Source organism: Vibrio sp. B183 (assembly GCF_000740665.1).
Classification (GTDB): domain Bacteria; phylum Pseudomonadota; class Gammaproteobacteria; order Enterobacterales; family Vibrionaceae; genus Vibrio; species Vibrio coralliilyticus.
Genome location: NZ_JPQB01000016.1, coordinates 115343 through 173013 on the forward strand (window position 1 = coordinate 115343; position 57671 = coordinate 173013).

The window sequence follows — 57671 nt, forward strand, 5'->3', positions numbered from 1 at the left end:
CTGAAACAAATATTTCACGACTTTCGAATTTAAGGTATCTTTACGGAAGATTTATTTCAGATTCCGAACCTAGGAGAGTGACATGAAAGCGGCCAATTCGCTCGGAGAGCTGCAGGATCAGATCCGCAATAATTACTCTGACCTGAGTAAGCGACTCCAGCAAGTAGCTAAGTATGTACTTGATAATTCTAACAGTGTTGCATTTGATACTGTTGCCGTGATTGCTCAGCAAGCCGAAGTACCTCCATCGACTCTAATTCGTTTTGCCAGTGCATTTGGCTTCAGCGGATTCAATGATATGAAACAACTGTTTCGTCGCAATCTGGTTGAGGAAACCACCAGCTATACCGATCGAGCCAGACTGTATAAACAGCTAGAGGGAGAACCTCACCCACCAGAAACACCAAAAGACATTCTGGAGGAATTTGCCCGCGCTAATTCTCAGGCAATGAATCACCTTGCCGCTCAAACTTCAGCTGAAAAATTAGAGCAGGCGGTTGATATCCTGCGTAATGCGGAGAATATTTATCTTATTGGGCTTAGACGTTCGTTTAGCGTCGCGTCATATCTGACTTACGCACTACGTCATCTGGATAAGCGCGCTTTCCTTATTGATGGCCTTGGTGGAATGTTCAAAGAACAACTGAGCATGATTGGCCCAAAAGATACCATCGTGTCCATCAGTTTCAGCCCTTACGCGCAAGAAACCGTGATGCTCAGCGAAGTCGCATCCAAAGCCGGTGCACATCAAATTGTGATTACCGATAGCCAAATCAGCCCGCTCGCAGCGTTCAGCGACGTGTGTTTTGTGGTCAAAGAAGCCAAAGTGGATGCATTTCGTTCTCAGTCAGCGTCTTTGTGCCTAGCGCAAACTCTCGCGGTGTCTATGGCCTTCGATCAGGCTGAAAAACTCTAGCCTTCTCAGCGGCAGTGGTCGATCACTGCCGCTTATTTCTTCTTTATACCTGCCAAGGTCAAATCATTGGGCCAAGTGAGGGTTTGATCACTTATTTTTTACAATTCAACGCCTCTAGCCCCTCACTTATTATGTCAATTTTGGAAAAAGACAATGATACTTCTTCCAATAATAGAAGAATACTACTAACTTAAGTGATTGATATTTGGTGATTCAGCTTCCAAAGCGTTCTTTATTGACCAAGAAAACACACAAGTGTGAATTTCTGCTTCTGGTTCGAATTGAGTTTCGAATTTAAAATATGCAAAACCAGAAAATAACAAGCACGTCACAAAGGAAGCAAAGGGACGCCATGAGTAATCAAGCGCTAATTCAGACATTCATCGACATTGTCGGCCAAGACCATGTGTTAACCGATAACAAAAAAACCGAATATTACCGCTCAGGCTTCCGCTCGGGTAAAGGCAAAGCACTGGCCGTTTTGTTTCCCGGTTCATTAGTTGAACAGTGGCGCCTGCTTCAGGCCGCAGTAGAAGCGAACTGCATTGTTATCATGCAGGCCGCCAAAACCGGTCTGACTGAAGGGTCTGCACCAAGTGGTGACGATTACGACCGAGAAGTTGTGGTGATCAACATCATGCGTATTAACTCGCTGCATTTGATTGAAAACGGCAAACAGATCATTAGTTTACCGGGTGTGAGCCTTCACCAACTTGAGAAGAAGCTTAAATCCGTTAACCGTGCGCCTCATTCCGTAATTGGTTCTTCTTCAATTGGCGCAACAGTTGTTGGTGGCATTGCCAACAACTCCGGTGGTGCTTTAGTCAAACGCGGCCCTGCGTACACGGAATTAGCGCTGTTTGGCCAGGTCACCAAAGAAGGCAAACTAGAACTTGTGAATCATTTAGGTATCGAAGGCCTTGGTGAAACGCCAGAAGAAATCCTGACCAATGTTGAACAAGGCAACTTTGACCCTTCTAAGATCATCCACAGTGATGCAATGGCATCAGACAAAGAGTACGAAGCTCGCGTTCGTGACGTCGATGCAGAAACCCCTTCCCGTTTTAATGCAGATTCCAGACGCCTGTTTGAAGCCAGCGGCTGTGCAGGTAAGCTCGCAGTGTTTGCAGTCCGTGTCGATACCAACCCTGTCGCTGAAAAAGAACAGCTTTTCTACATCGGCTGTAGCGATCCAGCGAAGATGACGATGCTGCGCCGTGACATGCTCAGTGGCTTTAAACATTTGCCAGAAATGGGCGAATACATGCATCGCGACATTTTCAATCTGGCAGAAACTTACGGTAAAGATGTCTTCCTGTCGATTCATCATCTAGGCACTGACAAATTGCCTAAGTTCTTTGCGCTAAAAGCAAAAGTTGAGTCGATCCTGAAACGCATTCCGTTTGTATCTAAAGATTTGCCAGATATTACGCTTTACTGGCTCACCAAACTGTTCCCACAGCACCTTCCTAAGCGCATGCTGGAATTCAGAGATAAGTACGAGCACCATCTGATCCTAAAAATGAGTGATGGTGGTATCGATGAAGCGAAAGAATACCTGGAGAACGTCTGGTCTAAGCAGGACGGGTGTGAGTACTTTGTTTGTGATGCTGATGAAGGCAAGAAAGCTCTGCTTCATCGCTTTGCGGCTGCGGGTGCTGCGATTCGCTATGAAACCATTCACTCCAATGAAGTGGAAGACATTCTTGCGCTAGATATTGCCCTGCGCCGAAACGACATTGACTGGGTGGAACAGTTACCAGATGAGATCACCAAAGACTTGGTTATGGGTCTCTACTACGGTCACTTTATGTGTCATGTCTTCCATCAGGATTACATCTTCAGAAAGGGCGCGGATACGAAGAAGATCAAACAGAAAATGCTTGAGCTTTTAACTCAGAAAGGCGCCAAATACCCAGCAGAGCATAACGTAGGCCACCTCTATGAAGCCGAAAAGCAGCTTCAGGAGTTCTACCACTCATTGGATCCAACCAATACCTTTAACCCGGGTATCGGTAAAATGAGTAAATACAAACGTAATTGCAGCTGCTGTAGCGGTTAACAGAAAGGAAAGCGGAGCTCATTGAGCTCCGTTTTACGATTAATTCTTCACAAACATGCCTGAACCGCTCAAGGCTTGATGCTTCTCCAATTCGCCTTCTTGATAAAAACCTATGTGATAAACCGCCATCTGAGATTGACCACTGGTACTTTTCACAAAGCCAATCAGAATGCCGTGTTCACCTCCAAATGGCTTGGTATCTGACTGTCTCAGGTAGGTTTTACACGCCTCAACGTTAGACGCTTCAAGCTTAGTTTCAAAACGCATAATCTGATTATCATTGTACATGGCGAAACCCTTCGGCTCAGTCTTACAGTACTCGACGCCATTGTCTTCAATGAAAGCGGTGACCATCAATGGGCCGTTGTTGACTTGGGTAAATTTGTAACGGTTATAGGCATTAGGTTGGTTGTAAGCATCAATGCTTTTCCATTCTGTATCTGGTAGAGAAGCCAAAACGTCAATCAGTTTCTCAGTTTCAACTTGTTGATACCAAACATTAAAATCTTCTCCTTGGATGCCAGAATCTTCTGAAGTCATCCGAAAGCCATAATCCAGTGTATTAAACTCATAATCATCCAAGTGAATTGACTGAATTTGCGCCTTTTGCACAGCAGAAAGATCTTTTCGCCACTCACCAAAAATCCAGCCTAAGTTCGACAATTTAGCGTTGCGTAATGAGCTACTAAGCACCTCACCACTTGGTTTCACTTGCTTAGAAGCATATTCCATTGCATCACTCACTGTTGACTGAGCGACTTCATACCCAGCCGACACTTCTACTTTGTGGTAATCGTTTGAAGCATCTACACTCACCGACTGGCTCCAAAACTGTTGCTCACCTGTATAGTGATAACCAATGCCTATCCCCATGTAACGCGGTGATGTATCACTGGCACGTAGAATATCGTCACTTCCATTTCCTAGTGTCGCAACATAGATCCCCATCGGATAAACAACACGGCTTTGACCACCATTAATATTATTTTTGCCAGTGCTTCCAGCATCGCCAGAACCACCACCGCCACAACCAACAAGTAACGTAGTTAGTACCGAAACCGAAATCGCCGCTCTTTTAAACATAAGTTTTCCCACTCATCACATACTCAACTGAGACGTATGCACACCAGAACATCATGGAATCTGACGTGTATAAATCGATGGAGGGAAGTATCCGCACGGATGTCGTTAAATCAAAAAACGTTTCAACACTAAACTTAACAGCACATTTTTTTACATCTAACACACTGAATAATAGGAAGAACAACGAGGCTTCTTACAGAGCGTATTTAGCAATTTTTACACCACAGAGAGGGAGAAGAACATCCACTCCACTGATTAGAATGGTGAGTTCAACCCAAGGTCACGTCTGCTTGGCTCCAGCCAAATTTGTCGCACAGCACTTTGAGTTGGTTCAGCTCATTTTGAGTCTGTTCGACCAACCAATTAAGGATTTCACTGATCATGGGAGAATGATTGCGTTGATAACAGTAGTACTGCCAGTCGCTATGTTGAAGTGAAAGCTGTTCAGGGCATTTGAGAAACTCACGCTTGAGTTCAGGTAATACCAACAGCAGATCCGTCACTGTCACTCCCTGGCCGGATAGGCAGGCACTTAGCGCTAAATCCAAGCTGAAGAACACAGTATCCCTGCCCTTTTTCGCCCCTTTCAGATCAGCGTTGCTTAACCAGTTTTTCCAATCCTGATGATCAAGGGTGGCATGCAGATGTGGCAACGTCAGAACGTCACTTAACTGAATATGTTGCTCAGAGAGGGATTCAGCGTAAACCGGCGCCATAAACTCATCACGAAGAAAGGTCACATCTGAGCGATTCTGGTATCGCTCACGCTTTCGCGTGTTCACGATCAGCAGATCACAGTCTTCAGAATCAAGCGGTGGATCTTCTTCAATCGATGGGATGATAACAATCTCGTGTTCAGGGTATCGCTCGTTGAGCATCGCAACCTTAGGCATCAGAATACGCGTGGCGTAACTGAGCGCACTTTTTATCACAATACGCTTCTTATTCGGTACCGCCCACTGAGCAATCAAGCTGTCTAGCGCAACGTAGTTTTTGCGCAGCACTTCATAGAGATCTTTCCCTTGCGTTGTTAACTCAATCGCTCGGTGTTTTCGGATCACTAGAGATGCTTTTAGCTCATCTTCAAGTTGCTTTATCTGACGGCTGACTGCACTTTGGGTAACGTTAAGCTCATCAGCCGCTTTGGTAAAGCTCATAAGTCGCGCCACAGATTCAAAGACTTTCAATCCGTTGTGTGAATAAGGGAGACGGTTATAAGGGGACATAATTCACTCGCATGATCTGAACTCATGTAAGAGTGGCATAAATGTCATTTGAAGGCTAGCCAGCAAACTCGTACCTTATTGTGATAACGATCACGAGGCACACAATGAAAAAAATTCTCTCTCTGGCATTTCCACTGATAATTTCGCAGCTCATCGCAATGGCACTGGTTCTGACTGATGTCTGGATGATGTCGCGACTCAGTGTGTCTGCGCTAGCAGCTGGAGGATTGGGTGCGTCCATCTACAGTTTCGTCTTTATTGTGGCGAGCAGCACCGTGGGTTGTGTGGCGAATTTAATTGCGATTGCTTATGGTCAACGTATTGCGAGGCCGGAATACGGCAATCAGCAAATCCGCTTAGCAGTAAAAGGGGCTGTACTACTGACAGTGATCCTGTCTGCGATCTTAACCTTGTGTTTTGCATATGCACCGCAACTACTGGCACTGGCGAAACAACCTCAAGAACTCGCTGGCCCAGCTATGGAATACCTAGACGCATTAAAATGGGCCATGTTGCCGTCTCTGATGCTACTGGTGTTGCGCGGCTTAACCAGTGCGCTCGGTAATGTACGTTCAATCATGGTGATGTCATTACTGACGGTTGCGCTCAACGTACCTATCAGCTATTTGCTTGCTTTCCAGCTAGAGCTTGGCTTGGCAGGACTTGGCGCGGGTACCACTTTAGCGGCATTCATTGTGATGCTGGGCTACGGCTACTGGGTGTTTAAGCGCCCTGAATACAAGCCGTTTGCGCCGTGGAAAAATACAGAAGAATACTCGCTGTCATTGCTTAAACCTTTACTGGCGATGGGCTTGCCTATTGCACTGGCTGCGCTGCTTGAGCATGGCTTGATCTACGGTGGCACTTTGATGGCAGGTACCATCAGTATCGCCGCGCTCGCATTGCACCAAATTCTGCTGCAATGCCTGAGCTTTACTTGGAACATCAACTTTGGCTTCTCGCAAGCCGCAGCAATTTTGGTCGGTCAGGACTACGGTGCGGAAGACTATGATGGCATTAAGCGCACCGCCCTGCGCAGCTTTGGCCTGACGACAGTACTCAGCGTAGTGCTAGCGGGCGTGTTTATGTTGTGGCCTGAGCTGATTGGTTCCATTTTCAATCTGGATGCTGAGCTTTCAACACTGCTCGTCGCCGTTCTATGGGTAGTCGCGCTCTCTTTCATTGTTGATGCGTGGCAGCTACTGGCGATTAACCTGCTTCGCGGCATGAAGATCGTTGTTGGCCCGACTGTAGTGACGGCTGTCGGCTACTGGCTGTTTGGTCTACCTGCTGCATGGCTGCTACTGCCAGACTTTGGTTTAGGCGGTATCTGGGGCGGTATCGGTATTGGTCTAGGCGTCACAGGTGTGTTGCTACTTGTTCAGCTTCTGCTGGCGATTAAAAAGCAACGCAATACAGATTCTCTTGCCGTAGCCATGGGTTAGTCGGTAGTATCGCTTCGACCATGAGTGAGAGAAGCGATGACAGACCTCGATATTGAATTTGAACATATTTTTCTGGAAGTAAAAGCCGAACGCTGGCACAGCATCGAGCGATTCTATTTCAGCTACTTTTGCTTCCGGGAAAATTACCTCACCAAGAAAGGTAAGCCCGATTGGGAGCTTGCTCGCCAGCGCTGCCCTCGTTCCCGCTCCCTCACTATCATTAAGCACGCTGAGCTTGAGCCGCTGGTTCCGCACGAAGTGATCACCGGAGAAATCAAACGTTACTGGCGTGATGGTTTACTCACACCAAGAGCATTACGCCGTATTCTCGACAGCCTTCTGGATTACGCGACCATTACCAAAGCAGAAAAGAACGTCTTAAAACAAGCAGGCTTTCTCAACGCAATGCCAGCCTTTTGGTATCAATCCAAAGACAAATCACCGATATCAAGGTTCGCAGCCGCAAATATCGAGATGCAAGACCAATCAAGAGATTAGCGCCTACGATGAATTCTGGCGGGCAACACCGTAATTCCTGTTTTCATCTCCGGCTGCTTTAGAATGGCTTGTCCGTAATCAAATAGTGTCTGAGCAATCAGATCGCAGTCCTGTTCAACCGAGTCAATTTTCACAGGTAAGCAATCCAGAATGTCGTAGTTATCGAAGGTCGCCAAGCGAATATCTTCATCCAGCATGTTCTTCTCGGTCAGAAAACGCAAAACCCCTTCCAACAATGAATACGAGGCGGTATACACGGCTTTAGGTAGACGCCCTAGATCTTCTACAGCCAGTGCCATGAGCTCGTAGCCTGACTCTGGTTGATAATCCTTGGTATACACGTAGCGATCATCAAAACGCACACCTGCATCCTTAAGCCCGAGCTGATAGCCCTTAAAACGATCTCGGCTCGTAGACAAGTTAAGCTGACCACCGATATACACGCACTCTTCACCACTTAAGGCTAATTGAGCCACCACTTCCTTCGTCGCTTGCTCAGCATTGGTTTTGATATTGATGAAATGGCTATCTTCTAATATACGGTCAAAGAAAATTACTGGAGTGCTTGGGCTGATAGGTTGATAGAAGGTATCATCCATCATGCAAGTTGCCACTAACAGGACATCCACCTGCCGTTCAATCAAGCTCTTTACTGCCTGTTGTTCCTGTTCATGATCATCGTCGGACGAGGCGATAAGTAGCTGATAACCATTATTCCGACACAGTATTTCCAACCGTTTAGCAATGTTCGCAAAACCCATGTTCGCTAAATCCGGAATGACTAAGCCTACGGTATAGGTCTGCTTAGACTTGAGCGCTCTGGCGTAGATACTCGGCTTGTAATGATACTGTTCAGCAATAGCCTGTACTTTCTCCACCGTGTCTTCATGAATACGGTGCTTTTTTGCGTGTCCATTGAGCACAAAACTCACTGTTGACTTGGAAACACCCGCCAATGCTGCGATGTCTGCCAATTTCAGTTTTTTACCTGCCATTATTCTCTTTTCCTACTCGGTGTCTTTATCAGCCTGCCTTGCTGCTAGCTCAATCAACGCCACTGCGCTCTCATGTTTAGACTCTGACAATGATCACAATTTGATCTTTATCGTGATAAATGATCTCTACAAACCTAGATCGCTAAACCGTTTTAGCCATACAATCAGCTTAATTTAGTTAAGTAAGAGATGCAATGATGAAGAACAGAGTTTGGGTAACAGGAGATGCGGTTGTAGACCTGATTCCAGATAGCGAGTCCAGCTACTTGAAGTGCCCAGGTGGCGCACCTGCTAATGTGGCAGTAGCCATCGCCAGATTGGACGGTGACGCCGCTTCTGTTGGTCGTGTCGGGCAAGATCCCCTCGGCCGTTTTATGCAACAGACACTCAAGCAAGAGCAAGTCGATACGCGGATGATGATACTCGACGAAGCACAGCGCACTTCGACCGTTATTGTTGACCTTGATGATTCTGGCGAGCGAAGCTTTACCTTTATGGTCAAGCCTAGTGCAGACCAATTCCTTGAAACCAGTGACCTACCGACCTTCACCCAGGGTCAGTGGCTGCACGTATGCTCAATTGCGCTAGCGAACGAGCCAAGTCGCAGCAGCACACTGGAAGCGATGCGTCAGATTAAAGCCGCAGGTGGATATGTAAGTTTTGACCCTAACTTAAGAGAAGAGGTATGGGCAAATCCAGAAGAGCTCAAACCTGTCGTACGTGAAGCAATTACGCTGGCCGATGTCGTCAAGTTTTCGGATGATGAGCTGTTATTTTTGACAGGCAGCGATACCCTTGAACAAGGTGTGGAAGCACTAAAACCGTTTAAAAATACACTAGCCTTAATCACTCAGGGGGCGAAAGGTGCGTTAGTCCTGTTTGAAAAAACACAACAGCTTATTGCCAGCAAAGCAGTATCACCCGTTGATACTACAGGGGCAGGCGATGCTTTTGTCGGAGGCTTGCTCGCTAAGTTGTCTCAATATAATGACTGGCAGCAGCTTGAGGTCATTCATTCTGCGGTAAAATGGGCTAATGGCTGTGGCGCACTTGCTACTACGCAGAAAGGCGCTATGACTGCCCTACCTTGCTATCAGGCTCTAGAGGAATATATTCAGAGGTAATTGGAAGGAAATTCTGGATAAAAAGGCAGAGAGTTCTGCCTTTTTATCCTAACTCACCTACACGGAAACTCAACAATTCAGGGAACACTTCAATACCCTCACAGCTCGCTCACCCATGCATTTGAATTGGTGATGCAAGTCATGACGGTTTCTTCAAGGAGCTCAATATCTTTCAGTAAAGACTCCAAAAGTTTCCAGTTAGAACTTTCTATCGCTTCTGCTATTGAGAGTAGAGAACCTAATACCCCCTTCCTATGTATGAGGGCCTCGGTGATCACATCAGATAATGACAAAGACGAAACAATGTCTTCCAATGCCATATCTAACAAACCTTCAACAAGTGAAAGCATTCCACAGAGATAGGCAGAATCCGCTAAATGAGGCTGTCTAATGTTAGCTGCTAACTCTTCCAATAGTTTTGCTCTTGTGAGTAAATTCCTGAGAATAATGTTAGGTTTACTAGGCGAAAGCGCCGACAACGTTGTGTAGGTGACATACTTTCTTATTCTGTCATTGCCTAGATATGCTAAAGCTTGCTGCGTACTTTCTATAGATCTATTGAGTCTGGAATCATTGTTAACAAAATTTAGAAGCTGGACCGATAAGATTGGGTTTCTTTCTATGACTTGATTGACCTTATGAACTTCAATGTCTCTTTTTGCAACAAGGGCTGAAAGCTTAAAAATATCAACGGCAGACGCAGACAGTTTTTTTGTTTTTATCAGCTCTGGTTTTTGATAAAAATACCCTTGAAAGTAGTCGAAACCACACTGACAAGCTTGTTGGAATTCAGTGTTATCCTCTATTTTTTCCGCAATAAACTGAATGTTGGAATGCTGAAAATCACGAATGATTCCAGCGCATTCTTTCATTGAAAGCGCTCTAAGATCTAATTTAATAAAATCAATGAGTTTATAAAATCGGTCCCATTCAGGAGAAGGTTCAAAATCATCCAGTGCCACAAGGTAATTTTTTTGTTTTAACTCACTCACAGCATTGAAAAGCTCGTCAGTTGGGCTGCATGATTCGAGGATTTCTACAACGATATCATTTGAAGAGAAATCAAAGGGTACGCCTTCTATCAGATCTTTATATTCAAAATTCACAAAGCCTTGTTTGTTGTCTAAGTTTTTCTTTTGAAAGGTAAGAAATTGCTCAGAAAGAAGACGCATGGTGACACTTTTTGCATTTTCTGACTGGAACGCATTTGTATCACTTTCTCTGTATAGCAACTCATAGGCGAATAATTCCTTGTTCTTGTCGATGATAGGCTGCCTAGCGACAATTGATAGTTTGCTACTCATAGTATTACCTGACGTTTTTTTTAATTAGAATTCTTATCGGTTTGCTAAAAAACTATAGTACAGAGCATTGCAATTGTGCGATTTGAAGGGAGTAAGTCAGAAAATGAGATACCGCTTAATCTCTTCATTGGTTATTTTCAGAACAACAAAAAACGGCACCCAAAGGCGCCGTTAGAAACAACAAAGCAATACATTTTATTCAAACACAGGTCGGAAGAAACTTCTCTCGTAGCTGACGATACAATCGGTCTCTTCGGCGAACTTAAATGCTGTCATACACGCTTCGTCTTGGAAAGACTTATAGCGATACTCATCATAGGCTGTCAGGCTTTCAAAGGTGAACAATGCCAGTGCGATATTGCTAGCACCTTCCGAAGGCAGAAAGTAGCCGTTGTGCTGACCGCCAAATTTCTCTACCAGAGGGATCCACATTTTGGCGTACTCCTCAAACTCTTTGACCTTCTTCGGGTTGATAACATATCGAATGTAACAGGTGACCATTTCTCTACTCCTTGATTTGAATCCATGCCTTAATGTCTGGCTAATTAACTTACGCCTTAAAGCGGTCAATCGCCAGTGTCAGATCCGTGGCCTGACTCGCCACTACAGTGGCAGACTGCGCGTTTTCGGACACAGCGCCTACGTTAGCGTAAGTTAGGTCACGAATAGTATTAACGTTACGAGCGATCTCTTCTGAGACCGTGCTTTGCTGTTCCACTGCCAGCGCAATTTGCGTGCTGCTGTCGAGGATGTGTTTCATCTCTTCCATAATCGCTTTGATATGACTTAGGGCCTGCTCTGACATGTCTACGCTGTCTGCCCCTTTGTTGCTGCATGACTGAATCGTAGAAACTACCGTTTGAGTCTGCTGTTGTACCGCGCTGATAATATCGGAGATTTCCGCGGTTGAACGCTGCGTCTTTCCTGCGAGTGTTCTAACTTCATCAGCAACTACAGCAAAGCCCCGTCCCTGCTCCCCTGCTCGTGCGGCTTCAATCGCAGCATTGAGAGCTAAGAGGTTCGTCTGCTCTGCAATTTCACCAATCACATTCAACACACTGCTGATCTGATCAGACAGTGCCAGCAAATGATTCACTTCACCACGGGCAGTGGCTAAGTCTTCTGAAAGCGATGAAATGGTATCACGTGTTTCCACAATATCATTAAAGCCAAGCTGAGCTGTGTCGTAACTTCTCTGAGTGTTGTCCGCAGCGCTTTCCGTTGTGCTGGCGACGTCTTTGATTGTCTCACCCATTTCAGTTACCGCCGCTGCAACACTATCAGTTTCAATCTGCTGCTGGCTTAACGCCTGTTCGGTATCCACGCTGCTTTGTTGTAACTGAGTAGAAGCGGCTCCCAGCTCATTGACGCTGCCTTGCACACGAGATATCAGCCCCTGAATACTAGCCAGAAGGCTATTAAGCTGCCCTGCCATTTCTGCGATTTCATCTTTTCGATCGGTATTGGCTTTAAGAGTCAGGTCATGTGTATTGGCAATAGTCGACATCATATCGCTTAGCTGCTGGATGTTGCTCTGAACACTGCGGATAAGGAAGTACGAGCCCAATAAAAGTAACCCGGCAACAAAGATGACAGAGCCAGCAATGAAACGCTCAATACTAGCCTGAGCGCGTTCAATTTCTGCATCTAGTGTCGATTCAATACCATGGAAGATAGTAAAGATGTCAGTGAACAGCCCTTTCATCTCATGCTTGAGGTGTTCAACTTGCGCAGCATCAGAATCATAACTCACCGCTAACATTTCCAGATCTTTGCGGTACAGAGTAATTTTCTTACTTAAGGTAGGAAGTTGACGAACAACGATGCCAAGTGCATCAAGATCATTGGAAAGCATGCTTGATAGGGTCTGGAAGTCCGCATACTCGGCCTTGAACTCTTCGAGTTTACTAGCATCTGGCGTGTCTAAAAACTCATATTCGATACGATTCATCTCTAATAGTGAGACTTCCATATCTTTTACTTCAATTAGGGTTTTCTCAAGCTTGAGCAGTTTGAGGTTACTCAGCTCAGTAATGGTTACAATGGCAATAAGCGCAAGAATAGAGAGGCCGGTAAGGCCAAATAGTTTTGTTTTTATGGTCATGGTCTTTCTCAATGAAGCAGGCTCGCAATAACTACTTATTTTTATAATGGTTTTTGCGCTTTGTAACATGTTGTTACAACCATGTCACCCTTACATTGGCGCAAATTTTCTTTTTCTTAATAGTTGTCTATTGTTTGATTCTTAATCTACGGCTTAAAGAGGCAAATATCGTCATTTAAGATGCAATCAGTAGCACAACAAAACGGGTATTCAACCTCCCAAACAACAAGACATTGGCTGCGTTCTGAGCTCAAAACGTATATTTATCAAACATCCCATCACTATATTGTTCAGAAAATAGGTACGACCACACAATGAAAGCACTATAGGAATTGATCGAGTTATATACGCACTCAAAGATTAAAGAGTGAGCAATTCAACGGCGCAGGCGGATGTATTAATGCTCACCTGAGCTGCGGCTCTTACGAGAAGGTCCAAAACTATGAGTATGACATTGTATGAAGCGAATCGTTTTCAGCCAGATATCTGCAAGTCTCTGACAACAGAGTGGCTTGGTGAAATGATGAAGGGCTCGCACTATGGAAAGCTCTGGTGTACTCACGCCAACGGAGCGACAGAAAATGGAGAGTTTTATCAACGGCATCACCTTGATCAGGCACAGTTGGAATGCACTCAACAAATTCAGTCGATGAAAAACATTCAGACCTTGTTATCCAAGACGCCATTTATTCAGAAACATCCTGCGGAAGCTATGAGCTTATTATCAGCGCGTGGCGCTGCAATTGAGTCTCTCTCAACTCAGAAAACACAAAAGGTGATGCTGTCGCGAGTGAGAAACATGAAAGTTGTCCGCTCAACAAACCAAATTGATATCAATGGGTTGAAGGCTGAATTTTCCAAACTGGATAGCAATAAGCGCTTTTATCTGATTTCAGTGCGCGCGAGCAGTGGCTCACACGCCATTGCGGTAGCGTCGAGTAAAGCCAAGGGCTTTTTCAGCCCATCGGGTTACCTCTATTACTACGATCCAAATCTGAAGAAAGTTGTGAGATGGCGCAGACGCACCGATTTAAAACGCTTTCTGGATAAGTCGTTACTGTCAGATTACCGCTCAATCAATGGCATCTGGCAGGTTGCGCCTGTGTAAACGATACGAATAAAAAAAGGCTACTCAATTGAGTAGCCTTTTAAAATCTTACGCGCTTGGCTCTTCGCCAAATATAGCTTCAATGTCTGAATACCGGTTACGCCAACCCACCGCCGCAGTCAGTTACCTAATCAAGCAAATGGCGGTCGTGCTGCTTTGAGTGTTTTTAATCTGGCGGTCTGACAGCCATGCAACAGTGAAATACCTGTCGCTGCCTGCTCAACGAAAACTCGTGATGTCATCACTGCCTGGCCATGGTTTACAAAAACTTCTATTGAGGAAGTATCGGCAAGAATGCGCAGTTGAATCTTATCAGTATCGATCTTGAGTTCTCTTTGAGTATCTACCGCTCGATTCAGTGTCTGGCTGCGGTCCAGTATAAGTGTTTGGCGATCTTCATCTGCGTACAAGACAACTTTGTGCTGGCTACTTTCAAACAAATTCAGGCTCTGCCCCCACTCCAGCTCAACTTCAAGATCGAACGAGTTACGATCCAAGCGATACGGCTCATCGGTTAACTCAATGTGGCGTTGGCTATGAACGAGTTCTTCGAGTTCCTTAACAGGCCATTGGTACAGCCGTCCGTTTTGGTAACTGAGCTCACGCATACAAGTGAGCTGATGCACCCAACCATTTTCGCTGCTTGGTTGGTCAACTTCATCTGGTAACCCCATCCAGCCACACATCACCCGCCGGCCATCCGGTGTTTCAAGTGTCTGAGGGGCGTAAAAATCGAAACCATAATCCAGATGTTCAAACTGCGACAAAGATAAACCATTTTCCAAACAAGCTTTAGCAATCCCGTTGTGATGAGGAATGGTGTTGTGCTTAGAGAAAGATTCAATCCCTTGTGGTCCGATGACGACAAGCATCTGCCCATCGAGTTCAAACATGTCAGGACACTCCCACATGTAGCCAAAATTCCCCAGTTCTTCACCATAAAGCGCATCAAACTTCCAGACCCTAAGATCTGTTGAGGTGTAAACAGCCAGGCGTCCTTTTAGGTCCGTAGTTTGTGCACCTAACAACATAAACCATTGGTTTTGATGTCGGACGATTTTAGGGTCACGAATGTGCGCGGTAACTCCATCGGGTAACTCACTGATAACCGGCCCATGTTTATCGAAATTCACACCATCTTTGGATGTGGCAAGACACTGAGTTGTGTGACGTTCGCGATTCTCGCCAATACGAACATTACCCGTATAGAACAGCATCAACTCAGAGCCATGACTGAGTGCGTGCCCAGAGAAGACACCATGGCTATCAAACCAATCAGATGGTGTGAGCGCAACTGGTTGCCACTGCCATTCAATCAAGTTTTTGCTGATTAAATGTGCCCAGTATTTGTCTTTGTGGGTACAGCCATGGGGATACCATTGATAAAACAAGTGATACTGCCCGTCATGGTAAACAAAACCATTAGGATCGTTGAGTAACCCCTGTGGTGGAGAAATGTGCCAATCGGGTCGAAACGGACAATTAACCGCGTCGAGCGCGTGTTCAAGCTCCAACCTTTGTTTTTCGCCGATACGCTGTCCTATAGACAGCAGATCCGCGGGACTTAATGAGTCTGGAATTGGGAACTCTACTTGATATTCATCTAGTACAATTTTGATTTGAGAACCTGACACAGTGCTCGCCACTCGCGAACAATCTCTGATTGCAAATATCAATCGACCTTGCGGCATCAGAACTCTTGTTATGTTTGTCTCACCACCACACTGGGTGATCAGGCTTTCAACCGACATCTTTAAAACCTAAAAGTTGGGAACGTTTGCAAAATACACTATTTGTTCTATTTGAACAAGATCAGTAGATACTCGCCATCACTATTCAGGTGGTGACAGAGTGTATAGAAACGAAAATAAATACGCCGAATCCGGTGAGATTCAGAAATTGAAAATGGCTTCCGGCACTAAGCTAACACCTGACCGGAAGCCTTTTTATCGAGCAATGATTCTTTGAAAACTCAGGGTTAGAACCAAGTTTCCATTTGTAGGGCAAACAAGGTTTCACCACCTTGTCCCATTGTGCTGGCACCTGAATCCAAGCTTACTGAGTAGTTGTCCAGATCTTCACTCCAGTCAACGTAACTTACAGCAAAGCGAATTTCAGGGCGGTCAAAGAATCCAGCTGACGTCGCCAGCTTCACAGTCGGAGCCACCGTTAACTTGTAGAAGCTACCGTCTGCTTTTTCCACGCTGTTATCTAGATCCATGTACTGGTAGGAGCCTTCATAAACCATCTCAAAGTTCGAATTTAGCTCTTGAGCCAATCGAACGTTAACAGATGCCCATAGGAATTCATCGTTATCTTTAACACGGTCTTTGCTCATCTCAGCCATAAATGCGGGTGCGATGCGCCAGTTATCGGAGAATTTAGTGACACCATAACTAAAGATTCGAACTGCCTGAGCATCATCATTCAGATCACCATCAGAACCAATACCTTTGAGTGATGCACCAAGGCCCTGGCCAATCAATACACCAGACTTCGAGAAGCCCTCGCTGACACCGAAAAAGTCATTGCCATGGTAGGCTAACATTGCATGCAGGCCGTCTTCTGCTCGCTCTGTGGGTGATGATGAGCTGGTTGAGCGGTCTGCATTATCGTTTGATTTCATCGCGTTGAGCATTAACTGCCATGAGCCAAAATAGTTGTTCATAGTCGCTACATAGTTCTCCACATCAGTACTTGAACTATCGATTTCGCCAAAATCGCGGTCATAAAGAGAGAAGTTTGCTTTCCAGTCCTCAGCTAGTTTCACATCATACAGACCGGCGCCCGTACCAGAGAGAAATACGATGTCAGAATCAAAGAAATGGATATCGAAATTGTCTCTATCAAATCTCTTACCCGCCCAGATTTTCGCATCTTCAAACGCACCGCTAAACCAGGTTAAATCAGAGAACTCTGTGTACACCTGTCGAACGTTTAGCTGACTATCGCTTGCCGTCCATTCATTGTTAGTTTCGACACTGTCCGCCAACATGATTTTGTAATACGCTTTTGAACCATCTTCGGCCACGCGATTATGAACAAGGTTCGCTTCCAGATAGTTGTCATCTTCAAGACCAAGACGTCCAACCGGAGCACCTAAGGTTCCTGCCGCCGTCATATATGGGCCACTTCCTGTCGCACCATTCAGGCTATCATTAATCAACAACCCTGCTCGCGCATAACCGTGGAACTCAAAGCTTCCGGCAGATTTTTCAGCCTCTTTTGCTACTTGCTCGGTTTGAGCTAGGCGGCTTTCTAATTCCGATATCCTTGCTTCAAGAGAAGCCATATCGTCTTGAGAAAAGGCATTAGGTGTGATTGCCAGAGTGACAGCACACGCAAGTAAAGACTTCATATTGTTCATTCTAATTCTCCATTGAGTAAATAACTTGGATTCAGCAGCAAACGTTCCCAGTTAATTCACAACCAATGCGAACCGTCGAATTTTAGGTCTATAAACCTCAATACTCGTTCTCGATTTATTTACTTCACCTCAGTGATAGTGAGTGGACTATAAATACATTTTCGGTAACGTTCCCGAAAATAATTATGAAAACAGAATACTCATCACGAATATCTATAGAAGTGTGATCTTATATAATGAGAGGATTTTCATATGTGGGAATAAAAACGCCTGAAACGAAGTTCAGGCGTGGAAAGGCTAGCAGGTTTCGCGCTGTATATTCTGAAAAGTCAGTACAACTTTACTCATCACCTGAGGTTTACCCTCAATCAATTCAAGCAGCACATCCGCACCACTTTCTCCTGCTTTATCAAATGGATAACTAAACGTCGATAAACTTGGAGAAACAACAAAACCAAGCTCATCATTACCTACTCCCAGTATTTTAACTTGCTCACCAACCACTATGTTTTCTTCCTGCAGTGCTTTAATTGCACCAATGGCAATTCGGTCAGTTGCACAAAAAACACCATCAACCTGAGGATATTCTTTAATAAGACGCCGCATATTGGCGTAACCAGATTCAATGCTGAACTCTCCGTGACAATGGAACAATAACTCTTGTTCACTGTGCATCGTAAGCGCTTGCTTCAATCCATCAGAACGCTGTTTATCTACGGCGAGGTCTGAATCCGCTACTCCAATAAATCCGATATTTTCGCATCCAGCATTGAGCAAACGCTTTCCTGCTTCGTACCCTACACGCAGATCATCATGGACAATACTCGGGATATTAAATAGTGAACCATCCTGGCCAATTAGAACAATCGGAGCTCTTGACTGAGAAATGGCTTCAACCAACTGAGTGTCAATGTGTGTCGCATACAGAACAATACCCTCCACTCGCTTTTGATTGAATAAACGAATGAACTCGATCTCTTTCGAATCAGATTGCTGAGTGCTGGCCAGCAAAACATGCTTTCCTGCCTTTTCAAATATGCGGCTTAGGCCATCAACACCTTGAGACGTGGCATTAGATGAGACTCGCGGCACAATGACACCCACCAAATTGGTTTTCTGTGATTTGAGATCTTTCGCCACTTGATTGACCACATAGCCCACTTCGTCGACAGCTTTCATGACTTTCAACTTGGTCGCTTCTTTTACACCATACTCGTTGTTGATCACACGAGAGACTGTGGATTTAGATACTCCGGCCAGTCTGGCGACATCGTGCAGGCTTGCCATGTCTATGCCTTCATTAAGTTATTGGGAATGTTTGCAAAAGTTACCAGAATCTGACGGAATTTCCACTTCGCCCAATCGGTTTAGCAAAAAAGTTTAGCCGATCCAACTCACATTACCTTTTATTAACCTTTGACTGACACTGACAGATAGAGAAGAATTCATTTTGCAAACGTTCCCAGAAAAATTTACTGCCTTTTTGAACTATAAATTATTAGCAAAATAATAATCGGGGTTTGGAATGAATTATCCAAAAATTGCCAGAGAGCTGCTGGAGTTACTTGGAGGTAAAGACAACCTTCAAGCACTCGCCCACTGCGCGACGCGACTGCGCCTTGCACTGAAAGACGATTCAATCATTAATGAAGAAGCGATCAGCAACTTAGATGGCGTCAAAGGCCAATTCAAAGTTGCTGGACAATATCAAATCATTTTTGGTTCAGGCATTGTTAATCAGGTACACGCTGAAATGGCGAAGCTGACGGGCATGGCAGACATGTCGACCAACGATGTGGCCAGTGCGGGTGCACAAAAACAGAATATCATTCAGCGTGCAGTGAAAGGTTTATCCGACATTTTTGTACCTATCATCCCTGCAATTGTCGCTGGTGGTCTGTTGATGGGTCTGTTCAACGTATTGACAGCGAAAGGCCTCTTCATTGACGGTCAATCTCTGATTGATGCCAATCCGGGGCTTGCTGATCTCGCTAGCATGATCAACACATTCGCTAACGCACCTTTTGTTTACCTTCCTGTTTTATTAGCGTTTTCTGCCAGTAAGAAATTTGGTGGAAACCCGTTCCTCGGGGCAGCTCTGGGTATGCTGATGGTGCATCCAGATCTGCTGAACGGCTGGGGATTCGGTGGAGCAAGCGTAGCCGGGACAATCCCGACATGGAACATCTTTGGTTTCGAAATCCAAAAAGTCGGTTACCAAGGTTCAGTTCTACCTGTATTGGTTTCTGCCTTCATCCTTGCCAAGGTTGAAAATGGCCTACGCAAGGTGATTCCTTCTGTGCTGGATAACCTCCTAACGCCGATGCTGGCGATTTTTATCACAGGTTTCCTGACCTTTACATTGGTTGGTCCAATCACGCGTGATATTGGTTTCCTGCTTGGCGATGGCCTGAACTGGCTATACGATTCTGCTGGTTTCATTGGCGGCGCACTGTTCGGCTTCATCTACGCACCGTTTGTGATTACCGGCATGCACCATAGCTTTATCGCAATTGAAACTCAGTTGCTCGCCGATATTGCAGTCACTGGCGGCACCTTTATTTTCCCTATCGCTGCCATGTCTAACATCGCACAAGGTGCTGCAGCATTGGCGGTTGGCTTTACCACTAAGGACAATAAACTTAAAGGAATTGCAATGCCTTCGGGTGTCACTGCTCTACTGGGTATTACCGAGCCGGCCATGTTTGGTGTCAATCTTAAGCTGCGTTATCCGTTTATTGCGGCGATTATCGGAGCGGCATCGGCCAGTGCATTTATTACTCTGTTTAACGTCAAAGCTCAGGCATTAGGTGCTGCGGGTCTACCTGGCGTGATTTCGATTGTGCCTGACAAGATAGGCTACTATGTCACAGGCATGGCTATTTCATTCGTTATAGCGTTTGCTCTAACGCTAGTTCTTGGTGCTCGCTCCGGCCAAGAGTCAGGCAACGCTGCAACAACATAGCTAAGAGCAGTCCCCCGTAGCTAAAACATGTTTTTAGCTCACTCCTACCCCGCCTCAGGCGGGGTATTTTACTTTTTGGTGCTCCCTACTCGAATGTGTAGCTTTATCAACATTGGTAACGCCAGATAGGACACTATAGGAACAATGATTCCAACTGAAACCAAAGTGATGACAAACGGATGCTCACTGACTTGGGCTTGTACCCAGGCAGGAATAAAAAACACTAATGGTAAAAGAATAATAAAAGTATATAACGCCACCCAATGACGATTGGGTGGCGAACCATTACGCTCACCACTCATGATTATCCCCTTGCGAAATAGCTGTTCATCACGTAACCGTATTTGGTGGTGTGCTCAACCAAAACCTGACCTAACGCTTCACCGTGCTCACTTCTCCAGTCGTTCATTAGCTCAGCCAGAACTGAAGCCCATGTTGTCACTTTCACACCAGCCTGAGTCAGTCGTTGAATCGTCACTTCCTGAACCGTTTTGTTCCACGTGCCAGATGCATCAATCACTGCGTAGACATCGTAACCTTCTTCAACTGCTGACAGTGCGGGGAAAAGTAGGCATACATCCGTTACGATACCTGCCATGATGATCTTTTTGCGACCTGTTTTCTCAATCGCCTGTTTGAACGCTAAACTATCCCAGGCATTGATTTGCCCTTCGCGCTCGATCACTTCCTCACCAAGTACTTGGGTAATTTCCGGCATCACAGGGCCATTTGGACCTTCCGGTAAACTGGCTGTGACAACTGAAGGCAGTCCGATCGCTTTCGCTGTTCTGGTCAGGCCGACAATGTTGTTTTTCAGCACAGTCGGGTGTTCATCACCAAGCCCCACCATTAAGCCAGTCTGGTGGTCAATCATCGCTAATACAGAGTTGTCTGCTGTTAAAAATTCAGAGTATTTTGTTGTCATGGTCACTTCCTCACTATTGTGTCTATTTGATTAAAAAGATTCGGTAAAAATTAGGATAAGCTGGCTGTCTTTATGAGCGACGAAATCCAGCTCTGTTGTTCTAACCAAAGTTCCGGCCTGAATCGTTTCACCGTTGATGCGTGCTTCACCGCTGCTTAGGTAGGCCAAGACCTCACCGTTATGTGTTGTTTGGTAACCTTCTGTCGCCTGAACCATTTCGATCACCGTGTGGCTATCAAAGGTCTCCGTCTGGTTTTTACTTCCACCATAGATACGTGTTCGAACGTTGATTTCTGGGGTATAGGCTTTGTAACCTGCGGGTTCGCCTTTAGTTTCCGGTAGAACCCAGAGTTGAATCAGTTGGTTGGGTTCGTCGTCTGGATTGACTTCGTTATGCGCAAACCCTTCGCCACCAGCTCGCTGCACTTGTGCTTCACCTGCGACCAAACCTTTACCATGTTCTAGTGAGCCTCCATGGCTTACTCGACCTTTTGCCATCACACTGATGACATCAATTTCTCGATGAGGGTGCATACCAGTCTCGCCATGTGGCAAAAAGTTAGCGTCAGCAAGATAGACGAAGTTGCCAATCCCATTCGCGGTTTCGGGACGTTTGCGCGCACCAAACACACGGTAATCTGTCACTACCTGTTTCTCTTTAAGCCCAGCGAATCCGCCTTGTGGTAATTGGTCTAGTGTCAAAATTTCCATCGCTCAATCCTTGGTTATCTCGTTAAGTGATGAAGCTAGATTAGTTTGTTACCTAAAAATGATATATATTCATTCAGATACAACACTGTTCAATATTTGATAACAAATGACTGACCTAAATGATCTGATGGTGTTCGCGACAGTAGTAGAGAGAGGTAGCTTTACTCAGGCAGCGGAAGCACTGAACACACCTAAATCCAACATCAGCCGTAAAATCACTCGGTTGGAATCCCAGTTAGGTGTGCGGCTACTGGAACGCTCGACGAGAACGCTGCACTTGACCGAAATCGGTCAGCGCTACTATCAATACTGCAAACGAATCAAAGAAGAATATGAAGCCGCAGGCAGTGCGGTGGAATCTATGCTGGAGAAGCCTCAAGGCCGCCTTAGGGTGTGTACATCTCTTGGTGTTGGCCAGTCATTACTAGGGGACCACCTTGCCGAGTACTGTCGACATTATCCGGATGTTGAACTCGATCTAAGCCTAACGAATCGACGTGTTGATCTCATTGAGGAAGGCTACGACCTAGCATTCCGAGTTGGAGAGCTGCCAGACTCGGGGCTGATCGCTAAGAAGTTGTGTTCCATTAATCTTCGCCTTTATGCTGCTCCAAGTTTTGCAAAACACAGGATCAACACGCCTAATGACCTCCTAAAACATCCTCTAATGCTGATGAGCGCAAAAGAGCGCAGCCCCGATTGGCATCTACGTTGCGGAGTAGAAAAAACGGCATTGAGATTTGAACCAAATGTACGCTGCGACGACTTTTCGATGCTGATGAGAATGGCGATAAAGGGCTTGGGAATCACAGAATTACCCGAGTACATGGCGGAGCATAAGCTTGCGGAAGGCTCACTCATTAACATTCTCCCTGACTGGCAATTCGAACCTGTCGATTTGTATGCGCTCTACCCAAGTCATCGAGGTTCAACACCCAAAGTACGAGCATTGCTAACCTACCTTTCACAAGCTTTACCACGCTGATATTTCAATTAATGAATGAAAAAAGCCCACCAAAAGGCGGGCTGTGATTCCAAATAAGAAAAATATAATTGGCAATAATATAATTATTTCCCGATTAAACAGGTGACGACTTTAATCAGCTCAATTAACTGATAATTAACTCTGGATTAATAGTCTAAAAACATTTAGATTCTCGGGAAACAAATAAAAATTACACATTAGAATAAAATAAATCAAAGAAATTTATTTTAATGAATTACAAGCATGAATTAAATCACGTTTGGTTGACTAGTAGATGATAGATAAGATAATAAGGCTTATTACAGAAAGTAAGCATGACACAGGTGGTGTGAAATTCCTCGCTCAGGAAATGGGCATTAAGTATAGCACGCTGTATAGCCTGTATTCCGGCAAGAATAGTAACCCCACAATCGATACGGTTGGAAAGATTTGTGATTACTACAACATTACTTTTTCTGACCTTTCTGATGAAGCAGCAGCACCTCATCATTTTGACTCGTTGCACCCTGAAATAGTCAGACTGTCCCAGCATGAAGGTGTCGATGTTTTCATTAAAAACAACCACCTTATTGATAGTTTACCCAAAAGTAGCCAGTTGATTTTTGAAAAGTTCACTCCCCCTTTGAAAAACAAAAATCATTATATTTGCCTCACAGAAACTGGTGAAATTGTCTTGAGAAAAGCCATTGAAGAAGATAATAAATTTCTATTTATCTCTTCAAATAGAATAATTCACAAGAATGATTATCCAATAATGCAACTAAAGAATGTCAAAATATAACTTCTTCAAAATAAGGAAAAAACGCTCTCGACTCTATTCTATCGATGGATTGGTAGGTTTTATAGACAAAGAGATGTTTCGACACGCTTATATTGATAAACACGACGTCGGTCTTCACAACGGCAAATACTCTATTTCCGACAAGCGGATCCGCGCTATCAATGTAAAGGAAAAAACCATCGAAATGGAAATATCTGATATTCCAGTGACCGTGACGATGAAAAGCCTGCTTACACCTTCAATCAGACAAGAACTCGATATTAGTAATGAAAATTTTGTCGCCATCTATCACCAAATGGAGCAATAACCAATGAACGTACTAGAAAAGTCGACCATGCTCGCGACTCTAGGGCTGTTCTGTTTCCTAACTGCTTCAAACATGGCCGCAGCAAAAGCTGTTGAATTCTTCGGTATCCATCTTACGGCGGGATTCTTCACCTATCCGTTTGTTTACCTCTTCTCTTCCATCATCATGGCGACGCGTTCTCCAGACGTGTACTTCAAATGTATAACCTTTGCCTATTTCGGTTATCTGTCGTTTATCAGCCTGATGTACATCGCAGCGATTCTGCCCGGCGTCAACGCCGAGTCGACTTACAATAAGAGTTTTGACCTAATCTACAATCTCAGTAATTACCGAATTTACTTATCCTCATTGTGTGCCTACTTCGTATCAATGTTCCTGTTTGGTGTGCTATTTAACTCATTAAAGATTGAAAGCATCGCAATCAGAATCGCATTGGCCACGCTGATCGTGGCACTCGCTGATGTAAACCTCTTCCTCATCCTGGCTTTCTGGGGTGTAAAAGCAAGCAGCCTACTGATGGACATTATGTTCTGGGCGAGCATTAAAAAGCTGGTTGCGCAACTGGTTCTGCTGGGGCCAACCCTCTTAATAATTAACCTGATCAGGAACAAACATGAGTACTGTGTTTCAAATTAGCGATTGCCATTTGAGCGATGAGTCGAGCTTTCAAAACCTTGAGAAGGCGCTGAATGTTGCAAATGCTGATAGTGATTGCGACACAATTCTGCTGACCGGTGATATCTGCTGTGGTCCTAAATCAGGCGACTATACAAAGCTGCTGAGTTTTGTTTCCCAGCACGTTGATAGCAAAAAACAGGTTTATGCCATTGCAGGTAACCATGATGATATCGTTTTGATGAAAGATGAGCTGAAGGGCTCTTTGATTCAGGTGGTGGATCAATGTGAGATTGCAGGGCGCGATTTCATCTTCCTCGACTCAAGTCAGAAACCTATTGATGCTCAGCACCCTCTCGGCTCTGGCAGAATTGACAATCGCGGTATCGCTCACCTGAGAAAGCAAATCCGTAAGAAGAAAGACCCTATTGTGGTCGTACATCACCCAGTGATTCGTGTTGGCTCTGACTGGATGAAGGCTATCTGCCTTGAGAACGACCAACAGGTATTCAATATCCTTAAGCAATCTGGCGTCAGAGAAGTTATTTGTGGTCATGGCCATGATCATATTACCTGCACCAAAGAAGGTGTTACGCAGTACATGGCGCCAGCAACCGCTTATGGATTTGATCACTCCATTCCTGAATACAATCGAAGTGAACGTATCGGAATGAACAAATTTACTATTTCAAAACAAACAATAACTGTAAATGAGGTTGTGCTATGAGATTAAGCTTGGTTCTCGATATTTCGAAAGCCGTTGTCGCGATGTATGTGGGGGTATTCTGCGTACTGGTCAGCTATAACAATGTGATTGACTACAATACAAACTTCCAATTTGTGCAACACGTATTGGCTATGGACCAAATGAAGGCATTTTTTACAGGCGATAACCTGTATGGACGTGCGATCACTTCTCCGACACTTCACACTGTGTTTTACAATCTGATCATCGCACTTGAGTTCCTTGCGGGCGCTTTGTGCGTTATCGGCGCGGTAATTATGTTCTTCAAACGTGAAGCGGCCGGATTTTCCAAAGGTCAGGCTTTCTATGTAGCCGGTGTCACCGTCGCTTTAGGTGTGTGGTATTTCGGTTTTGGCGTGGTTGGCGCTGAGTGGTTCTCGATGTGGGCAAACTCATGGAATGGCCAGATGAAGGCATACACCTTCGCTATGTTTATCATTCTGACGTTGATTTATGTCCTGATGCCAAGACCAAACAACGACTAGTTCATTACTAACAGCAATTAAAAACCCTGCTGATTGAGCAGGGTTTTTTCTATCTAATCAGAACTGATTGGTCACGCAGTGCGCACCAAACTTCTCAGATACGTGATCAACGATAGTGTCAACCGCAACAGCAATATCAGCATCTTCTAGCGTACGCTCAACTGACTGTAGCGCCAGTGCGATAGCTAGGCTCTTCTTACCTTATTATCTAACCTCTTCATACTTTAGGCTAACTCTACGACTAATGTCTAACTAACTGAGACTATTTGTTTTTTTCAGTTTGGTTTAAGGTACTAACAACTTCAATAATTGCGTTTATTTATAGGGTAACTTGTTCTTTATCTTTAACAGTGAACCTCAAGCTTTTTACACCAATACCAACGATATTCTTGCTTGTTTCCGACCCTATTCTTAGTCAGTCATCTTCACTTTTTGATAATAACTCAAGTTACACCTAATAGAGATTTGTCGCATTCTTTGTAACAAACACTAACTACTCCACTACCTCTTAATGCCGGGAAGTTACGTTTGTTGGAACAACACACCTCAGAGTGTGAACGAAAGGAATCAAAATGAGCAGCACTTTAGAGTCCACACATATAAGAACAGATAAGCCTCAACCCAATGAGGCTCAACTCACTTATGAACAACAACACAAACCAAGCTCTGAATTTAAGTCCCGAGAGCAGTATCTAGAGCACGAATTGCAAATCATGTCGCCTAAACGCTGGCGTCCAAACTTGCCGTTTAAAGATTATCGATTTGAGATTGAAGACACCATCCCAGCAATGGCGGCGACCATTGGTAAAGTGGTAATGGTGGGCGCTATTGCAGCAACCTTTGCCGGAGCTCTAGGGCTAAACGAAGGGTTTATTTTAGAAAATGTTCGTTATGAATTACTTATCGCATCAGTGTTCATTATTCTTTTCTCTGGTTTTTTATTGCCAACCGCTAACCTCGCAGGTACACACGGCCCACTTATCCCTTTGATTCCGATTGTTGTTGCCGCTGGCGGGCACCCGATGGCCTTTGGCTTGCTGATTGGCGCGTTTGGCTTATTGCTGGCCATCAGTAAAGGTGGCAGCATGTTGGCAAATCTCACCAGTAAAGGCGTGTGTGGTGGCTTATTGCTTTACCTAGGCTTTGTTGGGACCGTTTCTCAAGTCAAAAAGCTATTCGCTTGGGCTGAAGGAATTGGTATGAGTCACATCGCTTTCGTCGTGATTTTTTGTACCATTATTTTGTATGCGCTATTGGAACATTTCCGTAAGCGTTGGCTAGCAGTACCACTTAGTTGCTTGCTGGGTGGCACGTTAGCTTTTGCGATGGGCGCACCGTTTTCTTTCCAAACCGAACCTGGTTTACCTAACATGAACCCTATGTATTGGTGGGGAGAAGATACAGGTTGGATGCTCGGCCTACCGACAATTGAGCACTTCATGGTGGTATTGCCGTTTGCGATTTTAGCAGTGGCTATGTGGTCACCAGACTTCTTAGGGCATCAAGTCTTTCAAAAAATCAGCTACCCGGAACGTACCGAAAAAGTACATATGAACATTGACGACACCATGACCACGGCTTCTATTCGTCAGACGTTTGGTTCTCTTCTTGGTGGTACTAACTTTACCTCTTCATGGGGGACTTACATCGTGCCAGCCGCAATTGCTAAACGCCCTATTCCTGCGGGTGCTTTGCTGACGGCTCTGTTTTGCATCATCGCTGCTATTTGGGGCTACCCGATGGATTTAGCTATCTGGCAACCTGTACTTTGTGTTGCGCTAATCGTTGGTGTATTCGTCCCATTGCTAGAAGCTGGAATGGAAATGACGCGCGAAGGGAAAACCACTCAATCTGCCGCAATCGTTGTATTTTCATCAGCGCTAGTAAACCCTGCATTTGGTTGGTCGCTCACTATGCTGTTAGACAACTTAGGCTTAGTCGGTTGTAAAGAACGTAGCGGTGAATTGAGCAAGATGAGCCGCTGGGTGTTGCCAGGCATTATGTTTGTGGTGCTAACCAGTGTGATGGCGTTAGTTGGGCTTCTACCAGGGATTCCTGCGATTATCCCAAGCTTTCGATAACCTTTAGATACGAATTGAAGCTTTTGGGTATTTTACCTTTAGGCTATATCGGTAAAAACACTAAGGCCTCGCAATGCGAGGCCTTTGGTTTCAGAGGTGATGACAAGACAACTCATTTTTTCCCCAAAACCCATTAGGGTAGAAAATCTACTGGCATTGAAATGATACAACGATACTATAGTAAGCTAACGGCAATAGTGAGAGCATCAGAACTAATTGGAGACTTTGAGAAACACAAAGCTTGTAATTCGTACCTTTCTATAAACACTGTCAACGGCATAGCTCGAATACACGCGATACTGGTTTACTTTCAGCCCTGCAAGGGCTTGCCTCCACTTAGTTCATTTAAAACTTTATGCTAGTGCTACAATAGCGCTATACCAAAAAGTACACCGCAACAGCAATGACTAATAGAGGATAGAGGATCTTCACATGAGAGGATATTCTCGCAATAAGAGTGAAAAACTCTTGGAAGAAACCTATCTTTATTTCTTCATTATTGGCCACAACTTCACCATTAAAGATCGGCAGCCAGTATTTCTTTAAAAATGCCCCATCTCGATTAAAAAACATACTATGACCACCACGAAAGAAACGGTTTATCACCTTACTTGAGCTGAGACCTCTAAAACCAGTTAAACCAGCCATACCAGTTCCTAGTACGGCAGCTTCACTAAATAGCAAAGGAACGTCATTAACTGCACAATCATTCACAATGGTTATATTTTTCAAATGATCTAGCTTTGAAAAATCGTAATCTTGATCTAATACACTTCCACTTAAGACAATACACTTAATGCAGCTTAGGTCCACATTGCTTTTAATATTTTCCAATGCCTTTACTGTTAAATAGGTACCGAAGCTGTGTGAAAAGAAAATAATCTGTTTTGCTTTGTTGTTCTTCAACCAATCAATAAGATCACTTTCTAATCTAGATACTATTTTCTTTCTTAGCGGGGGGAACAAAAAAGTAAAAAAATCAATACCTACAAATTTGAATACAAGATGTTCGATATCCTTTCCATTATTATCTTTCTTCACCTCAGAAAATAGAAACTCTTGCCATGAACCAAAAGTTCTTATTCCATGAACCGTGACAACAGCATAATCTTTTTCAACTTTCCTTGTTATATTACTACGATTAATAGCATATCTAATTGCTTCTTTCTTATTGCTCAACCATGATATATCACTGGGCTTAGCATAATCTAGTGAAAATCCGATATCACTGAACTCTCTTTCTTTTTCCTCTAGATTATCTTTTAGGGCTGTATAACCTATTATTTTCTCAGGAGGCTCAACCCTTCCTCGTGAAATATCACTAAGTATCTTAATCCCCCCCCAATCATCTATGTCTATTCCTTCATCAAAATTAGGAAGAGCCATATCCAAAAAGACCACACTATATGTAATCTTTCGAAGCAGATTTCGAGCATGATTTATCGATAAGGATTCGTCAATTTGTTCATCGTCCAAGTCGAAGATTTCTACGAGGGTTCTTTTTATCAAAGTCAGTCTAGACTTATCATCATCAACAATGAGCAGCTTAGGCATTTGCAACAAACTCCTTTAGCTTTTCCTTCCACTGTGAGCCAGAATGCTCATAAAAAATAGCCCCCTTAAAGCTATCAGGGTATTTTCCTTTAGCAAACTCATTAATTTCATGCAAGCTCATGCTGTTATCTGCCGTGGACAGTGATTCATATTGAGTCAAAAAAACAAAGTTTACTTCTATATTTCTTCTCGATATTTGCCTAGCGATATCTAGGCCAGCCAATGCTCGAAAATCATTATTTAACTCGTCTTTATTCTGGTCAAAAGTTGGCAAACTCATATCTATAATAGCCAGTTCATATACGCCTGACGCCAAAGACCTAATAGCAGAAGAGTATGAAACAACCACATCTACATTGTTACAAGAAAGGTCTGATTCTAAATAATTCAAAACACTTTTACTTTTGTATTCGCCATCTTCAACTAGTAGTATTTTTCTACCATTCATAGCATAACCTTCTGATAAAAAACATTATTATCCAAATCAATTTCAAAATTAAAACTTGGAGAACTATCTACCAAATACCTATATATCTTATATAACCCTGTACCACCTTCACTAACTAATTTTTCATAGTCAGAATCTGGACTAAAATTTTTAACTTTGTCAATGTAGTCGTTACTTAAAATATAATCTTTCTTCCTATCATCTATCTCATTGCTTATGACGATATTAGTTTTATCTTGCAATGTAATGCTAATTGTTGTTTGACTTGATTTTTTGCCATGAGATAAACAATTCTGATATATTGAAATCAATGCTCTAACAACACCTAAGGCTTCAATGGAAGACAGGAAAGTGTTATCTGGACCAATATTAATCTGACTTCTATCAATGTTAAGAACTTGAGGATTATAAATCGCTGATATTGATTCAATAGATGAGGATAAAATATCAGTCATAAGAAACTCACCTTCAATAAAAACGTTTGGCCTAACGAACCAAGATTCTACTTGTGATATTTCTTCTACTATATGTACCTTCGCACTAGATAGTTGCTCAGTCAATTTAGTCAATACCAATCCAGTGGAATTTAATTTTTTCTTAAGCTCATCTATAATAGCCGCAAATTTAATTTTTAAAACTTCATTAAACTTATTGCAAATGTCAGAAAAGTTCTTATCAAGTTCCGACCAAATATAATCTTCTAAAACTAGAATCAAATCTCTGGTCTCTAAGTCAGTAATGTTTTCAGGATCTGAAAAACGGATTTCATCTAACTTAGAGCCAACAAAGTCAGCAAACCTATCTAGATTATCTTGGCTAAGTGCAAAATTAAATATAGCATTTTCATCACCTCTAACCTCCGAAACCGTAGGCCAAGAGTTAGCTTCTTCTATTAAGTTATCAATATCTTTTGAGAATAACTTAAGACAGTCATCGACATAATTAACAAGGTCAAAACTAGCGATATTTTCTAGGTAATTACGCCAATATAAATTTGGTTCGTATTCCCCTTCTAAACCTACTATTGTTACTAAGTTAAGTCCTTCGAATACACTCCTAAGTTTGTTTGGTAGTACACCATGGCGGATTTCAGAGCTAAGTGAACGTGCTAACCCAAAGTTACTATCTGTTATAAAATCCTTGACTACCTTTTCATAAAGATTTTCATAAATGTATGTTCTTAAGTTTTTCTGCTTGTTTTTAGAGTCTTCTTCATTAGTAATATCATCAAACAAAGACTCAACAACTGACTCATCGATATCTTTGATCATAATAATGTTTTCAAACTTAACTCGGTACTCGTTTAAATTACTTTTAATTATTCCATCGACATCTATATATATTTTGTTCTTGTCATGCTGAAGCGTTAATGAGTGAGAGAGAATTTCTGCTAAGATACGCTTCTCTTCTTCTAGTAGTAAATAATTTTCACCTTTAGCATTAATTAGGTTCCTTACTATCTTCAACCTTTCTAAAATTAACTCTTTACCACTAGTAAAGCTCAATAAGTCACTCATTATTTCAGTACTGCAAACTTCAGAAAAGAAGTAAAAATACCTCTCATCATCAAGGCCAATTGAAGAAAACAACTCACTTGGTTTACTTGAGTCGTTATCAACAAGATAGTCTTCGAGCATCTCTGAGACATTTACTTTATAGTTAGAGTTTCTAACAATTGAGTACAAGTACACACATATTAAGGAGGGAATTGAGCTGGCTAATCTGGGAGAAGATTCAATTCTATTAACAACTTCTTTTAATGGATAAAGAATTACATTATATGTATCTTTTATACAATCTCTAGATATTAAATCTATAACCTTTTCTGTCATTCGAGACTCAAGATACATTTCACATTTCAAGAAATTAATTTCTGAAGAAGTTATATCATCAAACCTATCTAGGTTTTTTAATATTCTCTCTATTTCATCTTCCTTTATGTCACCTCTCTTAATTAATGACTGAGCCTCACATCTTGCTTTTCTGCTATCAGATAAAAAATCAGACTTATCATTAATTGAGAAATTAAATCTAGCATCAGGTTCAAAAATTACACCTTTGTGTCTAGGAGTAACAGAAAAACCTAGAGCATATGCTTCACTGCATGATTCTATATACGATTCTTTATTGATAAATGGGTATGATGAGTATATAGATGGTCTTAAAGATTTAATTAGATCTAGTGTATAGTACCTAAAATTAATTTCTTCAATAGAATTCAAAATTGAATTATATCGAGAAGGAGTACTATGTAATACACATATTTGACTCACTATATTCTCTTCAAGCCTACCGGAGAATATATTTGGGTCAATATCAACATCATCACCATATAAGTGTAAAATAGATTTAGCCTTTATATCAAGATAGCTTAGATCTCTGTCAACACTACTTGATGTCTCTTCAATTACTTGTTGATATTTACCTTGGCTATACAAATCTATCAAGTGAAGTTTGTCTTCATTAGATTCTACTTCACTATTTATTTTTTCATTAATGATATCTTCAACTCTTAACCAATAGTCATCATTAGTTGCAGTATAAATATCATTGATGAATCTTAAATAAAGATCATGCTTTTCTGATTTTTCTCTTTTGATTGCATAATCAAAAAATATCTTTTTGAATAAAATATACTTGTCTAATGGATTTAGAATCTCAGCGACTTCTATCGCTTCATCTATTTCTCTATCAACATCGTATATTCTAGGCATAATAAGTGCTGATAACATGTCAACATATCCAGACATGTTATTATTTCTATATTCCCTTTGGATGTCTGAGAAATAATTTTTTAAGAATGCATCGATACTAGATGAAGAATGCTTATAGAACAGGTAAGTTAGTAGTTTTACTTCACTTTCTGATATGCTGACGGAGTTTATATAATTAAGTATGTCTTCTGGGTTCTTTAAGTCATATTTTAATGAAATTCTTGCGTCTACCGACCAAAATGTAATTCCATATTTATCATTAACTATATTGATAAGATCTACGCACTTATCATGCTCACCTCTGATGAGACAGTTTTCTATTTCAGATTTTTTTCTTCAAATCCATAAATAATGTCTTTATTTTTTTCAAAATATGCCACCAATGAAAATAAAACAAATTCTGCACCAATGTTAACAAAGTTATTAGACCCATTAGTAAAGACTTTCTTGTTCTCTGGTGTTATAAGCTTATCAAACTGAGGAACACTTCCCGACGCTAGTGCAATGTTTACTATTGAGTTACTCGGTAAACCGAAAATCTTATGTCGCAACTTTTCAAGGTGATACTTCTTTGTTTTCTTGCCATTACCTGACCTCAAGGCTTCTTTAATAACTCCTGAGAATCTTGTATGTTTTGCCATAACAACCTAGCCCTTTCTGACATCTCTTCTATCTTTATTGCGACAATCTTACCCCGCGCAGTTCTATAGATCTGCATATAGATACGCATTTTTATCTAATATGAGAAGAAATAGGTCTTGCGTTGCGTAGTTCTATCGAACTAAACCAGAGACCTACGATCTGAGCGGCTATACCCATCACATCTTATTGACTTATTCCAAAGGTGAGTTACGCAGTGAATTACTCAAATTGACCATGATTTTGTAGGCGATTGAAGGGCTTTTACAGTCGCTGAGGTTATCCGAGTTCGAGCTGTAATTTGAGGTTCGTAACAAGGTTCTGTCCACTAATGAGTTAACACCCGACTTCTTACTCGCCCAAAACAAAAAGGCCTCGCGATTGCGAGGCCTTTGGTTTTCTATCTAATCAGAAGTAATTAGTCACGCAGTGACGCACCAAACTTCTCAGATACATGAGCAACGATAGCGTCAACCGCGCCAGCGATGTCTGCATCTTCAAGCGTACGCTCTACAGATTGTAGTGTTAGCGCGATAGCTAGGCTCTTCTTACCTTCTTCAACGCCTTTACCAACGTAAACGTCGAATAGTTTCGCATCTTTCAGGAACTCACCACCTTGCTCTAGACATGCTGAAACGATGTCGCCAGAAGCGACTGCTTCATCAACAACGACCGCGATGTCACGACGGTTTGATGGGAACTTAGAAAGCTGAACTGCTTCTGGAATGACTTTAGTGTTGATTGCAGACCATTCTACTTCGAATACGATAGTACGGCCGTTTAGACCAAACTTACGCTCTAGTTCTGGGTGAACCGTACCAATCACACCTACTTGCTTGCCATCAACGATGATAGCTGCAGATTGACCTGGGTGAAGCGCTGGGTTCGCTGCTTTATCTTCAGCAGAAAGCGCTGCGAAAGAGTAAGCTGCTTCGTTTGCTGTTAGCTCAAGAACGGCTTCTAGATCGCCTTTCAGGTCAAAGAAATCAACAGTGTTGGTTTCGATGTCCCAGTGCTCTTCGCTGCGAGTACCTGCGATAACACCTGCAAGCATAGGCTCTTGGCGCATACCGTTTTCAGCAGACTCACATGGGATGAAACGTAGGCCGTATTCGAATAGACGAACGCGTGGCTGTTGACGTTTCTGGTTGTGAACCACAGTGTTTAGTAGACCTTGGATTAGGCCTAGACGCATTGCTGACATGTCCGCAGAGATTGGGAATGGCAGGATTAGCGGCTCAACACCTGGAACAACAAGCTTTTGTTGCTCTGGCTCAACGAAGCTGTAAGTGATCGCTTCTTGGTAACCACGGTCAACAAGTAGGTTACGAACGCGTTTTAGCGGAATGTTCGCTTCAACGTGGTCGTGCATCTTAAGTGCTGCCGCTGGGTTTTGGTTAGGAATGTTATCGTAACCGTAGATACGACCTACTTCTTCAATTAGGTCTTGCTCGATTGCGATATCAAAACGCCATGTAGGAGCAGTCGCTGTCCAACCAGTGTCAGTTGTTGATACTGTTAGACCAAGACGCTCTAGGATTTCAACAACATCGCTGTCTGCAATGTGGTGACCTAGTAGGCTGTCTAGCTTAGTGCGACGTAGTGACACTGTATTTGCTTTTGGTAGGTCAGCTTCTGACTCTTCAGCAACAACAGGCGCTACTTCACCGCCACAGATCTCCACTAGAAGTTCTGTTGCACGCTCCATTGCGCTAGTTTGTAGTGCGAAATCCACACCACGCTCAAAACGCATTGAAGAATCTGTGTGTAGACCGTAGCTACGCGCGCGGCCACGGATGTGGTCTGGTGCAAAGAACGCACACTCAAGCAGTACGTCTTTAGTCTCAGTGGTTACACCAGACTCTTCACCACCAAAGATACCTGCGATAGCAAGTGCTTTGTTGTGGTCTGCTACTACTAGAGTATCAGCGTTTAGCTCAGCTTGGTTACCGTCTAGAAGAGTTAGCTTCTCGCCCTGCTCTGCCATACGAACTACGATACCGCCTTCGATCTTAGCAAGATCAAATGCGTGCATTGGCTGGCCTTGCTCTAGAAGAATAAAGTTAGTGATGTCGACTACCGGATCGATAGAGCGGATACCACAGCGGCGCAGTTTTTCTTGCATCCAAAGTGGTGTTTCAGCTTTAACGTTTACGTTCTTAACCACACGGCCAAGGTAACGTGGACATGCAGCAGGTGCTTTCACTTCGATAGAAACAGTGTCGTCGATAGCTGGAGCAACTGGGTTAACCGCAGGCTCAGTCACGTCTGCACGGTTTAGAACGCCAACTTCACGTGCCATACCACGGATGCTGAAACAGTCAGCGCGGTTAGCTGTTAGGTCTACGTCTACTGTTACGTCGTCAAGACCTAGGAATTCGCGGAAATCAGTACCGATTGCTGCGTCTTCTGCTAGTTCCATGATGCCATCAGATTCAACGTCGATACCTAGCTCAGAGAATGAACACAGCATGCCGTGTGATGGTTGACCACGTAGTTTTGCTTTTTTGATTTTGAAATCGCCTGGTAGTACAGCACCAACAGTCGCAACCGCAACTTTGATACCTAGGCGACAGTTAGATGCGCCACAAACGATGTCTAGAAGTTCTTCAGCGCCAACATCTACTTTAGTTACACGTAGTTTGTCAGCGTCTGGGTGTTGACCACACTCAACCACTTTACCTACTTTAACGCCAGTGAAAGAACCAGCTACAGGTAGTACGTCGTCTACTTCTAGACCCGCCATTGTGATTTGGTGTGTAAGTTCGTCAGTCGATACCGCAGGATTTACCCACTCACGAAGCCATGATTCGCTAAATTTCATAGTGATGGTTCCCCTGGATTACTTGAACTGTTTTAGGAAACGAAGGTCGTTCTCGAAGAACGCACGAAGATCGTTTACGCCGTAACGAAGCATAGTCAGACGCTCAACGCCCATACCAAATGCAAAGCCAGAGTATTTCTCAGGGTCGATGCCTACGCTGCGAAGTACGTTCGGGTGAACCATGCCACAGCCTAGAACTTCAAGCCATTTGCCGTTCTTACCTTTCACGTCTACTTCTGCTGAAGGCTCAGTGAATGGGAAGTAAGAAGGACGGAAACGAACTTCAACTTCTTCTTCAAAGAAGTTACATAGGAAGTCGTGCAGGATGCCTTTTAGCTGTGCGAAGTTTACGTTCTCGTCTACTAGCATGCCTTCCACTTGGTGGAACATTGGCGTGTGCGTTTGGTCGTAGTCGTTACGGTAAACACGGCCCGGTGCGATGAAGCGGAATGGTGGTTTGCCATTTTCCATCGTACGGATCTGAACGCCAGACGTGTGCGTACGTAGCATTAGATCTGGGTTAAAGAAGAACGTGTCGTGGTCAGTACGCGCTGGGTGATCTTCTGCGATGTTTAGTGCATCAAAGTTGTGGAATGCATCTTCAATCTCAGGACCAGACTCAGTGTTAAAGCCTAGCTCACCAAAGAACTGTTCAATACGCTCAACTGTACGAGTAACAGGGTGAAGACCACCGTTCTCGATACGACGACCCGGTAGAGTAACGTCGATAGTTTCTTCAGCCAGCTTCGCTTCTAGCTCTGCACGTTGCAGTGCGTCTTTGCGTGCGGCAATCGCTTGTTGAACTGCACCTTTCGCTTTGTTGATCTCTTGACCAGCAGTACGGCGCTCTTCTGGTGGTAGTTTACCTAGGCTTTGAAGTTGAGCCGTTAGCTCACCTTTCTTACCTAGATACTGAACACGCACTTCATCAAGTGCGACTAGCGAATCAGCAGCTTCAATTGCTGCGCCCGCATTAGCAATGATCTCTTCTAGATGTTGCATCGTTTCCTCATCTACCTATAGGTAGTTTCCATAAGGGTTCCCGCGAGGGATTTTTGGTATTTTCAAATAGCTGTACATAGTAACGAAAGCGAGGTCTAAATCCAATCTGAAATCGGGATTCGACCTCTCTTTGGGTAAAAAATCAGCTTAATGATTGTTCGAGTTCATCAAGCTCAGCTATTTGGGTCTGTATCGACGAGGAAACTGGCTGGACTAGACACTAGCGTGAAATGTCATAAGCAGAGGAATGGAGCGGTTGCTCACACGTCGCAACACAGTTGCGTCCTTGCGATTTGGCTTTGTAGACCGCGTTATCTGCCCCCTTAATGAGATCGTTGAAATCTCTCATTTCATAGGTACGCTCTGCCACACCGACACTAATGCTGCCACACCAGATGTCATCACCGGCGGGCACACGCATTTGAGCAACAATTTGTCTCGTTTGTTCCGCCACATGCGCGCCTCCTTCGACGTCAGTATTAGGGCAGATGACGAAGAACTCGTCCCCGCCCAAACGACACACCAGATCATCACTGCGAAATGAGTCATTTAGCGTCTGAGCTAACTCCACCAGCAAGCGATCACCAGCGTCGTGCCCCGCGCTATCATTCACCTGTTTGAAGTTGTCAGCATCAATCATGATGCACACCAAAGGCTCTTGATTGAGGGTTGACTCATGCCAGTATGCTTTCAGTTTGCGAATCGCACAGCGTCGATTGGGAAGCTGAGTGAGTGGGTCAGTTAAAGATAGCTCTTCAAGCTGCTTATTCGCTTTGGATAACTGTTTAGTCCGTTCTTTCACTTTATCTTCTAAGCACTGATTCAATTCCAGCAGCTCTTTATTTCGGTCAGAAACCTGTTCGAACAAGCCATTAAGCGCCTTAAGAAGCGGTTCCGTCGAACTGTCTTGTTTTTTCTCTTCGCGCTCATAGGCAGTCTTTGGATCCACACCCGCCTGAACCTGTTTAACCTGACGAGACATATTCTGGTCGATGCCAAGGATATGGTAAGCCAACCAATGAATCAGAAAGTTAAACAACTGCTCAGAAGCTTTCTTGTTTTCATCACTGATGAACGCCTGCATGCTGATAATATCCGTCATAAAGGCACGGTGTATTTTGACATGGCCTTCAATATGAGCAGGGTGAAGCCCTACCGAATGCATGAGCGCTTCTTCTTCCTTGAAATGAAATTCTGCGTATCGAGATAATTCAAACAGCGCCATGCGAATGTCTTGTAATGACATGTTATTCTTGGTGAGCAACTCTCCATATCGATTGATGATCTCGACTAGGTATTGGTGTTGTTCATCAACATCGTCTAAGCCGGTTTCGTAGCAGTTATCCCATTGAAATGACTTCATTCGCTAATAGCCTTCAGAATTATATTTATCACATTGCACTGTCAGCACGATGCATAAAAACCATAAATGATTTATGGATTTTACATAGGAATGTAGCGATGCTAAGGACTTAAATACAAAAAAGGGAGCTGGATCAGCCCCCTAGAGTTTGGAATAAAGATCACGTTTAAAAAGTGTTATTGAGCTCTCACTTAGAAGTAATACTCTAACGACACTTCAATGAAGTCATCCTTACGCGCGAAGTACAATAAGTCGTCAGGTGTATCATTCTCAAACCACCAACCATCGACTCGCCACTTAAGGTGATTGGTCAATCGACTTGACGCCTCCAACTTAGCACTGAACACATCACTGTTATCCAGATCCTGAGTGAAGCCGAGTAATATTTCGGTACCATCCTCATCGTTCAGTTCGAAACGTGAACCAATGAACACATCGTTTTGACCGGTACTTTGAGCATTGTTGTCTCGACTGTCATAGAGATACTCTGCGATAAGCCCGACATCCCAAACACTTTCCAATGCACCAACAATGGTGTATTCAAACCCTGAAACCAACCCAATGTGGTGATCAAAACTGTCACGATAGATACTCTCGAGCTTCCACAACCAGTCACCTACGATGCCTTGAATATCCACGCCGACTTGCTTCGCCTGCGCGTAGTAAGGCTTCAAGTCAGCCCCTTGAAGGCGGAAATACGGGTCGCGATTGGTCCCTTGAAAGTAGCTCAACCCTAGATCCCAATCTCCAAACATCTGGGTGTATCTCAGCGCATAATCAACGTGCTGCTCCTCACGCGAAGATTCATAAACCGCATCCTCTGAGACTGGTAATGTCGTCCTCAAACGCCCATCTTGCCCTGCAAAGGTACGTTCACGGAAGTAAGGAAGAAGCATCGCGTCAATAATTCCCCAATCTTTGACTGAAGTCAGGTGCAACATGGGTTGCCCTAGCTTGTCTTCGCCGTCCACCGCTTCAATCGAATCGGTTTGATTCACCACATCGACCAGATGTGCAGACTCAGTCACGCCCCAGAAAACCTTTCCGATCCCGGCACGCAGTTCGTAGTCATCCCAGTAGGTTAAATAAAGCGCTTCTCGAATGTCGCCATGACTTCGCTCATCATCTTCGCTGTCTAAACGATAAAAAGGCGTGAAGGTAAAATCTGAATTGTCATCAATCTCCCAATAAAATTCAGGCTGTAAGACGATTGAACTTTGACCTTTACCTTGCCCCTGAAGTCCGTCGGAAAAGAACTGTCGATGCTCAAGATTGACCTGACCTGAGAGCTCGAAACCATGGCAATGTAAGGCAGCTAGCGTCAGTGATACACAGGCCGCGAGGCGACCTGTCTTATTCCATATTTTGCTCATAGCGATCCTTATTTCACCCGTTTGAGGATATTCTTCTCAAAATCTCTTGCTCTCAAACCAGTCTGAAACTGGAGATCACTAGTAGTAAGCAGCGTACTCTTGCCTGTTTGATGGTTCGTCATCGCCATGGTGTGGGCACGCCAATATTTATCTAGATAGAGCTGGTAATCATCGAATTTAAGCGTTTTCAGCAGTGACCCTTTTCGGTCATAAAATTCAACCTGCATTGGTCGGTAATGCTCTTTATCCAGCCAGACTTGCTGTTTGGTGTAACCCGAGTTTTTGTCTGTTGGTATCTGCTCGACAACGAAAGTGCTGCTTCCTCCGAACTCTTCATCACGGAGGTAAGTGAAGGTGTATTTCTCCAGCTCAAACGAGCTCAAGTCTTCGTAAGCAAATTCACTGCCCATAAACGGGCCCGATTTATTACGTGAGGAAATCCGCTTAACTCGTTTAAGCGCTGGTAGATATAGCCATTGGTCATCAGCATCGATAGTGTGCGAGTGGTTGAGAAATGCCGTTCCTTTGACGTCTCTTGGCTGATCGAAAATCGTCAAACCTTTATCGCCGTCATCAGCCACTTCAAATGACTTCATACGCATTTCGCGAGTACTGCTCTCTCCTTGAGCGTTTTTCAGTACCATTTGCATGGTTGCGATTGAGTCACCCCAGCCTTCATCTCGCGCTTTGCGTTCAGTCGCAATTTCCAATCCTTTTTCAGCATTAGCAAACGCCGTAGATTGCCCGCCAATTGTCAACAACGCAGACAGCGCGACCGATGTTATCAATGAATAATTTGAACGTTTCATAGTGTATTCCCTTAACTTTGTGTCTGAGGAGCCGTTGTTGGCTGAGTTGAAGTGGCGGCTGATGTCATTGATTCGTTTTCCTGCGCGTAACTCGCGGTATCAAAGCGCATCAACAGCGCTGGTAGGAAAATAAAATCAACGACAAGAGCAATAAAGATCACCATGGCGCTCAGCTGGCCCATATCTGCATTAAGTCTGAACGTGGACATGGCCAGCACGGTGAACCCTGCAACCAGAACAATGGTGGTGATCCATAGAGCTCGACCTACAGTGTGAAAGGCATAGCGAACGGCTTGTTCGGCGTTTTGCCCTTGTTTACGTGCACGTTGATATTTAGAGAGAAAGTGGACCGCATCATCAACAACGATACCCAATGTCAGCGTGACAACCACAGACAGACCTAGGTTTATCTCACCAGAGATCAAGGCCCATAAGCCAAAGCCAATAATTGCCGGAGCCATGTTAGGTACAATACTGATCACACCAAGTCGCATTGATCTCAGTGCAAAAATCATCAAAGCTGAAATCAAGATCAGAGTGATAGGCAGTGTCGACAGCATGCTAGCCATGTTGGTCTCACCAATGTGTGCAAACATCAGCGATGGGCTTGAAGCCAACACGTCGTACTGCGAGCCGTTAGCCTTAAACCAGTCGTAAATTCGATTCTCTAAATCAACCAGTTCAACACTGCCCAAGTTGTCGATGGTCACCACCAGTTTGATCGACGATTTATCAACATTAATCTGGTTATTAAGATCAAGGCCATATGGCAGTGACATTTCATACAACAGCAAATATTGTGCAGCGAGCTCTCTTTGCAGAGGCAGCTTGTAGTAACTGTCATCATCGCCATGCATGTTCTTGTTCAGGCGTTTATAGACATCGGAAAGCGTGGCGACGTGATCCGTTTCTGGCTGCATACGAAGCCAGTCAGTAAAGTTGCTAATCGTCTGGAGAAAAATAGGATCCGCAATCCCTTGGGACTCATGGGTTTTCACCGCAATACTGATGGTTGTCATGCCACTGATGCGTTCTTCCATGAAATCCGCAGCGCGGCGAAACTCATTGCGCGAATCAAAATACTTCACCGATTCATCATTCACCTTATTCAGTGGAATCAGTGCAGCAGATACCGCAATGACAACAACAGAAATAGGCAGCAAGGCTTTGCGATTATTCACTACCCAATCGCCAAGCTTATCCATCGAGTCGCTGGTTTTCCCATTATCGGTCTCTTTTCGCTTCACTTTAATTGGCAGCAATTTGAGTAGCGCCGGCAACAAGCTGACTGACAGAAAACACGCCAACATCACACCGAGTGCTGCCAAGTTACCGAAATCTCTCAATACCGGCGAATCCGACATATTCATCATCAGGAAACCAATCGCTGTAGTCACTGAGGTGATGACGATCGGCATGAAGTTAATCGAAACGCTGTGGTCGATCGCGTACTGCTTAGAATGGCCTTTTTGCATGCTCTGACGCATCGTTGCGATAACATGAACGCAGTCTGCGACAGCCAACGTCATCACTAAGGTGGGAATATTGACCGTAGCTGTACTTAGGAACATACCAGCCCAGCCCGATAATCCCATAGTTGCAGCGACTGAGCCGATGATCACCACCAGAGTGGCTATCACACTCAGGAAGGAACGCAGCATAATGGTCAAAAACACCAGTATTACCAGCAACATGGCTGGAACTAATGTTGAGCTGTCATCCTGAGCGGCAACCATGAAAGCATGGTTCATTGCAATGATCCCTGCTTTATGGAATTCGACATGAGGGTACAGTTCACCGTACTTGCTCAACAGTTGATCAACCCCAGCAACTACCTCGAGTGCTTCCGTCGTCTCATCGATTTCGGGTAGCTGAACGGTGACATTCACCACTGTCACATCGCCTTTTTCAGAGATTAGGGCGTGCTTGACCACAGGTTCAGACAAAGCAATCGCCTTAACCTTTTCGATGCGTTCTGGCGTAAGAGGATAATCTTCCAACAGAAGATCCTCGACAATCAGGTCATCTTCAATGGCTTCGGTATGCTGATAATTGGCTATGGAGTCGACTCGGCTTGAATAAGGTACTAGCCAGGCATCTTGGGTAAGCTGTTGAATCAGTTCTAGAGTTCTTGGCTCAAAAACGTTGCCGCTTTGGGGGGAAATGATGATTGCGATGTTGTCGGATTTGGCGAAAGTGGTTTGTATTTCCTCATAGGTGAGCAGTTGTTGGTTTTTTCCGTCAAAAAAGATGTTGTAGTCACCACGGAAATAAAGATTCTTTCCTCCAAAAGTGGCAGCGGTGACCAGTGCTAATGACAGTAGGAGTACCCAACCGCTAAATCGGGTAGGTAAGGTTAACCACGGATGTGGTTGATTTGGATTAGAGTTGGCTGATTTCATCACACTCTCCGTTTGTGACGTTTCGTCAAAAGTTGTTATTTAAAAACCAGCTAACGCTGGCACTTAAGTAACAAAGCTCGTGTTTGAATGATTCAAACCTTATCGAGTGTCTTTTTTGACGATTCGTCATTTAGAGAGTCAAATAAAACCCATAACGGGCTTTATTTTAGGCTGAAGCAGATTAGCGTCCGACGGAGTTGAGATATTCGATCTCTTGACTAAATAGCTCCTGCTCTACTCGGCGCCAGGTCTTCTTGTAATCCCACTCACTAGAGAGAGGTTTCCAGTTCAACCCATCTAACAGCATATTCGCATTATGGAGCACTGAGAACGGGTCCTGTAGGCGATTGATACAATGGCTATTGGACGCATTTTGCGTAAGGGCATTTGACCCAAAAGCAATCGACCAATTGGCAAACACTATCGCATCTGAGCTGATACCTGGTGAGAACTTGAGGTCACCACTTTCAACCGCGTAGTTAACCAGTTGATCGGCGCCTTCTATCACTTGCTCTTCCAGCTCATTTAGCTCTTTAACACGTTCTGGCGACGCCTTCTCAAGTACAAAAGGATTTTTCGCCATTAGTGCACACATGGACAAAATCGGCTCCATGCGCGTATAGATACGGTAGCCTACATGCATCGCTATGATTTTTTCCCGTGTACAGCCTTCAAATTCTGCAGCGCGGGCGAATAACACAGCTTCGCTTTTCAGAGAATGAATACAAAGCGCAACAATCGCGTCTTCTTTACTACTAAAGTGATTATAAATCGTACCTTTCGAGTAAGGGCTTGCTGCCGTTAGCTTGTCCATGGTCAGGTTACTCCACCCTTCCTTTTGAACCAGCGCTTTCGCCAGCAGAATCAGCTCTATTTCTCTATCGGCAATGGCCTGTTGTTTCTTGGTTAACCCAAAACCACAACGGACGCCGTCTTTTTTATCACTCTTTTTACAGCTAAAGCCAAACATGATTATTTCGATCCGTACCCGTCTGTTGCTCCTTAACTTTCTAATTGTAACACGAATCATAATATTGCGATAAACCACAATTATGACGATTCGTCATTTTTGACACTTCGTCATAGTAGATCATATATCACTCAAATAAAAGATTTATTCGTAGATACATACATAAAAACTATGAATTATTATCGTGCTACACTTTATGCACTTATCTGAACTAGAGAGACATTCCCACGTGTTCAAATACTTAGCTTTACCGCTTGTTACTTTTACATGCTGGACAAGTCCGGCATTGTCAGCGGACTACTCAACAGAAAAAATTGCTTCAGGTTTACTGGTTCCTTGGGGAATGGCGTTTGCCGATGACAACACGTTACTGGTCACCGAACGCAACGGCCATATTCTCTCGGTCGATATCGCTACAGGGAAAAGTACTCAGCTTATGGAAGACCCTGCTGGCCTTTATGCCAACGGTCAGGGAGGGTTGCTCGATATCGCGATGTCCCCTTTCGAACCGAACAAAGCGTATGTGACCTACAGTAAACGCACCGCTAGCGGTTCAGATACCACTCTTGCTACCTTCACATTTTCAGACGGTAAGCTCTCAGACTGGAGAAACATCCTTACGACAACATCCAATTCCTCGACCAACCGCCACTACGGTAGTCGGGTGACCTTCGATGATCAGTACCTCTACATGAGTGTCGGCGATCGCGGAGAACGAGACAATGGCCAGGACTTAAGTACCCATGCGGGTTCGATTCTCAGGTTGAACCCTGACGGTTCAGCAGCCGAAGACAACCCTTTCGCCGAGCAAAAAGGCGCGCAAAAGGAAATCTGGAGCTTTGGTCATCGTAATCCACAAGGCTTGTTTTACGATTCAGCAGCTCGCGCTTTATGGTCGATAGAACATGGCCCAAGAGGCGGCGATGAAATAAACCTTATTCAACCGGGCTCAAACTATGGCTGGCCAATCACTTCTCACGGTAAAGAATACTGGGGGCCGATTAATGTCGGAGAATCCAAAGAAAAAGAGGGGATCGAGTCACCAGTAAAGGTTTATGTTCCTTCCATCGCTCCCTCAAGTTTGCTTTTGTATCGAGGTAAAAACTACCCTGAACTGAACGGTAAGCTTCTCGCACCCGCTTTGAAACTGACCCATATTAATGTGGTCACGCTAGACAAAAACAATCAAGCAGTAGATGAAATTCGAATATTGTCAGAGCTTAACGAACGCATTCGCCATGTCATCGTCAGCCCTAAGGATGAACTCATCTTTAGTACTGATCAAGGCAACATATACCGCCTTGTTCCAACTCGCAGCTAAGAAAAAGGCCCGATATTACGGGCCTTTTTCTTAAGCAGTGATATGCTCCAGCAGTTCATCCTTGAGCTCACCTAATACCCCAGGTTTTGGCTGAGTGTGAGATAAAGTCCGCATGCCATAGATACCCATCACCAAAAACTGAGCTAACTGAGCTGGCGATTTTTTTTGAGATGCTTGACCCGCCTGCTGCGCCTGGGAAAGCTTCTCTTCAATAGACTGATGCCAGTCTTGAAGCATCATGCTGATAAGATGTTCCACTTCATCATCCTGCTGTGCCATCTCACTGAGTGATTTCTGCAGCAAACAATCTTTGATTTCTTCCGTTTCACACTCTTCGACCACCCAGCTTAGATATTTTTCAAAGCCAGCCATCACTGTTGGTTGAGAGTCGAACAAGGCCTGAAACTCTTGCGATTTATCATCACGATACTGTTCCAACGCCGCAATCAATAAGCCGCGCTTGTTCTCAAAGGCACAATAGATCGAACCGGGGTGCAGTCCAGTTACCTTTTTTAGGTCTTGCATGCTGGTCTTAGCGTACCCTTTAGCTACAAAAGCATCCATTGCAGAACGTAATACTTCTTCCCGATCAAATTCAGCGCTGCGCATTGGTTCTCTTATCTCAATTATCAATATGGATCGATTCTACTTTATTTTGAACAAGCATTCAAAAAAGTAGTTGAATGCTTGTTCAAATTAGACTAACTTGAATGGGCATTCAAGAAAAAACCACAAAGGGAACGTCATGAATAACCTATTTGAACCATTAGCGCTGAACGACACCATTACATTGAACAACAGAATTGTGATGGCACCACTGACTCGTTGTATGGCTGATGACAGCCTAGTTCCAACTCAAGCGATGGTGGATTACTATGCTCGTAGAGCAGACACTGGTTTGATTATTAGTGAAGCGACCATCATTCGCCCAGATGGTCAGGGATATCCGAATACCCCCGGAATCTTCAGTCAGGAGCAAATTGCAGGCTGGCGTAAGGTGACAGACGCGGTTCATGAGAAAGGCGGTAAGATTTTTGTCCAGCTGTGGCACACTGGCCGTGTTGCTCACCCTCATTTCTTCAATGGAGAATATGTACTGGCGCCTTCCGCAGTCAGCGTTGAAGGCAGCGTACCCCGCATGCGAGAGCTGACCTACACCATGCCTAAGCCTGCGACCCGAGAAGAAATTGAAGAACTTGTTGAAGATTATCGTCAGGCCGCTATTAATGCTCTAGAAGCCGGCTTTGACGGGGTTGAAATCCACGGAGCAAATGGCTATCTGATCGATCAATTCCTACATTATTCAAGCAATACTCGAGACGACGAATTTGGTGGCTCAGCTGAAAATATGGCACGTTTCCCGTTGCAAGTGGTCGATGCAATCGTTGATGCCATTGGTAAAGATAGAACAGCGCTACGACTCTCTCCGGGTGCTTACTTCAACATGGAGCCAGACAATCGCGATCGTCAGGTTTCAGATTACTTGCTCAAAGAACTCGAAAGCCGTGATCTAAGCTACCTTCACGTGGGAATTTTTGACGATAACATGTCATTTGATTACCTAGATGGCACCGTTTCAGAGTATATGCGTTCAAACTACAGTAAGACGTTAATGGGTGTCGGTGGTTTTACACCAGAAACTGGAAATGCGGCGTTGGAGTCTGGCAAATTTGATTTGCTGGCAATTGGTCGCCCATTAATCGCCAACCCTGACTATGTCGAAAAAGTAAAATCAGGCTCTGTGTTGACCGAATATTCGGATGAAATGCTCGCCGAGCTTGTATAACCCATTCACGTTTGGTGAATGAAAAATCAGCGGCTTGTTGCCGCTGATTTCTTATGTAATGAAGATACAAAAAAGCCCTGACCAAATGGTCAGGGCTTCGTAATTTGGAGCGACACACGAGGTTCGAACTCGTGACCTCAACCTTGGCAAGGTTGCGCTCTACCAACTGAGCTAGTGTCGCATAATGCGTTAGTTAGATGGTGCCCCGGGCCGGACTTGAACCGGCACAGCGCGAACGCCGAGGGATTTTAAATCCCTTGTGTCTACCAATTCCACCACCAGGGCACACAAATCTAAATTTGTGATGGAGACACCATCTTTGACATCGACCCATTAGGAATCGCTATCATAAAATTTGGAGCGACACACGAGGTTCGAACTCGTGACCTCAACCTTGGCAAGGTTGCGCTCTACCAACTGAGCTAGTGTCGCAAATGGAGGCGCGTCCCGGAGTCGAACCGAGGTCCACGGATTTGCAATCCGCTGCATAGCCACTCTGCCAACGCGCCTTCGTAACTCCAATCGTCTCGCTTATTTCGCTGCGTTCCTCTTGGGTACGGGATGCATTCTACGGATTCGAACTAATGAGTCAACACTATTTTTAATTTTTTGAATCGTTTGTCTAATTAACAGTCAAAAGCTTCTAATTTGATTAATTTACTCTCAAAATTCTTTTGATTTTTACCAAGTTAACTTAAACAAAGTAGATGAGAGGCATAAAAAAACGGGCTATTGCCCGTTTTCTTTAATGATGTTCTTCACTGAGAAGATCGTCTTTGGCTGCCATTAAATACTGTGCCATAGACCAATAGGTCAATACGGTAGCAACATAAAGCGCAGCGTAACCTAACCAAATCATCCAGTCATCATAACGCCAGATAAGCACCCATAAAGCAAACATTTGGCTAAGCGTTTTTACTTTACCTACCCATGAAACTGCCACACTGGCACGTTTACCAATTTCTGCCATCCACTCACGCAATGCAGAAATAATGATTTCTCGAGCAATCATAGTCACAGCAGGAATTGTGACCCAAATGGAGTGGTAGTATTCAGTGACAAGAATCAGAGCTGTCGCGACAAGAACTTTATCAGCAACAGGATCGATAAAAGCACCAAAACGGGAGGTTTGCCCCAACTTTCGCGCTAACATTCCATCTAGCCAGTCCGTGAACCCTGCAACCCAGAACACCATTGCCGCTGCAAAAGGTGCCCAACTGTAAGGAAGATAAAAAACCACGACAAATACTGGAATAAGGAAAAGTCGTAACAAAGATAAAATGTTAGGGATATTTAAACGCATATTTATTGAGGCTCTTATCGTTTGCGTATTGCTCTGTTCACTGCTTAAAAACAGGGCTCTTATGGTGCGGGATTTTTCCTATTGTTTCAATGCTTGATAAATGTTTTCTGCCAAAGAAACACTAATCCCAGGGACTTTGGCGATTTCTTCAACGCTAGCACGTTGAAGTTCCTGTAATCCCCCCATGTATTTGAGCAATGCCTGACGACGTTTCGGCCCCACCCCTTCAATGCCTTCCAAGGCACTGGTTCTTCTTGTTTTTCCACGTTTAGCCCGATGCCCCGCAATGGCATGGTTATGGCTTTCATCACGGATATGTTGCATCAAATGTAGAGCTGGTGCATCACTAGGCAAGTTGAACTCTTCACCGTCTGTGGTAATCAAAGTTTCCAATCCTGGTTTACGCGTCACTCCTTTCGCAATACCAATCAAACGTGGCCGCTTAGGCCAATCTCCCCAGTACTGTGAAATGATTTCAAACGCTCGATTAAGCTGCCCTTTACCACCATCAATAAACACAATATCCGGGATTTTTTCCACATCCAGCTGCTTAGAGTAACGCCTCTCGAGTGCTTGTCCCATCGCGGCGTAATCATCACCACCGGTAATTCCAGTAATATTGTAGCGACGATATTCCTGCTTCACTGGCCCTTCTTGATTAAACACAACACAGGAAGCAATCGTACTTTCGCCCATCGTATGCGATATGTCGAAGCATTCCATGCGAGTGATGATATCCATACCTAAGACTTCCCGTAACTCTTTAAAGCGTTGGGATATCGTCATCTTGTGGTTGATTTTGGTAGTAATGGCTGTCAGTGCGTTGGTATTCGACAGCTTAAGGTAGCGTCCACGAGTTCCCGTTGGATTAACGTGAAAATGAACTTTACGTCCGGCAATCTCGCCTAAAGCCTCTTGTAATGGCAGCGATTCTTCCATCAGGCCGGAGTTAAGGATGATTCGTGTCGGGATCGTTCGTGCTTCGTTGTGGCTCAGGTAATACTGGCTCAAAAAACTATAAAACACTTCTTCTTGAGTCGTATCATTGGGAATCTTAGGAAAATGGCTACGACTGCCTAAAATCTTACCTTGGCGAATCATCAGAATATGGATACAGGCAATGCCATTTTCTTGAGCAAAACCTAAGACGTCCATATCATCTTGAGAGTCTTCAGAAACAAACTGCTGCTCCTGAACACGACGTATCGCTTGAATTTGGTCCCTGAACTTTGCCGCGTCTTCAAACTTAAGACTTTTACTGGCCAGCTCCATTTTTTCGACCAAGGTCGTGAGAACCTGCTGATCTTTTCCTTGCAGGAACAAACGAACAAAGCCCACCAGCTCAGCATAATCTTCATCAGAGATAATACTGCTAACGCATGGCCCCGCACATCGGCCAATTTGGTACATCAGACAAGGCCGAGTACGATTACTGTAAACCGTATCTTCACATTGTCGAACAGGGAAAATTTTTTGAATTAAGTGCAGCGTTTCACGCACAGCTCCCGAATCGGGGTAAGGCCCAAAGTATTCACCTTTGCGCTTTTTTGCGCCGCGGTGCATCGATAGCCTCGGGTGCTTATGACCACTAACAAAAATGTAAGGGTATGACTTGTCATCACGCAGTAATACATTGTATTTGGGTAAATACTGCTTAATGTAGTTGTGTTCAAGTATCAGGGCCTCTGTTTCGGTGTGCGTCACCGTAACATCAATCTTGTCAATATTACTGACTAGAGCTCGCGTTTTTTCGCTGTCTACTTTCTTACGGAAATAGCTAGAAAGGCGCTTTTTGAGGTCTTTGGCTTTGCCTACGTAGATGACAACAGCCTCGGCGTTATACATTCTGTACACGCCGGGCTGATTAGTAACGGTTTTTAGAAAGGAAGCCGAGTCGAATGTGGCGGTCACTACAATGTCTCGGTGTCTAACATTCCATGGCGGATGGCTAGGTGAGTCAACTCTACGTCACCGCTGATGTCCAGCTTATTGAACAAGCGGTAGCGGTAACTGTTGACAGTTTTCGGGCTCAAATTCAACTGCTCTGAAATATCGGTTACCTTCTGCCCTTTGGTGATCATCATCATGATCTGCAATTCACGCTCAGAAAGATCGGCAAAAGGATTTTCCGATGCTGGAGAGAATTGGCTAAGCGCCATCTGCTGAGCAATTTCAGGAGAAATATAACGTTGGCCGCTATTTACAACACGAATTGCGTTGACCATTTCATCTGGCCCCGCACCTTTAGTCAGGTAACCTGCGGCACCTGCTTGCATCACTTTAGTTGGAAACGGATTTTCCGTATGAACAGTTAAAACGATGATTTTCACATCAGGATTGAACCGCAAGATTTTCTTGGTAGCTTCTAAGCCACCAATACCTGGCATGTTCATATCCATCAAAATGACATCGGCATGATTGCTACGACACCATTTTGCTGCGTCTTCACCGCTTTCAGCTTCCCCTGCTACGTTCATTCCACGGACGTCTTCAATAATACGTCGTATCCCTGTGCGAACCAGCTCGTGATCATCTACAAGGAAAACACTTATCAAACTTGTATCTCCACACTTTCTTGATTGGCTCTGCACCCACTATTTGTAGTGGATAACAGCATGGCAGCCTATTTTAACTTAAATTACGCTTTTTACTTACTCTGAATATGTGCTCAAACGCAAACTTTAGCAAGTACTTATTTTCACATCTGCTGCTTAGCACATTAATGACCATGCAATCAATAAGTTAAGTCATACAATGAGGTTATGAGTCAAAAATCGGCATACGGACACACAACGCAAGGCTTATCATTGAAAACGAATCTAATTTCACCTATTAATACACAGTGCAGTACGCATAGTTGCACAGTTTAAAATACATTTTAAATATCATCTTATAAGGATATGTTATGAAAAAGCTTCTAGCAGTGGCAGCCCTAGCAACAACTCTTCCTATGTCTAATCTAGCACTTGCTGACAATGATATTGGTTGTGGTTTGGGTACTATGGTATTCGACGGTCAGTCAGGCAAAGTTTCTAAAATTCTAGCTGCTACAACTAACGGCACTTCAGGTAACCAAACTTTTGGTATCACTTTCGGTACTCTAGGTTGTGACGGCACAGGTACAATTTCATCATCTGAAAAGCTAGCCATGTTCATTGATGGCAACATGGACAACCTAGCACGTGATATCGCTAAAGGCGAAGGTGAAACTCTGGCAACACTTTCTGAAGTTTGGGGTATTAATGAAGCTGACAAAGCAGCATTCAACACTCTAGCTCAAGAAAACTTTGCGCAAGTATTCAAATCTGAAAATGTCACTTCTCAAGAAGTATTTGTAAACCTGAACAACGTTGTTGCGGATAACGCACAACTAGCGGGTTACGCTATTTAATCAATGCCCTATTAAAAGGTGCCTTTCTAGGCACCTTTTTCACACCACCCTAAAGCCTCCCTATTATTTGTTGTATCCTGACGCCAAAAGTAGAAGCTCAATCGAACTGTAAGACTGTGTATTAGATGAAGTCCCCTTTGCTAAAAACCTCTTTGTTGTGTGGCTTAAGTTTGAGCCTTTTATTACCTTCAGCATCAATCGCTAGTGAATTCGATGTAGAACAGCTCTCCAAGCACTCATACTGGCATAAGCTCGGCCACTATTTGCCTGCGCTTCTATCTGGATACGAAAGTACCGTCGATAAAAGCGAATTTTTTCTTTCGGAACAAGGAAAGTACTCTCCAAAAGCGGAGCTTGAGGCAACCATCAGTCGGCTTTATTCAGAGGATAAGCAACTTGCATTGGAGACTCAGTGTCAATATCCAGCACGCTATAGTTGGCTTGAACAGCAACAAGGTCGCCAGGCGATATTGAACTGCCCAGAGCTAGAAACTTGGAGCCAAGTCATCGACCCGGCTGGTCTTACGCTTGTTTTCCCAACCGCATTTATGAATAACCCTTCTTCTATGTTTGGTCACACCCTATTGCGTGTCGACGCTAAGGATCAAACCAGACATAAAGAATTGGTCGCATTTGCCATTAATTTTGCTGCTGAGCCAGAAACAGATGACAACCCCGCTCTGTTTGCGATCAAAGGATTGATCGGCAGCTACCCCGGTCGTTACACCGTGATGCCATATTATCGAAAAGTTCGTGAATACAACGACATCGAATCGAGAGATATTTGGGAGTACAAACTTAAACTCAATGAAGAGGAAGTAAATCGGGTTTTATTACACTTATGGGAAATGCAAAGAGCAGAGTTTGATTACTATTTCTTAGACGAAAACTGTTCTTATCAGTTGCTGTCTCTATTGGATGTCGCTCGGGAAGACTTAAGCTTGACCAAAGACTTCTCGATACAGGCAATTCCGTCAGATACAGTTTATGCATTAGCGGAAAGCGGATTATTGGAAGAACCTCAATATCGCGAGGCATTTGGCACCAGATTGCTACATCAAGCCAATGAAGCCGATGAAAAAATCTTCGAGGCTGCTAAAAAAGCGACACAAGGCGAGTACCCGAGTGAAAACGAATTCTCAGATGAAGAACGAGCAGCAATTCTAGAACTCGCCTACGAGTGGTTAAACTTTCAATTGTATGACTCCGGTTTAGAACGAGATCCGACAGCCAAACGGCTAACCAAATTGCTCTATCTGCGCAGCAGAATCAAAGTAGAGTCTCCGTTTACCCCAGTTCCTCAGCCTGACGTTCCACCAGAAAAAGGGCACGCTTCCGCCCGTATCGGACTGAGCTACCAATACTGGGATGAGTACAGTAATCAAGCCACCATTGAATGGAGAGCGGCGTATCATGATTTGCTTGACTCACAGGATGGCTTCATACCTGGCGCACAGATCAACTTTCTAGATACTCAAGTGAGTATTGATCAGCAAGGCACTTCTCGACTCGATAGGTTTTACTTTATCGACACAATGGCGCTTGCTCCAAGTAATAGAGTATTCGACAGTTGGGCTTGGAATATTCGCACTGGCTTTGATAGACAGCCTCTGTCTAATAAGTTGGCAGGAAGATGGTTTGGACAAGGTGGCTTTGGCAAGGCTTGGGGCTCACCAGACAAGATCCACGTATACACACTCTTTTCAGGTGCAGTCAGTGGCGGCAATCTGACGGAATATGACGCAGTCCCTGGGGTCGGCTTGGAAACGGGAGCAATTTTCCAAGCTGGACGTAATCATAGAATAGGATTGCAAGCTCAATATATGGCGCTGATTAACTCTCAGGAAGAGAGCCATGTCGAAATTGATGCAAGCTGGAACTGGAGCTTCAATCGTAATTTTGCTGTGCGAACGCAACTGAGTTATCAAAGTTGGCAGTCTGAGAACATTGGCGCCAGACTGACAGGCTTTATCTATTATTAAGAGAACGCCTGCTTATGCTAAGCTAGTGAAACCAAGCTTCATCCGTTGCTTGGTTTTCATTTAGAGCAGTACAAATGTCCGTCCAACAAGGTTTCCTACTTACTCGCCACGCCAGAGATGTTTCTGGTCAAACTCAGATCGATTTATGGTTATCTACTGATAATGGGCCGGTACAGCTTGTTATACCGGGAGAAAAACCCGTCTTCTTTATTCCTCAAGACGATATCGAACAATGCCAAGCTTTAGTTAGCGAGTTATCAATTCAGGCTGAGATAAAACGTTTGCCACTGCATAGCTTTGATGATGTAGAACTTGCGGCTTGTTACTGCTTAACCGTTAAAGACGGGCAACGGCTAAGTCAGAAATTCAAACATCACGAAATTCTTGTACTCGAAGACGATATACGCCTTGCAGATCGATACTTAATGGAGCGCTTTGTTCAAGGCAGTGTCGAATTTACCGGTCACCCCCAACCTAGAAAGAGCTACACTCGCTTTTCAAGCGTCAAATGCCGTCAGGGTAACTATACACCTCAGTTAAAGGTTGTCTCACTCGATATCGAATGTTCAGAGAAAGGCGTTCTTTACTCTATAGGACTCGATAGCCCTATGGACAGCCGCGTCATAATGATTGGAGAACCGCAAGCTGCTGAAACCGAGATTGAGTGGGTTCAAGACGAGAAACACTTGTTGTTATCGCTGATCACGTGGTTTCAGCAATTTGATCCCGATGTCATCGTAGGCTGGAACGTGATTGATTTTGACTTTAGGCTCCTACATAAACGTGCCGAGTGGAATAAAGTCAGATTAATGATTGGACGTGCGAGTCAGGCGAGTTTTTTTCGCACCTCAAGTAACACTCAACAAGCATTCATATCAATACCAGGTCGCGTGGTTTTAGATGGTATCGATACGCTAAAAACCGCCACTTATCACTTTCGAAGCTGGTCGCTTGAATCGGTTTCTCAGGAGTTACTCGGCGAGGGTAAGCAAATCCACAATGTTCATGATCGAATGGACGAAATCAATTACATGTTCAAAAAGGATAAGCCCTCACTTGCAAAGTACAACCTGCAAGATTGTGTTCTGGTCAACAAGATTTTTGCCCACACCCACTTGCTCGAGTTCGCCATTGAACGCTCTAAACTGACTGGCGTTGAGCTGGACCGTGTCGGCGGCTCGGTCGCTGCATTTACCAACCTTTACCTGCCACAAATCCATCGTGCTGGGTACATTGCCCCTAACCTACATTCTGAAAACTGGTTGGCTAGTCCAGGGGGCTATGTAATGGACTCCATTCCGAACCTGTATGATTCAGTGTTAGTTCTGGATTTTAAGAGCCTGTACCCTTCCATTATCCGCTCTTTCCTCATTGACCCGATGGGTTTAATCGAAGGGTTGAAGTTGGACGTTGGCAAACAGGAAAACCAGGCCGTCGAAGGATTTCGCGGCGGTCAATTTCATCGTAGTAAACACTTTTTGCCCGAGATGATCGAAAACCTGTGGGCGGCGCGCGATATCGCCAAGAAAAACAAAGAAAAGGCCTTCTCACAGGCGATCAAAATCATTATGAACTCCTTCTACGGCGTACTAGGCTCTTCTGGCTGTCGCTTCTTTGATACTCGCTTGGCATCAAGTATCACTATGCGTGGTCACGAAATCATGAAGCAGACGAAAGTACTCATCGAAGACAAAGGCTATCAAGTAATTTATGGGGATACAGATTCCACGTTTGTTTCTTTGAACGGGCAATTTTCTCAGCAACAAGCCGATGAAATTGGCCACCAGCTTGTCGAACATATCAATTCGTGGTGGACTAACCATCTCAAACAAGAATACGGCCTTACCTCTATCCTCGAACTGGAGTATGAAACCCACTACAAAAAGTTTCTGATGCCAACTATCCGTGGTCAAGAAACTGGATCCAAAAAACGTTATGCAGGCTTGATTGGTGAGGGTGACAGGGAAAAAATAGTCTTTAAGGGATTGGAAAGTGCTCGCACCGACTGGACTCCGCTCGCTCAACGCTTTCAGCAAGATCTGTATTCACTGGTTTTCCATGGTGAAGATCCCTCTGACTACGTTCGGGACTTTGTCGAAAGAACCATGGCGGGCGAGTTTGATGATGAACTTGTTTACCAAAAAAGGTTACGCCGGAAGCTACACGAATACCAGAAAAACATTCCGCCACAGGTGCGTGCGGCTCGGTTAGCGGATGAAATCAATGCTCAGCTAGGCCGCCCTTTGCAATACCAAAACAAAGGACGAATTGAATACCTGATTACGATTTCTGGCCCTGAACCCAAAGAATACCTTAAGAGCAACATTGATTATCAGCACTACATTGATAAACAGCTTCAGCCTGTCGCAGAAGCTATCTTGCCATTTATTGGCATTGATTTTTCAACACTCAGTGAGCCTCAGCTCGGTTTGTTCTAACACTGAACAAACTATATTGACGGACGCTGTTATTCCAGATGAGTACACTCCATTTTTACGTATCGATGTTCGCTCTATCGTTCGTACTGCAAGTAGTGATGCGCTCACCTATGAGTTAACCGCCAACGGTGCGAGACACTCGTTCAGAATCAAATATTTGATCATATAACATGCATCTTTGCTTGCGATTTTTAACTCATTTTTAACCCCATTCGTACTATTAACGACATGCAGCCACCATTTGAACATTCGGTGCTGCTTAATTCTTTATTTTGACCAAACCTAGCGAATCACACAAATCTTGACTATTCCCGTTAGCAACTTGATTGGTGTCCAGACTGCCAGCGTTCAGGTTTATGTCATCAAATAACAAGAGAGATAGTATGAAAAGAAAGTTCAACCTGCTTCTAATAGCCGTATCAAGCGTTTTGAGTGCCAACATTTGGGCATCAGAATTTGACGAGCCTGCTGGATCAGCCATTAATATTCTCAGTGCCTTACAAGATTCAAGTGCGGTGAATTACATCAATGCTGAAAATATCGTCAACGGAAACAGCACACCACCAACATTATCCCAAGTAAAAACTCAGGTGTTGGTGGAGAATAAACGCTATTTGATCGACTTTAGTAACATAGAACATGAGACTGAAAAAAACATTGCTCGAGCCAAACTCCGTAGAAGCTTGGGATTATTGACTCTCGGAGATATGGTAATCATTAGTGAGCACAAAGGTAAACTCCTGTTTAGTCAGTTAGAGAGCTCTGATGACACCAACCTTAAACGTCTTGAATACAAACCTAAATCACGCCGAGTAAAGAAAAGCATCTCCCCTCTTGCAGAGGTGGACAACAGCATACCTAGGGTCGCTTTCTATATCGAGGCGAAACGTACCATCAGTGATGCAGCATGCAATCCTACCTGGAATACTTACCAAGGCCCCGTTAAAAGTACAGGCATGTGTGACAATGCCCATATTTCTTTAATTTATCAGGTGACGCTGCAACGTTCATTGCCATTTGGAACCCAAGGAAGCGCAACGCCTGATGCCAAAATAGTGAGAATTGCAATTGACGATTCAACGACCGGTGCAGGTATTCAACTGAACCAAAACTTCGATAACATTCTGCTTCATACACGCGGTATACCATGGCCTGAAGGCGGCGACGAGCATGAGATGGTGACCACAGCTCTCGCGCAAAGCTATGACTTCAATTTCAATGCTTCAAATGAAAAAGCTCGTATCCTGCGTACCGTGCCTAAAAGCAATTTAAACAAGAACTACACTAACCGTGAGATTTCAACCTTTTCATTCGGTGTGGTCGCGGGAGGTGAGGCAAGTAGTGACGGCGCAAAAGGCAAACTTGAAGCTTCGGCAAACTGGACAGAATCAAAATGGCTATCCTTTGAAACTAATGACTATCGAGTCGATCGCCATTCAAATGGCCCTCAGCATGTAGGTTTCGAGTGGGCAAGGGAGCAATACCCAACCGCGGAATCAGTTATGGTCACCACAATTCAT

47 protein-coding genes, 4 tRNA genes and 1 pseudogene (1 of these 52 cut by a window edge) are annotated in these 57671 nt (G+C 44.1%); 20 read left to right on the forward strand and 32 right to left on the reverse strand.

All coding sequences use genetic code 11. The features are described 5' to 3' along the window. The first annotated feature begins 82 nt into the window (after positions 1–82). Positions 83–916: a MurR/RpiR family transcriptional regulator gene (locus IX95_RS18835; RefSeq protein ID WP_038163068.1), complete on the forward strand. Its 834-nt coding sequence runs from the start codon at positions 83–85 to the stop codon at positions 914–916. A gap of 352 nt (positions 917–1268) precedes the next feature. Then, positions 1269–2978: a D-lactate dehydrogenase gene (dld, locus tag IX95_RS18840; RefSeq protein WP_038163072.1), complete on the forward strand. Its 1710-nt coding sequence runs from the start codon at positions 1269–1271 to the stop codon at positions 2976–2978. Positions 2979–3017: 39 nt separating this feature from the next. On the opposite strand, the gene IX95_RS18845 is transcribed toward dld, so the two are convergent. After that, positions 3018–4061: a hypothetical protein gene (locus tag IX95_RS18845; protein ID WP_038163076.1), complete on the reverse strand. Its 1044-nt coding sequence runs from the start codon at positions 4059–4061 to the stop codon at positions 3018–3020. A 269-nt stretch (positions 4062–4330) separates the two neighbouring features. Continuing rightward, a complete protein-coding gene (locus IX95_RS18850) occupies positions 4331–5287 on the reverse strand; it encodes a LysR family transcriptional regulator (RefSeq protein ID WP_081885466.1) in 957 nt (318 codons plus the stop codon). A gap of 104 nt (positions 5288–5391) precedes the next feature. On the opposite strand from IX95_RS18850, the gene IX95_RS18855 reads away from it, so the two are divergent. Further along, positions 5392–6732: an MATE family efflux transporter gene (locus IX95_RS18855; protein ID WP_038163082.1), complete on the forward strand. Its 1341-nt coding sequence runs from the start codon at positions 5392–5394 to the stop codon at positions 6730–6732. Between the two features lie 36 nt (positions 6733–6768). Beyond that, positions 6769–7230, forward strand: a complete 462-nt coding sequence (locus tag IX95_RS18860; protein WP_006962676.1) for a hypothetical protein — start codon at positions 6769–6771, stop codon at positions 7228–7230. Here the strand turns inward: IX95_RS18860 and IX95_RS18865 are convergent. Then, positions 7227–8225 carry a LacI family DNA-binding transcriptional regulator gene (locus IX95_RS18865; RefSeq protein ID WP_038163085.1) on the reverse strand — a complete coding sequence of 333 codons (999 nt, stop codon included), beginning with the start codon at positions 8223–8225 and terminating at the stop codon, positions 7227–7229. The two genes, IX95_RS18860 and IX95_RS18865, sit on opposite strands and share 4 nt — an antisense overlap. A gap of 194 nt (positions 8226–8419) precedes the next feature. Between IX95_RS18865 and IX95_RS18870 the strand changes: the two genes are divergently transcribed. Continuing rightward, positions 8420–9349: an aminoimidazole riboside kinase gene (locus IX95_RS18870; RefSeq protein ID WP_038163088.1), complete on the forward strand. Its 930-nt coding sequence runs from the start codon at positions 8420–8422 to the stop codon at positions 9347–9349. A gap of 98 nt (positions 9350–9447) precedes the next feature. Here IX95_RS18870 and IX95_RS18875 read toward each other — a convergent pair whose 3' ends face one another. The 3 genes from IX95_RS18875 to IX95_RS18885 all read right to left on the reverse strand — a co-directional run bounded on the left by IX95_RS18875 (position 9448) and on the right by IX95_RS18885 (position 12757). Continuing rightward, entirely contained in the window at positions 9448–10653 is a 1206-nt protein-coding gene (locus tag IX95_RS18875; protein ID WP_038163091.1) for an EAL and HDOD domain-containing protein, read from the reverse strand. A 195-nt stretch (positions 10654–10848) separates the two neighbouring features. Beyond that, positions 10849–11154, reverse strand: a complete 306-nt coding sequence (locus tag IX95_RS18880; RefSeq protein WP_038163095.1) for an NIPSNAP family protein — start codon at positions 11152–11154, stop codon at positions 10849–10851. Positions 11155–11203: 49 nt separating this feature from the next. Then, positions 11204–12757 (reverse strand): methyl-accepting chemotaxis protein, encoded by a 1554-nt coding sequence (locus tag IX95_RS18885; RefSeq protein WP_038163097.1) that lies wholly within the window; start codon positions 12755–12757, stop codon positions 11204–11206. Positions 12758–13199: 442 nt separating this feature from the next. On the opposite strand from IX95_RS18885, the gene IX95_RS18890 reads away from it, so the two are divergent. Next, a complete protein-coding gene (locus tag IX95_RS18890) occupies positions 13200–13865 on the forward strand; it encodes a hypothetical protein (protein ID WP_038163098.1) in 666 nt (221 codons plus the stop codon). Positions 13866–13996: 131 nt separating this feature from the next. Here the strand turns inward: IX95_RS18890 and IX95_RS18895 are convergent, their stop codons facing one another. From IX95_RS18895 to IX95_RS18905, 3 genes are all read right to left on the reverse strand, one after another. Further along, positions 13997–15616 (reverse strand): glycoside hydrolase family 32 protein, encoded by a 1620-nt coding sequence (locus IX95_RS18895; RefSeq protein WP_038163101.1) that lies wholly within the window; start codon positions 15614–15616, stop codon positions 13997–13999. A 227-nt stretch (positions 15617–15843) separates the two neighbouring features. Then, positions 15844–17232: a carbohydrate porin gene (locus IX95_RS18900; protein ID WP_051912610.1), complete on the reverse strand. Its 1389-nt coding sequence runs from the start codon at positions 17230–17232 to the stop codon at positions 15844–15846. 297 nt (positions 17233–17529) lie between these two features. After that, complete coding sequence (locus IX95_RS18905) at positions 17530–18519, reverse strand: LacI family DNA-binding transcriptional regulator (protein ID WP_021456026.1); 990 nt, start codon at positions 18517–18519, stop codon at positions 17530–17532. Between the two features lie 238 nt (positions 18520–18757). Here IX95_RS18905 and IX95_RS18910 point away from each other — a divergent pair, with 238 nt between their 5' ends. Beyond that, positions 18758–20197 carry a sucrose-specific PTS transporter subunit IIBC gene (locus IX95_RS18910; RefSeq protein ID WP_019276257.1) on the forward strand — a complete coding sequence of 480 codons (1440 nt, stop codon included), beginning with the start codon at positions 18758–18760 and terminating at the stop codon, positions 20195–20197. 68 nt (positions 20198–20265) lie between these two features. Here the strand turns inward: IX95_RS18910 and IX95_RS18915 are convergent, their stop codons facing one another. Genes IX95_RS18915 through IX95_RS18925 form a run of 3 tightly spaced genes read right to left on the reverse strand, consistent with a single transcriptional unit; the run spans position 20266 to position 21833 of the window. Further along, positions 20266–20499, reverse strand: coding sequence for a hypothetical protein (locus IX95_RS18915; protein ID WP_038163104.1), 234 nt, complete (start codon positions 20497–20499; stop codon positions 20266–20268). A 2-nt stretch (positions 20500–20501) separates the two neighbouring features. Further along, the gene (locus IX95_RS18920; RefSeq protein ID WP_038163107.1) at positions 20502–21122 is read right to left on the reverse strand and encodes an isochorismatase family protein; all 621 of its coding nucleotides are present in this window, start codon (positions 21120–21122) and stop codon (positions 20502–20504) included. A 30-nt stretch (positions 21123–21152) separates the two neighbouring features. Then, positions 21153–21833: a pirin family protein gene (locus IX95_RS18925; RefSeq protein ID WP_038163110.1), complete on the reverse strand. Its 681-nt coding sequence runs from the start codon at positions 21831–21833 to the stop codon at positions 21153–21155. 106 nt (positions 21834–21939) lie between these two features. Here IX95_RS18925 and IX95_RS18930 point away from each other — a divergent pair, with 106 nt between their 5' ends. The 6 genes from IX95_RS18930 to IX95_RS18955 all read left to right on the forward strand — a co-directional run bounded on the left by IX95_RS18930 (position 21940) and on the right by IX95_RS18955 (position 25751). Beyond that, positions 21940–22818 (forward strand): LysR family transcriptional regulator, encoded by an 879-nt coding sequence (locus IX95_RS18930; RefSeq protein ID WP_038163114.1) that lies wholly within the window; start codon positions 21940–21942, stop codon positions 22816–22818. Positions 22819–23092: 274 nt separating this feature from the next. After that, positions 23093–23599: a helix-turn-helix domain-containing protein gene (locus IX95_RS18935; RefSeq protein ID WP_021456021.1), complete on the forward strand. Its 507-nt coding sequence runs from the start codon at positions 23093–23095 to the stop codon at positions 23597–23599. A gap of 73 nt (positions 23600–23672) precedes the next feature. Continuing rightward, a complete protein-coding gene (locus IX95_RS18940; protein ID WP_141650567.1) occupies positions 23673–23906 on the forward strand; it encodes a hypothetical protein in 234 nt (77 codons plus the stop codon). Between the two features lie 3 nt (positions 23907–23909). Beyond that, complete coding sequence (locus IX95_RS18945; protein ID WP_006962692.1) at positions 23910–24542, forward strand: queuosine precursor transporter; 633 nt, start codon at positions 23910–23912, stop codon at positions 24540–24542. Continuing rightward, on the forward strand, positions 24520–25248 hold the full coding sequence (locus IX95_RS18950; protein ID WP_038163122.1) for a metallophosphoesterase family protein: 729 nt from the start codon (positions 24520–24522) through the stop codon (positions 25246–25248). The genes IX95_RS18945 and IX95_RS18950 overlap by 23 nt, the downstream gene beginning before the upstream one ends. Beyond that, positions 25245–25751, forward strand: a complete 507-nt coding sequence (locus IX95_RS18955; protein ID WP_019277034.1) for a DUF2165 family protein — start codon at positions 25245–25247, stop codon at positions 25749–25751. The genes IX95_RS18950 and IX95_RS18955 overlap by 4 nt, the downstream gene beginning before the upstream one ends. Before the next feature lie 57 nt (positions 25752–25808). On the opposite strand, the pseudogene IX95_RS26040 reads toward IX95_RS18955, so the two are convergent. Next, positions 25809–25952: pseudogene (locus IX95_RS26040) on the reverse strand (hypothetical protein); the annotation flags it as partial. A 371-nt stretch (positions 25953–26323) separates the two neighbouring features. On the opposite strand from IX95_RS26040, the gene IX95_RS18960 reads away from it, so the two are divergent. Continuing rightward, positions 26324–27832 carry a DUF3360 domain-containing protein gene (locus tag IX95_RS18960; protein WP_038163125.1) on the forward strand — a complete coding sequence of 503 codons (1509 nt, stop codon included), beginning with the start codon at positions 26324–26326 and terminating at the stop codon, positions 27830–27832. Between the two features lie 375 nt (positions 27833–28207). Here IX95_RS18960 and IX95_RS18965 read toward each other — a convergent pair whose 3' ends face one another. The 11 genes from IX95_RS18965 to IX95_RS19015 all read right to left on the reverse strand — a co-directional run bounded on the left by IX95_RS18965 (position 28208) and on the right by IX95_RS19015 (position 43930). Beyond that, positions 28208–29386 carry a response regulator gene (locus IX95_RS18965; RefSeq protein ID WP_038163127.1) on the reverse strand — a complete coding sequence of 393 codons (1179 nt, stop codon included), beginning with the start codon at positions 29384–29386 and terminating at the stop codon, positions 28208–28210. Continuing rightward, entirely contained in the window at positions 29379–29834 is a 456-nt protein-coding gene (locus IX95_RS25710; RefSeq protein ID WP_051912612.1) for a response regulator, read from the reverse strand. The genes IX95_RS18965 and IX95_RS25710 overlap by 8 nt, the downstream gene beginning before the upstream one ends. Then, positions 29831–32584, reverse strand: a complete 2754-nt coding sequence (locus IX95_RS18975) for a hypothetical protein (RefSeq protein WP_038163131.1) — start codon at positions 32582–32584, stop codon at positions 29831–29833. The genes IX95_RS25710 and IX95_RS18975 overlap by 4 nt, the downstream gene beginning before the upstream one ends. 281 nt (positions 32585–32865) lie before the next feature. Further along, entirely contained in the window at positions 32866–33189 is a 324-nt protein-coding gene (locus IX95_RS18980; RefSeq protein ID WP_038163134.1) for a hypothetical protein, read from the reverse strand. 416 nt (positions 33190–33605) lie between these two features. After that, entirely contained in the window at positions 33606–36011 is a 2406-nt protein-coding gene (pheT, locus tag IX95_RS18985; protein WP_038163135.1) for a phenylalanine--tRNA ligase subunit beta, read from the reverse strand. A gap of 18 nt (positions 36012–36029) precedes the next feature. After that, positions 36030–37013 carry a phenylalanine--tRNA ligase subunit alpha gene (pheS, locus tag IX95_RS18990; protein ID WP_006962705.1) on the reverse strand — a complete coding sequence of 328 codons (984 nt, stop codon included), beginning with the start codon at positions 37011–37013 and terminating at the stop codon, positions 36030–36032. A gap of 220 nt (positions 37014–37233) precedes the next feature. Further along, positions 37234–38376 carry a GGDEF domain-containing protein gene (locus tag IX95_RS18995; protein ID WP_038163138.1) on the reverse strand — a complete coding sequence of 381 codons (1143 nt, stop codon included), beginning with the start codon at positions 38374–38376 and terminating at the stop codon, positions 37234–37236. 191 nt (positions 38377–38567) lie between these two features. Continuing rightward, positions 38568–39749 (reverse strand): hypothetical protein, encoded by a 1182-nt coding sequence (locus tag IX95_RS19000; RefSeq protein WP_038163141.1) that lies wholly within the window; start codon positions 39747–39749, stop codon positions 38568–38570. Between the two features lie 8 nt (positions 39750–39757). After that, positions 39758–40558, reverse strand: coding sequence for an outer membrane lipoprotein-sorting protein (locus IX95_RS19005; RefSeq protein WP_038163143.1), 801 nt, complete (start codon positions 40556–40558; stop codon positions 39758–39760). Between the two features lie 11 nt (positions 40559–40569). Beyond that, on the reverse strand, positions 40570–42960 hold the full coding sequence (locus tag IX95_RS19010) for an efflux RND transporter permease subunit (RefSeq protein ID WP_038163145.1): 2391 nt from the start codon (positions 42958–42960) through the stop codon (positions 40570–40572). Between the two features lie 181 nt (positions 42961–43141). Further along, entirely contained in the window at positions 43142–43930 is a 789-nt protein-coding gene (locus IX95_RS19015; RefSeq protein WP_006962710.1) for a TetR/AcrR family transcriptional regulator, read from the reverse strand. Between the two features lie 196 nt (positions 43931–44126). Here IX95_RS19015 and IX95_RS19020 point away from each other — a divergent pair, with 196 nt between their 5' ends. Continuing rightward, positions 44127–45251 (forward strand): PQQ-dependent sugar dehydrogenase, encoded by a 1125-nt coding sequence (locus IX95_RS19020; RefSeq protein WP_253819493.1) that lies wholly within the window; start codon positions 44127–44129, stop codon positions 45249–45251. A 30-nt stretch (positions 45252–45281) separates the two neighbouring features. On the opposite strand, the gene IX95_RS19025 is transcribed toward IX95_RS19020, so the two are convergent. Next, complete coding sequence (locus tag IX95_RS19025; RefSeq protein WP_038163148.1) at positions 45282–45860, reverse strand: TetR/AcrR family transcriptional regulator; 579 nt, start codon at positions 45858–45860, stop codon at positions 45282–45284. Between the two features lie 136 nt (positions 45861–45996). Between IX95_RS19025 and IX95_RS19030 the strand changes: the two genes are divergently transcribed. Further along, positions 45997–47037: an alkene reductase gene (locus tag IX95_RS19030; RefSeq protein WP_038163150.1), complete on the forward strand. Its 1041-nt coding sequence runs from the start codon at positions 45997–45999 to the stop codon at positions 47035–47037. A 105-nt stretch (positions 47038–47142) separates the two neighbouring features. On the opposite strand, the gene IX95_RS19035 is transcribed toward IX95_RS19030, so the two are convergent. The 7 genes from IX95_RS19035 to uvrY form a co-directional block, all read right to left on the reverse strand. Further along, a tRNA-Gly gene (locus tag IX95_RS19035) sits at positions 47143–47218 on the reverse strand. 17 nt (positions 47219–47235) lie between these two features. Further along, a tRNA-Leu gene (locus IX95_RS19040) sits at positions 47236–47322 on the reverse strand. 71 nt (positions 47323–47393) lie between these two features. Then, positions 47394–47469: transfer RNA gene (locus IX95_RS19045), tRNA-Gly, on the reverse strand. A gap of 3 nt (positions 47470–47472) precedes the next feature. After that, positions 47473–47546, reverse strand: a tRNA-Cys gene (locus IX95_RS19050). A 236-nt stretch (positions 47547–47782) separates the two neighbouring features. Further along, on the reverse strand, positions 47783–48340 hold the full coding sequence (gene pgsA / locus IX95_RS19055; RefSeq protein WP_038163154.1) for a CDP-diacylglycerol--glycerol-3-phosphate 3-phosphatidyltransferase: 558 nt from the start codon (positions 48338–48340) through the stop codon (positions 47783–47785). 78 nt (positions 48341–48418) lie between these two features. Continuing rightward, entirely contained in the window at positions 48419–50251 is a 1833-nt protein-coding gene (uvrC, locus tag IX95_RS19060) for an excinuclease ABC subunit UvrC (RefSeq protein WP_029236240.1), read from the reverse strand. Beyond that, positions 50251–50895: a UvrY/SirA/GacA family response regulator transcription factor gene (gene uvrY / locus IX95_RS19065; RefSeq protein ID WP_006962720.1), complete on the reverse strand. Its 645-nt coding sequence runs from the start codon at positions 50893–50895 to the stop codon at positions 50251–50253. The genes uvrC and uvrY overlap by 1 nt, the downstream gene beginning before the upstream one ends. Before the next feature lie 350 nt (positions 50896–51245). On the opposite strand from uvrY, the gene IX95_RS19070 reads away from it, so the two are divergent. The 4 genes from IX95_RS19070 to IX95_RS19085 all read left to right on the forward strand — a co-directional run. After that, positions 51246–51731, forward strand: a complete 486-nt coding sequence (locus IX95_RS19070) for a DUF3015 domain-containing protein (RefSeq protein ID WP_019277049.1) — start codon at positions 51246–51248, stop codon at positions 51729–51731. Between the two features lie 170 nt (positions 51732–51901). Beyond that, positions 51902–53713: an Lnb N-terminal periplasmic domain-containing protein gene (locus IX95_RS19075; RefSeq protein ID WP_235202652.1), complete on the forward strand. Its 1812-nt coding sequence runs from the start codon at positions 51902–51904 to the stop codon at positions 53711–53713. 74 nt (positions 53714–53787) lie between these two features. Beyond that, a complete protein-coding gene (locus IX95_RS19080; protein WP_038163160.1) occupies positions 53788–56151 on the forward strand; it encodes a DNA polymerase II in 2364 nt (787 codons plus the stop codon). A gap of 383 nt (positions 56152–56534) precedes the next feature. Next, positions 56535–57671, forward strand: the 5' portion of a protein-coding gene (locus IX95_RS19085; RefSeq protein WP_038163163.1) for a leukocidin family pore-forming toxin. 714 nt of this gene lie beyond the right edge of the window; only the first 1137 of its 1851 coding nucleotides appear in the window; the start codon lies at positions 56535–56537; the stop codon falls past the right edge of the window.

Coding starts and splice junctions, on each gene's coding strand:
- IX95_RS18920 (WP_038163107.1), bottom strand. CDS start 21,122: ATGACAACAAAATACTCTGAATTTTTAACAGCAGACAACTCTGTATTA.
- pheT (WP_038163135.1), bottom strand. CDS start 36,011: ATGAAATTTAGCGAATCATGGCTTCGTGAGTGGGTAAATCCTGCGGTA.
- IX95_RS19025 (WP_038163148.1), bottom strand. CDS start 45,860: ATGCGCAGCGCTGAATTTGATCGGGAAGAAGTATTACGTTCTGCAATG.
- IX95_RS18980 (WP_038163134.1), bottom strand. CDS start 33,189: ATGGCAAAACATACAAGATTCTCAGGAGTTATTAAAGAAGCCTTGAGG.
- IX95_RS18875 (WP_038163091.1), bottom strand. CDS start 10,653: ATGAGTAGCAAACTATCAATTGTCGCTAGGCAGCCTATCATCGACAAG.
- IX95_RS19010 (WP_038163145.1), bottom strand. CDS start 42,960: ATGAAATCAGCCAACTCTAATCCAAATCAACCACATCCGTGGTTAACC.
- IX95_RS18895 (WP_038163101.1), bottom strand. CDS start 15,616: ATGTCGGTTGAAAGCCTGATCACCCAGTGTGGTGGTGAGACAAACATA.
- IX95_RS18975 (WP_038163131.1), bottom strand. CDS start 32,584: ATGTCTGGATATGTTGACATGTTATCAGCACTTATTATGCCTAGAATA.
- IX95_RS18960 (WP_038163125.1), top strand. CDS start 26,324: ATGAGCAGCACTTTAGAGTCCACACATATAAGAACAGATAAGCCTCAA.
- IX95_RS18880 (WP_038163095.1), bottom strand. CDS start 11,154: ATGGTCACCTGTTACATTCGATATGTTATCAACCCGAAGAAGGTCAAA.
- IX95_RS18935 (WP_021456021.1), top strand. CDS start 23,093: ATGATAGATAAGATAATAAGGCTTATTACAGAAAGTAAGCATGACACA.
- IX95_RS19030 (WP_038163150.1), top strand. CDS start 45,997: ATGAATAACCTATTTGAACCATTAGCGCTGAACGACACCATTACATTG.
- IX95_RS25710 (WP_051912612.1), bottom strand. CDS start 29,834: ATGAATGGTAGAAAAATACTACTAGTTGAAGATGGCGAATACAAAAGT.
- IX95_RS19005 (WP_038163143.1), bottom strand. CDS start 40,558: ATGAAACGTTCAAATTATTCATTGATAACATCGGTCGCGCTGTCTGCG.
- IX95_RS18890 (WP_038163098.1), top strand. CDS start 13,200: ATGAGTATGACATTGTATGAAGCGAATCGTTTTCAGCCAGATATCTGC.
- IX95_RS18860 (WP_006962676.1), top strand. CDS start 6,769: ATGACAGACCTCGATATTGAATTTGAACATATTTTTCTGGAAGTAAAA.
- IX95_RS18965 (WP_038163127.1), bottom strand. CDS start 29,386: ATGCCTAAGCTGCTCATTGTTGATGATGATAAGTCTAGACTGACTTTG.
- IX95_RS18855 (WP_038163082.1), top strand. CDS start 5,392: ATGAAAAAAATTCTCTCTCTGGCATTTCCACTGATAATTTCGCAGCTC.
- IX95_RS19020 (WP_253819493.1), top strand. CDS start 44,127: ATGCACTTATCTGAACTAGAGAGACATTCCCACGTGTTCAAATACTTA.
- IX95_RS18835 (WP_038163068.1), top strand. CDS start 83: ATGAAAGCGGCCAATTCGCTCGGAGAGCTGCAGGATCAGATCCGCAAT.
- IX95_RS18870 (WP_038163088.1), top strand. CDS start 8,420: ATGATGAAGAACAGAGTTTGGGTAACAGGAGATGCGGTTGTAGACCTG.
- IX95_RS19070 (WP_019277049.1), top strand. CDS start 51,246: ATGAAAAAGCTTCTAGCAGTGGCAGCCCTAGCAACAACTCTTCCTATG.
- IX95_RS18905 (WP_021456026.1), bottom strand. CDS start 18,519: ATGGCAAGCCTGCACGATGTCGCCAGACTGGCCGGAGTATCTAAATCC.
- IX95_RS18885 (WP_038163097.1), bottom strand. CDS start 12,757: ATGACCATAAAAACAAAACTATTTGGCCTTACCGGCCTCTCTATTCTT.
- IX95_RS18945 (WP_006962692.1), top strand. CDS start 23,910: ATGAACGTACTAGAAAAGTCGACCATGCTCGCGACTCTAGGGCTGTTC.
- IX95_RS18910 (WP_019276257.1), top strand. CDS start 18,758: ATGAATTATCCAAAAATTGCCAGAGAGCTGCTGGAGTTACTTGGAGGT.
- IX95_RS18940 (WP_141650567.1), top strand. CDS start 23,673: ATGTTTCGACACGCTTATATTGATAAACACGACGTCGGTCTTCACAAC.
- IX95_RS18900 (WP_051912610.1), bottom strand. CDS start 17,232: ATGAACAATATGAAGTCTTTACTTGCGTGTGCTGTCACTCTGGCAATC.
- pheS (WP_006962705.1), bottom strand. CDS start 37,013: ATGCAACATCTAGAAGAGATCATTGCTAATGCGGGCGCAGCAATTGAA.
- IX95_RS18925 (WP_038163110.1), bottom strand. CDS start 21,833: ATGGAAATTTTGACACTAGACCAATTACCACAAGGCGGATTCGCTGGG.
- IX95_RS18955 (WP_019277034.1), top strand. CDS start 25,245: ATGAGATTAAGCTTGGTTCTCGATATTTCGAAAGCCGTTGTCGCGATG.
- IX95_RS18915 (WP_038163104.1), bottom strand. CDS start 20,499: ATGAGTGGTGAGCGTAATGGTTCGCCACCCAATCGTCATTGGGTGGCG.
- IX95_RS18845 (WP_038163076.1), bottom strand. CDS start 4,061: ATGTTTAAAAGAGCGGCGATTTCGGTTTCGGTACTAACTACGTTACTT.
- IX95_RS18950 (WP_038163122.1), top strand. CDS start 24,520: ATGAGTACTGTGTTTCAAATTAGCGATTGCCATTTGAGCGATGAGTCG.
- dld (WP_038163072.1), top strand. CDS start 1,269: ATGAGTAATCAAGCGCTAATTCAGACATTCATCGACATTGTCGGCCAA.
- IX95_RS18865 (WP_038163085.1), bottom strand. CDS start 8,225: ATGGCAGGTAAAAAACTGAAATTGGCAGACATCGCAGCATTGGCGGGT.
- pgsA (WP_038163154.1), bottom strand. CDS start 48,340: ATGCGTTTAAATATCCCTAACATTTTATCTTTGTTACGACTTTTCCTT.
- IX95_RS18850 (WP_081885466.1), bottom strand. CDS start 5,287: ATGTCCCCTTATAACCGTCTCCCTTATTCACACAACGGATTGAAAGTC.
- IX95_RS19080 (WP_038163160.1), top strand. CDS start 53,788: ATGTCCGTCCAACAAGGTTTCCTACTTACTCGCCACGCCAGAGATGTT.
- IX95_RS18995 (WP_038163138.1), bottom strand. CDS start 38,376: ATGAAGTCATTTCAATGGGATAACTGCTACGAAACCGGCTTAGACGAT.
- IX95_RS19015 (WP_006962710.1), bottom strand. CDS start 43,930: ATGTTTGGCTTTAGCTGTAAAAAGAGTGATAAAAAAGACGGCGTCCGT.
- IX95_RS18930 (WP_038163114.1), top strand. CDS start 21,940: ATGACTGACCTAAATGATCTGATGGTGTTCGCGACAGTAGTAGAGAGA.
- IX95_RS19000 (WP_038163141.1), bottom strand. CDS start 39,749: ATGAGCAAAATATGGAATAAGACAGGTCGCCTCGCGGCCTGTGTATCA.